Annotated in this window: 55 protein-coding genes and 4 pseudogenes (1 of these 59 only partly in view); 29 read left to right on the top strand and 30 right to left on the bottom strand. The window is 62.5% G+C overall.

Features of this window, described 5'->3' with window-relative positions; all coding sequences use genetic code 11:
- The 3 genes from EFB14_RS26795 to EFB14_RS26785 all read right to left on the bottom strand — a co-directional run.
- Nucleotides 1–430, bottom strand: partial view of a DUF924 family protein gene (locus EFB14_RS26795; RefSeq protein ID WP_126829535.1) — the 5' portion only. It extends 122 nt beyond the left edge of the window; the window shows 430 of its 552 coding nt (coding positions 1–430); its start codon is at nt 428–430; the stop codon falls past the left edge of the window.
- Nucleotides 431–710: 280 nt separating this feature from the next.
- Nucleotides 711–1,775, bottom strand: a complete 1,065-nt coding sequence (locus tag EFB14_RS26790) for a sensor histidine kinase (RefSeq protein WP_126829534.1) — start codon at nt 1,773–1,775, stop codon at nt 711–713.
- A gap of 131 nt (nt 1,776–1,906) precedes the next feature.
- Complete coding sequence (locus EFB14_RS26785) at nt 1,907–3,352, bottom strand: MFS transporter (protein WP_126829533.1); 1,446 nt, start codon at nt 3,350–3,352, stop codon at nt 1,907–1,909.
- 520 nt (nt 3,353–3,872) lie between these two features.
- Here EFB14_RS26785 and EFB14_RS26775 point away from each other — a divergent pair.
- The 13 genes from EFB14_RS26775 (at nt 3,873) to EFB14_RS26715 (ending at nt 15,716) form a co-directional block, all read left to right on the top strand.
- Nucleotides 3,873–5,198, top strand: coding sequence for an ABC transporter substrate-binding protein (locus tag EFB14_RS26775; RefSeq protein ID WP_126829532.1), 1,326 nt, complete (start codon nt 3,873–3,875; stop codon nt 5,196–5,198).
- A 119-nt stretch (nt 5,199–5,317) separates the two neighbouring features.
- The gene (locus EFB14_RS26770) at nt 5,318–6,286 is read left to right on the top strand and encodes a carbohydrate ABC transporter permease (RefSeq protein WP_126829531.1); all 969 of its coding nucleotides are present in this window, start codon (nt 5,318–5,320) and stop codon (nt 6,284–6,286) included.
- A complete protein-coding gene (locus EFB14_RS26765; protein ID WP_126829530.1) occupies nt 6,283–7,236 on the top strand; it encodes a carbohydrate ABC transporter permease in 954 nt (317 codons plus the stop codon). Before EFB14_RS26770 ends, EFB14_RS26765 begins: the two co-directional genes overlap by 4 nt.
- Complete coding sequence (locus EFB14_RS26760; RefSeq protein ID WP_125848220.1) at nt 7,233–7,451, top strand: hypothetical protein; 219 nt, start codon at nt 7,233–7,235, stop codon at nt 7,449–7,451. Before EFB14_RS26765 ends, EFB14_RS26760 begins: the two co-directional genes overlap by 4 nt.
- A 3-nt stretch (nt 7,452–7,454) precedes the next feature.
- Complete coding sequence (locus tag EFB14_RS26755) at nt 7,455–8,552, top strand: ABC transporter ATP-binding protein (protein WP_125848222.1); 1,098 nt, start codon at nt 7,455–7,457, stop codon at nt 8,550–8,552.
- The gene (locus tag EFB14_RS26750; RefSeq protein ID WP_126829529.1) at nt 8,545–9,552 is read left to right on the top strand and encodes an ABC transporter ATP-binding protein; all 1,008 of its coding nucleotides are present in this window, start codon (nt 8,545–8,547) and stop codon (nt 9,550–9,552) included. The genes EFB14_RS26755 and EFB14_RS26750 overlap by 8 nt, the downstream gene beginning before the upstream one ends.
- Nucleotides 9,553–9,605: 53 nt before the next feature.
- Entirely contained in the window at nt 9,606–11,246 is a 1,641-nt protein-coding gene (locus EFB14_RS26745; RefSeq protein ID WP_126829528.1) for a dihydroxyacetone kinase subunit DhaK, read from the top strand.
- 47 nt (nt 11,247–11,293) lie between these two features.
- Entirely contained in the window at nt 11,294–11,914 is a 621-nt protein-coding gene (gene dhaL, locus EFB14_RS26740; RefSeq protein ID WP_126829527.1) for a dihydroxyacetone kinase subunit DhaL, read from the top strand.
- A 14-nt stretch (nt 11,915–11,928) separates the two neighbouring features.
- The gene (gene dhaM / locus EFB14_RS26735) at nt 11,929–12,327 is read left to right on the top strand and encodes a dihydroxyacetone kinase phosphoryl donor subunit DhaM (protein WP_064806193.1); all 399 of its coding nucleotides are present in this window, start codon (nt 11,929–11,931) and stop codon (nt 12,325–12,327) included.
- On the top strand, nt 12,327–12,671 hold the full coding sequence (locus EFB14_RS26730; protein ID WP_126829526.1) for an HPr family phosphocarrier protein: 345 nt from the start codon (nt 12,327–12,329) through the stop codon (nt 12,669–12,671). The genes dhaM and EFB14_RS26730 overlap by 1 nt, the downstream gene beginning before the upstream one ends.
- Nucleotides 12,655–14,259, top strand: coding sequence for a putative PEP-binding protein (locus EFB14_RS26725; protein WP_126829525.1), 1,605 nt, complete (start codon nt 12,655–12,657; stop codon nt 14,257–14,259). Before EFB14_RS26730 ends, EFB14_RS26725 begins: the two co-directional genes overlap by 17 nt.
- 1 nt (nt 14,260) lies before the next feature.
- A complete protein-coding gene (locus EFB14_RS26720; RefSeq protein ID WP_125848237.1) occupies nt 14,261–14,674 on the top strand; it encodes a hypothetical protein in 414 nt (137 codons plus the stop codon).
- Between the two features lie 49 nt (nt 14,675–14,723).
- Nucleotides 14,724–15,716 carry a dihydroxyacetone kinase subunit DhaK gene (locus EFB14_RS26715; protein ID WP_126829524.1) on the top strand — a complete coding sequence of 331 codons (993 nt, stop codon included), beginning with the start codon at nt 14,724–14,726 and terminating at the stop codon, nt 15,714–15,716.
- 16 nt (nt 15,717–15,732) lie between these two features.
- Here the strand turns inward: EFB14_RS26715 and EFB14_RS26710 are convergent, their stop codons facing one another.
- The gene (locus EFB14_RS26710) at nt 15,733–16,461 is read right to left on the bottom strand and encodes an esterase family protein (RefSeq protein ID WP_126829523.1); all 729 of its coding nucleotides are present in this window, start codon (nt 16,459–16,461) and stop codon (nt 15,733–15,735) included.
- Nucleotides 16,458–17,417 (bottom strand): acetylxylan esterase, encoded by a 960-nt coding sequence (locus EFB14_RS26705; RefSeq protein ID WP_126829522.1) that lies wholly within the window; start codon nt 17,415–17,417, stop codon nt 16,458–16,460. The genes EFB14_RS26710 and EFB14_RS26705 overlap by 4 nt, the downstream gene beginning before the upstream one ends.
- A 174-nt stretch (nt 17,418–17,591) precedes the next feature.
- Between EFB14_RS26705 and EFB14_RS26700 the strand changes: the two genes are divergently transcribed.
- Nucleotides 17,592–18,920: an epoxide hydrolase family protein gene (locus EFB14_RS26700; RefSeq protein ID WP_126829613.1), complete on the top strand. Its 1,329-nt coding sequence runs from the start codon at nt 17,592–17,594 to the stop codon at nt 18,918–18,920.
- Nucleotides 18,921–19,032: 112 nt separating this feature from the next.
- On the opposite strand, the pseudogene EFB14_RS26695 reads toward EFB14_RS26700, so the two are convergent.
- Nucleotides 19,033–19,811: pseudogene (locus EFB14_RS26695) on the bottom strand (alpha/beta fold hydrolase).
- A gap of 360 nt (nt 19,812–20,171) precedes the next feature.
- On the opposite strand from EFB14_RS26695, the gene EFB14_RS26690 reads away from it, so the two are divergent.
- From EFB14_RS26690 to EFB14_RS26680, 3 genes and pseudogenes are all read left to right on the top strand, one after another.
- Entirely contained in the window at nt 20,172–20,855 is a 684-nt protein-coding gene (locus tag EFB14_RS26690) for a GntR family transcriptional regulator (RefSeq protein WP_126829521.1), read from the top strand.
- 149 nt (nt 20,856–21,004) lie between these two features.
- Nucleotides 21,005–21,508 carry a MarR family winged helix-turn-helix transcriptional regulator gene (locus EFB14_RS26685; RefSeq protein WP_126829520.1) on the top strand — a complete coding sequence of 168 codons (504 nt, stop codon included), beginning with the start codon at nt 21,005–21,007 and terminating at the stop codon, nt 21,506–21,508.
- Between the two features lie 71 nt (nt 21,509–21,579).
- Nucleotides 21,580–21,994 (top strand): annotated as a pseudogene (locus EFB14_RS26680) (NUDIX hydrolase).
- A gap of 43 nt (nt 21,995–22,037) precedes the next feature.
- Here the strand turns inward: EFB14_RS26680 and EFB14_RS26675 are convergent.
- The 3 genes from EFB14_RS26675 to EFB14_RS26665 form a co-directional block, all read right to left on the bottom strand.
- The gene (locus tag EFB14_RS26675; protein ID WP_126829519.1) at nt 22,038–23,339 is read right to left on the bottom strand and encodes an epoxide hydrolase family protein; all 1,302 of its coding nucleotides are present in this window, start codon (nt 23,337–23,339) and stop codon (nt 22,038–22,040) included.
- 136 nt (nt 23,340–23,475) lie between these two features.
- Nucleotides 23,476–24,546, bottom strand: coding sequence for a DUF3095 family protein (locus tag EFB14_RS26670; RefSeq protein ID WP_126829518.1), 1,071 nt, complete (start codon nt 24,544–24,546; stop codon nt 23,476–23,478).
- A 115-nt stretch (nt 24,547–24,661) separates the two neighbouring features.
- The gene (locus EFB14_RS26665; RefSeq protein WP_126829517.1) at nt 24,662–25,057 is read right to left on the bottom strand and encodes an Ohr family peroxiredoxin; all 396 of its coding nucleotides are present in this window, start codon (nt 25,055–25,057) and stop codon (nt 24,662–24,664) included.
- Between the two features lie 123 nt (nt 25,058–25,180).
- On the opposite strand from EFB14_RS26665, the pseudogene EFB14_RS26660 reads away from it, so the two are divergent.
- Nucleotides 25,181–25,450 (top strand): annotated as a pseudogene (locus tag EFB14_RS26660) (class I SAM-dependent methyltransferase); the annotation flags it as partial.
- Between the two features lie 15 nt (nt 25,451–25,465).
- On the opposite strand, the gene EFB14_RS26655 reads toward EFB14_RS26660, so the two are convergent.
- Complete coding sequence (locus EFB14_RS26655) at nt 25,466–26,662, bottom strand: TCR/Tet family MFS transporter (RefSeq protein WP_126829516.1); 1,197 nt, start codon at nt 26,660–26,662, stop codon at nt 25,466–25,468.
- Between the two features lie 147 nt (nt 26,663–26,809).
- Between EFB14_RS26655 and EFB14_RS26650 the strand changes: the two genes are divergently transcribed.
- Nucleotides 26,810–27,448, top strand: coding sequence for a TetR/AcrR family transcriptional regulator (locus EFB14_RS26650; protein ID WP_126829515.1), 639 nt, complete (start codon nt 26,810–26,812; stop codon nt 27,446–27,448).
- Between the two features lie 11 nt (nt 27,449–27,459).
- Here EFB14_RS26650 and EFB14_RS26645 read toward each other — a convergent pair whose 3' ends face one another.
- The 5 genes from EFB14_RS26645 to EFB14_RS26625 form a co-directional block, all read right to left on the bottom strand.
- On the bottom strand, nt 27,460–28,080 hold the full coding sequence (locus EFB14_RS26645) for a hypothetical protein (RefSeq protein WP_126829514.1): 621 nt from the start codon (nt 28,078–28,080) through the stop codon (nt 27,460–27,462).
- A gap of 116 nt (nt 28,081–28,196) precedes the next feature.
- The gene (locus tag EFB14_RS26640; RefSeq protein WP_126829513.1) at nt 28,197–28,544 is read right to left on the bottom strand and encodes a CAP-Gly domain-containing protein; all 348 of its coding nucleotides are present in this window, start codon (nt 28,542–28,544) and stop codon (nt 28,197–28,199) included.
- Between the two features lie 120 nt (nt 28,545–28,664).
- Entirely contained in the window at nt 28,665–30,014 is a 1,350-nt protein-coding gene (locus EFB14_RS26635) for an extensin-like domain-containing protein (protein ID WP_126829512.1), read from the bottom strand.
- A 218-nt stretch (nt 30,015–30,232) separates the two neighbouring features.
- The gene (locus tag EFB14_RS26630) at nt 30,233–31,807 is read right to left on the bottom strand and encodes a peroxidase family protein (protein WP_245438310.1); all 1,575 of its coding nucleotides are present in this window, start codon (nt 31,805–31,807) and stop codon (nt 30,233–30,235) included.
- A 496-nt stretch (nt 31,808–32,303) separates the two neighbouring features.
- The gene (locus tag EFB14_RS26625) at nt 32,304–34,124 is read right to left on the bottom strand and encodes a methyl-accepting chemotaxis protein (protein ID WP_126829511.1); all 1,821 of its coding nucleotides are present in this window, start codon (nt 34,122–34,124) and stop codon (nt 32,304–32,306) included.
- A gap of 941 nt (nt 34,125–35,065) precedes the next feature.
- On the opposite strand from EFB14_RS26625, the gene EFB14_RS26620 reads away from it, so the two are divergent.
- Nucleotides 35,066–35,452 (top strand): acyl-CoA thioesterase, encoded by a 387-nt coding sequence (locus EFB14_RS26620; protein WP_126829510.1) that lies wholly within the window; start codon nt 35,066–35,068, stop codon nt 35,450–35,452.
- A gap of 19 nt (nt 35,453–35,471) precedes the next feature.
- Entirely contained in the window at nt 35,472–36,059 is a 588-nt protein-coding gene (locus EFB14_RS26615; RefSeq protein ID WP_126829509.1) for a hypothetical protein, read from the top strand.
- Nucleotides 36,060–36,176: 117 nt separating this feature from the next.
- Here the strand turns inward: EFB14_RS26615 and EFB14_RS26610 are convergent, their stop codons facing one another.
- From EFB14_RS26610 to EFB14_RS26590, 5 genes are all read right to left on the bottom strand, one after another.
- On the bottom strand, nt 36,177–36,875 hold the full coding sequence (locus EFB14_RS26610; protein WP_126829508.1) for a DUF4405 domain-containing protein: 699 nt from the start codon (nt 36,873–36,875) through the stop codon (nt 36,177–36,179).
- Nucleotides 36,876–36,910: 35 nt separating this feature from the next.
- Nucleotides 36,911–37,390 (bottom strand): cytochrome P460 family protein, encoded by a 480-nt coding sequence (locus tag EFB14_RS26605; RefSeq protein ID WP_126829507.1) that lies wholly within the window; start codon nt 37,388–37,390, stop codon nt 36,911–36,913.
- A 44-nt stretch (nt 37,391–37,434) separates the two neighbouring features.
- Nucleotides 37,435–37,851 (bottom strand): carboxymuconolactone decarboxylase family protein, encoded by a 417-nt coding sequence (locus EFB14_RS26600; RefSeq protein WP_183605079.1) that lies wholly within the window; start codon nt 37,849–37,851, stop codon nt 37,435–37,437.
- A 57-nt stretch (nt 37,852–37,908) separates the two neighbouring features.
- Complete coding sequence (locus EFB14_RS26595; protein ID WP_126829505.1) at nt 37,909–38,997, bottom strand: alpha/beta hydrolase; 1,089 nt, start codon at nt 38,995–38,997, stop codon at nt 37,909–37,911.
- Between the two features lie 138 nt (nt 38,998–39,135).
- The gene (locus tag EFB14_RS26590) at nt 39,136–40,035 is read right to left on the bottom strand and encodes a LysR family transcriptional regulator (RefSeq protein ID WP_126829504.1); all 900 of its coding nucleotides are present in this window, start codon (nt 40,033–40,035) and stop codon (nt 39,136–39,138) included.
- Between the two features lie 148 nt (nt 40,036–40,183).
- Between EFB14_RS26590 and EFB14_RS26585 the strand changes: the two genes are divergently transcribed.
- On the top strand, nt 40,184–41,173 hold the full coding sequence (locus EFB14_RS26585; RefSeq protein WP_126829503.1) for an aldo/keto reductase: 990 nt from the start codon (nt 40,184–40,186) through the stop codon (nt 41,171–41,173).
- Nucleotides 41,174–41,277: 104 nt separating this feature from the next.
- Here the strand turns inward: EFB14_RS26585 and EFB14_RS26580 are convergent, their stop codons facing one another.
- From EFB14_RS26580 to EFB14_RS26570, 3 genes are all read right to left on the bottom strand, one after another.
- Nucleotides 41,278–42,450: a DUF1501 domain-containing protein gene (locus EFB14_RS26580; protein ID WP_126829502.1), complete on the bottom strand. Its 1,173-nt coding sequence runs from the start codon at nt 42,448–42,450 to the stop codon at nt 41,278–41,280.
- A gap of 115 nt (nt 42,451–42,565) precedes the next feature.
- Nucleotides 42,566–44,077 (bottom strand): DUF1800 domain-containing protein, encoded by a 1,512-nt coding sequence (locus EFB14_RS26575; RefSeq protein WP_125848711.1) that lies wholly within the window; start codon nt 44,075–44,077, stop codon nt 42,566–42,568.
- Nucleotides 44,078–44,198: 121 nt separating this feature from the next.
- On the bottom strand, nt 44,199–44,546 hold the full coding sequence (locus tag EFB14_RS26570) for a DMT family protein (RefSeq protein WP_125848713.1): 348 nt from the start codon (nt 44,544–44,546) through the stop codon (nt 44,199–44,201).
- A gap of 261 nt (nt 44,547–44,807) precedes the next feature.
- On the opposite strand from EFB14_RS26570, the gene EFB14_RS26565 reads away from it, so the two are divergent.
- Complete coding sequence (locus EFB14_RS26565; protein WP_126829501.1) at nt 44,808–45,641, top strand: RDD family protein; 834 nt, start codon at nt 44,808–44,810, stop codon at nt 45,639–45,641.
- 391 nt (nt 45,642–46,032) lie between these two features.
- Here EFB14_RS26565 and EFB14_RS26560 read toward each other — a convergent pair whose 3' ends face one another.
- Nucleotides 46,033–46,833 (bottom strand): class I SAM-dependent methyltransferase, encoded by an 801-nt coding sequence (locus tag EFB14_RS26560; RefSeq protein WP_126829500.1) that lies wholly within the window; start codon nt 46,831–46,833, stop codon nt 46,033–46,035.
- A 153-nt stretch (nt 46,834–46,986) separates the two neighbouring features.
- Between EFB14_RS26560 and EFB14_RS26555 the strand changes: the two genes are divergently transcribed.
- Together EFB14_RS26555 and EFB14_RS26550 are read left to right on the top strand one after the other, a co-directional pair.
- Nucleotides 46,987–47,268 (top strand): type II toxin-antitoxin system RelE/ParE family toxin, encoded by a 282-nt coding sequence (locus EFB14_RS26555; protein WP_126829499.1) that lies wholly within the window; start codon nt 46,987–46,989, stop codon nt 47,266–47,268.
- A 25-nt stretch (nt 47,269–47,293) separates the two neighbouring features.
- Nucleotides 47,294–47,593: a HigA family addiction module antitoxin gene (locus EFB14_RS26550; protein ID WP_125848721.1), complete on the top strand. Its 300-nt coding sequence runs from the start codon at nt 47,294–47,296 to the stop codon at nt 47,591–47,593.
- 129 nt (nt 47,594–47,722) lie between these two features.
- On the opposite strand, the gene EFB14_RS26545 is transcribed toward EFB14_RS26550, so the two are convergent.
- The gene (locus EFB14_RS26545) at nt 47,723–48,604 is read right to left on the bottom strand and encodes an NmrA/HSCARG family protein (RefSeq protein ID WP_125848723.1); all 882 of its coding nucleotides are present in this window, start codon (nt 48,602–48,604) and stop codon (nt 47,723–47,725) included.
- 100 nt (nt 48,605–48,704) lie between these two features.
- Between EFB14_RS26545 and EFB14_RS26540 the strand changes: the two are divergent.
- A pseudogene (locus EFB14_RS26540) lies at nt 48,705–49,282 on the top strand (LysR family transcriptional regulator).
- Nucleotides 49,283–49,292: 10 nt separating this feature from the next.
- Here EFB14_RS26540 and EFB14_RS26535 read toward each other — a convergent pair.
- A complete protein-coding gene (locus EFB14_RS26535; protein WP_125848725.1) occupies nt 49,293–49,547 on the bottom strand; it encodes a hypothetical protein in 255 nt (84 codons plus the stop codon).
- A gap of 53 nt (nt 49,548–49,600) precedes the next feature.
- Nucleotides 49,601–49,978, bottom strand: coding sequence for a response regulator (locus EFB14_RS26530; protein ID WP_125848728.1), 378 nt, complete (start codon nt 49,976–49,978; stop codon nt 49,601–49,603).
- Between the two features lie 356 nt (nt 49,979–50,334).
- Between EFB14_RS26530 and EFB14_RS26525 the strand changes: the two genes are divergently transcribed.
- Complete coding sequence (locus EFB14_RS26525; RefSeq protein WP_126829611.1) at nt 50,335–50,988, top strand: formylglycine-generating enzyme family protein; 654 nt, start codon at nt 50,335–50,337, stop codon at nt 50,986–50,988.
- A 267-nt stretch (nt 50,989–51,255) separates the two neighbouring features.
- On the opposite strand, the gene EFB14_RS26520 is transcribed toward EFB14_RS26525, so the two are convergent.
- Complete coding sequence (locus tag EFB14_RS26520) at nt 51,256–52,044, bottom strand: DUF899 domain-containing protein (RefSeq protein ID WP_126829498.1); 789 nt, start codon at nt 52,042–52,044, stop codon at nt 51,256–51,258.
- A gap of 249 nt (nt 52,045–52,293) precedes the next feature.
- Here EFB14_RS26520 and EFB14_RS26515 point away from each other — a divergent pair, with 249 nt between their 5' ends.
- Nucleotides 52,294–53,061 carry an adenylate/guanylate cyclase domain-containing protein gene (locus EFB14_RS26515; protein ID WP_126829610.1) on the top strand — a complete coding sequence of 256 codons (768 nt, stop codon included), beginning with the start codon at nt 52,294–52,296 and terminating at the stop codon, nt 53,059–53,061.
- Nucleotides 53,062–53,225: 164 nt separating this feature from the next.
- A complete protein-coding gene (locus EFB14_RS26510; RefSeq protein ID WP_126829497.1) occupies nt 53,226–53,681 on the top strand; it encodes a DUF805 domain-containing protein in 456 nt (151 codons plus the stop codon).
- Between the two features lie 170 nt (nt 53,682–53,851).
- Here the strand turns inward: EFB14_RS26510 and EFB14_RS26505 are convergent, their stop codons facing one another.
- Together EFB14_RS26505 and EFB14_RS26500 are read right to left on the bottom strand one after the other, a co-directional pair.
- Nucleotides 53,852–54,241 carry a hypothetical protein gene (locus EFB14_RS26505; RefSeq protein WP_125848734.1) on the bottom strand — a complete coding sequence of 130 codons (390 nt, stop codon included), beginning with the start codon at nt 54,239–54,241 and terminating at the stop codon, nt 53,852–53,854.
- A 161-nt stretch (nt 54,242–54,402) separates the two neighbouring features.
- Complete coding sequence (locus EFB14_RS26500; protein ID WP_126829496.1) at nt 54,403–54,711, bottom strand: DUF982 domain-containing protein; 309 nt, start codon at nt 54,709–54,711, stop codon at nt 54,403–54,405.
- Nucleotides 54,712–55,275: the final 564 nt, after the last annotated feature.

Here is a 55,275-nt window from a genome sequence, read left to right as displayed (position 1 = left end):
CATAGTCGAGATATTCCTCGTCGCCGAGCTCCGTGAACAATGCCACCGAACGATCCTGCTCGTCGAGGTTTTCGGCGTGTTCGAACGGCAGGTAGAAGAAGGTGCGGCAGGCGGGCTCGACCGCCCGGTCGGCGCCGGATGCAAGCGCAAGCTTGGCCTCCCGAAGCGCCAGCCCGTCGGTCGCAACGGCAAGCGCCGTGCCGCGATAGATGTTGCGGGGAAACTGGTCGAGCACGATGACAGCCGCCAGCCGGCACACCGGATCGGCGCGCCATTCGTCGCTGACACCTGCGGCAAGCGCCAGATGCGTATCCCGAAAGGTGCTGCGGATCTCGACGTCAAGCTCCGGCGGCGGGCGAAACCACAGCTCCCGGCCGCATCGGACAAACCAGAAATCATAGACTTCACGAGGCGCACGGATCGTCGTCATGTTTCCCCTTCCCTGGCGTGAGGTTGAATGATGTTATGTTGGTAAGCTATTGTAGGAAAAAGATAACACCGTGGTTGCAGCCCCCTCATCCGCCTGCCGGCACCTTCTCCCCGCTGGGGCGAAGGGGGAATGAGGCGCCGCCGCGAATCCCTTCTACCCTCGGGGGTCCGAAGGACGGGTCGAGACCCGCGGCTCGACCCCGGTCGGTGGCGGCAGCCGGATGAGGGGGCCACTCGGCACACTCTTCATTTTTGCCTCCCGGCCCTATCGCTCCTAGCCCTTACTTCCCCTCCTGCAACGAAAACACCAGCGTCGCCCTCGTCCCGTCATGCCCGGGATCATAAGCGACATCCGATTTCAAACTCGCGGCCATCGCCGTCAGGATGCGTGTGCCGAGGCCTGTTCCCCTGGCGGGGCTCGACGGCTCGAAACCGGCGCCGTCATCCTCGACGATGACGCGCAGCGCCTCGTCGGCCTGATCGACGATGACACGGATCTCGCCCGGCACGCCGTCGGGATAGGCATATTTGAAAGCGTTGGTGACGAGTTCGCTGACGATCAGGCCGAGCGTGATCACCTTGTCGGTCGCCAGATTGACCGGCTGGGCGGCAAGCACGATGCGGTGCGGCCGCTTGTCGTCGCGCATCGAGGCTTCGAGCTCGGTGAGCAGGCTGTCCAGATATTCGTCGACCTGCACCGAGCCGACCTGCCGGTTGGTGTAGAGCCGGCGGTGCACGCTGGCGATGGCGTTGATGCGCATCTGCGTTTCGTGCAGCGCGTCGATCGCCACCTGGTCTTTGGTCATCGAGGACTGCATGCGGATCAGCGCGCCGACGAGGCCGAGGCTGTTGGCGATGCGGTGGTTGACTTCGGCAAGCAGCATTTCGGCGAGGTCGCGCTGCTGGCGGATCACCTCTTGCGCCTGCGCCGTCTCGCGGCGGTAGCGCGCCCGCTCCAGCGCCTGTTCGAGCGCGGCGGCGAGCAGGTCGAAATAGTCGGGCGAGATCCCCTTGAGCATATAATCGTCGGCGCCCGCCTTCAGCGCCGCGACCGCGATGCCGGTATCGTCCGAACCGGTGGCGTAGATGACAGGCGGACGGTCCGGCATCGCAGTGATGCAGGGCAGGATGTCGAGGCCGGTCTCGCCGGCAAGGAGATGATCGAGCACGACGGCGTCGATGCCGCCCTCGCCGAGCCGCGCAAGGCCGGCAGCGCCGCTCTGCGCCCACTCGACCGAAAAGCCGCGCCGGCCGAGGTTCTTCTGCATCAGCAGGGCCAGCTCCTCGTCGTCGTCGACATAAAGGATGTGGATCAGGCCGTCCGCATCGACGTTAGATTCGCTCATTCCGTCTCCCGGCGTTCTCACAAGCGTCCGAGTCGTCCGCATGGCAATGTGGTATTGCATTGGCCGCTTGAGGTAAACCGCGCTTCTTGCTCACCCTCACCGCCACTGCCCAATGGGTTCGGCGGGCGATGCTAATTCCGGCGGAATTTCCCGTAGCCAGAGACTTCGGCGCCCGCCTCCGCCGGCAATTGCAGGAAGCGTAGCGACGAGGCGACACCGATTGCGCCGACCACGACGAAGGCCCAGCGGAAATCGGCAAGAACGGGATTGTCGGCGCCTCTCAAGGCCGAAGAAATATTGAGCACGGCCGCGGCCACGGCGACGCCGAGTAGCATCGACACCTGCTGCAGCATGCTCGATAGCGTCGAGGCAGAGCTTCGCTGCGCCGGGCCGATATCGGCAAAGGATAGCGTGTTGAGCGCCGTGAACTCCATCGACCGCGACAGGCCGGCGACAAAAAGCAGCGCATGGATGAAAAACTGCGGCGTGCCAGGCGAAAGGAAACCGCAGGCGAGGATCGAAAACGCGGCGATCAACCCGTTCAGCACCAACACCGTACGGAAGCCGAAAAGGCGCAGGAGCGGCGTCGTCACCGTCTTCATGCCGAGATTGCCGAGGAAATAGACCAGCAGATAGGCGCCGGCGGCAATCGAGCTCAGCCCGAAGCCGAGTTGAAACAGGAGGGGCAGCAGGAACGGCGTCGCATTGATCGCCGTCCGGCAGGCCGTGCCCGCCGAGAGCGTCGACATCGAGAAGGTCTGCACGCGGAAGGCGGAGAGATCGAGCAGCGGATTGTCGACGGCAAGGAAGTGCCGCGTCGCCAGGAAAGACAGCACGATCCCCGCCGCTAGCATCGCCATAACAGGCAGAAGCCCGCCCTGCCATTTGACCGAGAGTTCCAGGGCGGCAAGCAGGAAGGTCAGCCCTGCCGCACTCAGAATGAAACCGAGGATATCCAGGCTGCCGGGATCGGACTCGCGTTGCTCGGGCACGAAGCGCAGCACCAGCCCCATGCCGATGACGCCGATCGGGATATTGATCAGGAAATTCCAGTGCCAGCTGGCATAAGTGGTAATGAAGCCGCCGAGCACCGGGCCGATGACGGGCGCGGTCAGCGCCGGCCAGGTGATCAGCGCGATCGCCTGGACGAGTTCGGACTTGCGGGCGTTCTTCAGCACGATGATGCGCCCGACCGGCGTCATCAGCGCGCTGCCCGCCCCCTGGACGGCGCGCCAGAGCACGAATTCCGCGAGGCTGCCGGAGAATGCGCAGAACAGCGAGGCAACCGTGAAGACTGCGATTGACGTCAGGAAGACGCGCCGAGCGCCGAACCGGTCGCCGAGCCAGCCCGACAGCGGAATGAAGGCGGCCATCGTCAGCATGTAGACGGTGATGCCGATGCTCATCGATACCGGCTGCACGCTGAAGCTCGCCGCCATCTGCGGCAACGACGTGGCGACGATCGTGCCGTCGAGGATCTGCATGAAGAAGGAAACGGCAACGACCAGCGCCACGATCTTCGCCTGGCGGCCGCCCGCCGCCTCTTGCCCCTGCTCGCTCGTCTCTGCCGTGGTCATCGATCTGCCAATGGAAATTCCGGATGTCGCGGCAGGGAAACGGGAAGGAAGGTGATCGGAGGTCTGCCGCGGGAGGCGCGGACAAACCGCGCACTGGCTGAATACGCCCGTTGCATCAGGCCGGAAAGGCTAAATCTCGCACTGCGACGGAATATTCCCGATGCGGCCCGCCCCACTTAAGAAAAAGGCCCCACCGAAGCGAGGCCAAGTTTGAACCGCTCCGGGAAAACAGGAGCGGCGTGGAGGTCCATATCCTGCGAGCCCTCCCGCAGCGAGGCCAGATTTCGCCGTATCGGTACGCTTGCGAACGAAAATTCCGGGATCGCCCGAAAGACCGCTCCTGGAGACAGTCGAAACACCTGTGCACTGCAGCAACGATTGTCACTTGCAATGTTTATAAAAAAAGCTATCACTAAACATATTGCTAAACATGATGAATGAGGAGTTCATGTGAGCATTCTCTGAAATGGGTGAACATGCGACGCCGGCGGGGAGCCGGCATTAGTTCTGGGAGGAACTTATGCAGAAAACATCGAAAGCCCTTTTGGGGCTGGCCACGGCGTTTGTGATGTCGTCGGCATTGCCCAATCTCGCCAAAGCCGATGAACTGACGCTGTGCTGGGCCGCATGGGACCCCGCCAATGCCCTCGTCGAGCTGTCGAAGGACTTCACCGCCAAGACCGGCACGCAGATGAAGTTCGAATTCGTTCCCTGGACGAGTTATGCCGACCGCTTCCTCAACGAGCTGAACTCCCACGGCAAGCTCTGCGATCTCATCATCGGCGACAGCCAGTGGATCGGCGGCTCCGCCGAAAACGGCCACTATGTCAAGCTCAACGACTTCTTCGACAAGGAAGGCATCAAGATGGATGACTTCGTGCCGGCGACGGTCGTCGGCTACTCGGAATGGCCGAAGAACACGCCGAACTACTGGGCGCTGCCGGCCATGGGCGACGTCGTCGGCTGGACCTACCGCAAGGACTGGTTCGAGAAGCCGGAACTGCAGAAGGAATTCAAGGCGAAATACGGCCACGATCTCGCGGCCCCGAAGACCTATGACGAGCTGAAGCAGATCGCCGAGTTCTTCCAGAAGCGTCAGATCGACGGCAAAACCGTCTATGGCGCCTCGATCTATACCGAGCGCGGCTCCGAAGGCATCACCATGGGCGTGACCAACGTCCTCTACGACTGGGGCTTCCAGTACGAGAACCCGAAGAAGCCTTATGACATGGAGGGCTTCGTCAACTCGGCCGACGCGGTCAAGGGCCTCGAATTCTACAAATCCCTCTATGATTGCTGCACCCCGCCCGGCAGCTCCAACGTCTACATGGTCGAATCCGCCGACGCCTTCAAATCCGGCCAGGTCGCCATGCAGATGAACTTCGCCTTCACCTGGCCCGGCCTCTACAAGGACGAGAAGGTCGGCGGCGACAGGATCGGCTTCTTCCCGAATCCGGCGGAAAAGGCGCATTTCGCCCAGCTCGGCGGCCAAGGCATCTCGGTGGTTTCCTATTCCGACAAGCGCGACGCCGCCCTGCAATACATCAAATGGTTCGCCCAGCCGGACGTGCAGGCCAAATGGTGGGAACTCGGCGGTTTCTCCTGCCTGAATTCGGTCGTCAACGCGCCTGATTTCGCCAAGAGCCAGCCCTATGCCCAGGCCTTCCTGGACTCGATGGCGATCGTCAAGGACTTCTGGGCCGAGCCGAGTTATGCTTCGCTGCTGCAGGCCATGCAGAAGCGCGTCCATAACTACGTGGTCGCCGGCAACGGCACCGCCAAGGAAGCGCTCGATGGCCTGGTGAAGGACTGGAGCGACGTCTTCAAGGACGACGGCAAGATCTAGTGCCGGACGACGGGACGGGCGGCATCCCTCTGCGCGCCATCCTCGCCAGGATGGCGGCCCGGATCGGCAAACGAGCCGGGCCGCCGGATCTCTCATATCCTAAAAGACCGGGTGAAGACTTGACCATTTCCCATTCCTCCATCGTCGAGAAGGCAGCCGACGCGACAGCAAGGGCAACGCCGCTCTCGGTCGCCCGGCGCGTCCGCGGCCTCTCCGACAGGGCGATCGCCTGGCTGTTCATCGCGCCAGCCATCACCCTGCTCTTGGCGATCAACATCTTCCCGCTCATCTGGGCAGTCTATCTCTCCTTCACCAATTACCGCGCCAACCGGCCGAATGCGCCGGTCCAGGGTGTCGGATTTGGAAATTACGAGCGCGTCCTCAACGATCCCGATATCTGGCAAGCGATGCAGACCACCGCCCATTTCGTCTTCTGGACGATCCTGCTGCAGACGGTGATCGGCTTTACGCTGGCCTACCTGATCGACCGCAAGTTTCGCGGCCATGCCTTCTGGACGACGATCATCCTGATCCCGATGATGCTGTCGCCCGCCGTGGTCGGCAATTTCTGGCGCTTTCTCTACGAGCCGCAGATCGGCCTCTTCGCCTATGCCGTGTCGCTGGTCTCTGGCATTCCGACATCGGATATCCAGATGCTCGGCAACGTCTCTCTGGCACCCTGGGCGATCATCATCGTCGATACCTGGATGTGGACGCCCTATGTGATGCTGATCTGCCTCGCCGGCCTACGCTCGATCCCCGATTATATCTACGAGGCGGCCGAGGTCGACCGCGCTTCGCCCTGGCGCCAGTTCTGGTCGATCACGGTGCCGATGGCCCTGCCCTTCATCATGCTCGCCGTGCTCTTCCGCGGCATCGAGAATTTCAAGATGTTCGACATGGTGACGCTGCTCACCGGCGGCGGACCGGGCTCGGTCACCGAAGTCGCCTCGATCACGCTGAAACGCGCCGCCTTCGAAAGCTGGGCGACCGGCCGGGCCTCGGCCTTCGCCATCATCCTCTTTGTCGCGGTGTTCGGCCTCGCCAACATCTACGTCAAGGCATTGAACAAGGTGAAGCAACGATGAGCGCCGCCAACTCAGCCCATTCGGTCGTCGAACCGAGCCTGTCCAGCAAGCGCATCGCCGGCACCATCGTCGTGCTTTACGCGCTGATCACCCTCATCCCGCTCGTCTGGATCTTCCTGACCAGCATCAAGTCGCCGCCGGATTCGATCAGCTATCCCCCCAAGATCGTCTTTACCCCGTCGCTCGAGGGCTATTGCAACCTGTTCACGACGCGCACCCGGCAGACGCCCGATTATATCGCCTCGCTGCCGGCGCCGGTCGGCACCTGCGATGAGGTGACGCGCAAGCGCAACATGGTGATAGCAGGCCCGTCGAATTTCGTGCCGCGCTTCGTCAATTCGCTGGTCATCGCCTTCGGCTCCACCTTCCTCGCGGTCTTCCTCGGCACGCTCGCAGCCTACGGCTTTTCCCGCTTCAAGGTGCCGCTCGCCGACGACCTGCTGTTCTTCATCCTGTCGACGCGCATGATGCCGCCGATCGCCGTCGCCATCCCGATCTACCTGATGTATCGCGAGCTCGGCCTGTCGGACACGGCCTTGGGCATGATCCTGCTCTATACCGCCGTAAACGTCTCGCTCGCCGTCTGGCTGCTCAAGGGCTTCATCGACGAGATCCCGCGCGAATACGAGGAAGCGGCGATGATCGACGGCTATACGAGGCTCCAAGCCTTCCGCAAGGTCGTGCTGCCGCAGGCAACGACCGGCATCGCTGCGACCGCGATCTTCTGCCTGATCTTCGCCTGGAACGAATATGCCTTCGCCGCCCTGCTGACCTCGGGCGAGGCCCAGACCGCGCCGCCCTTCATTCCGACGATCATCGGCGAAGGCGGGCAGGACTGGCCGGCGGTTGCCGCCGGCACCACGATCTTCCTGATCCCGATCCTCGTCTTCACCATTCTCCTGCGCAAACAGCTGCTGCGCGGCATCACTTTCGGAGCCGTCCGCAAATGAGCCATCTGATCGAAACACGCACCCGCACCCCTGCCCGTCCGAAACGGCCCTTCTTCTTGCGGCGTGGCCCGATGGAGGCCATCGCCACCGTGCTGATCGGGCTCGGCTTCCTGATGCTGTTCCAGCCCTTCCTGCTGGTGCTCTACACCTATTCGCTGGTCACCCTGCTTGCAGGCACCGTCATGTTCATCATCGTTTCGAAATTCCCGGAGTGAGCCATGGCCGATATCCGGATTGAAAATCTCCGCAAGGAATTCGGCAGCTTCGTCGCCGTTCAGGATTCGAGCTTCACCGTCCATGACGGCGAGTTCCTGGCGCTGCTCGGTCCATCAGGCTGCGGCAAGACGACGACGCTTCGCATGATCGCCGGCCTCGAACTGCCGTCGAGCGGCAAGATCTATCTCGACGGCGAGGACGTCACCTTCAACCGCGCCAGCGCCCGCGACATCGCCTTCGTCTTCCAGCTCTTCGCGCTCTACCCGCATATGAACGTGCGCAAGAATATCGGCTTCCCCTTGCTGTCGCAGGGCATGCCCAAGGCCGAAATCCGTCAGCGCGTGGAGGAGACCGCCCGGCTGCTGCAGATCGACCATATTCTCAACCGCTCGGTCTCCGGCCTTGCCGGCGGCGACCGGCAGCGTGTGGCGCTCGGCCGCGCCATCGTCCGGCGCCCGAAATGCTTCCTGATGGATGAGCCGCTCGGCACGCTCGACGCCGAGTTCCGCGAAGTCATGGTCCACGAGCTGCGCGAACTGCACAACCGCATCCATGCCACCACCGTCTACGTCACCCATGACCAGCACGAGGCGATGGCGATGGCCGACAAGATCGCCGTCATGAACCATGGCGTCATCGAGCAGTTCGGCACGCCGCAGGAAATCTATGCCAAGCCCGCGACCATGTATGTCGCCGATTTCATCGGCTCGCCGCCGATGAACTTCATGCGCTTCACCTCGGGCCTGAAAAACGGCGACACATCCATCCTGCTCGACGGCGTCGATGTCGCCGTTCCCGAGATCCATCAGGACGTGGCCGAGAGCGAACTGGCGCTCGGCGTGCGGCCCGAGCATATCCGCTTCAGCGACGCATCGCCCCTTCGCGGCGCCGTCTATGGCAGCGAATATCTCGGCACCAACCAGGTCGTCGCCGTGGAAACCCAGGGCGGCCTAATCAAGGCCCGCGTTCCCGCCAATCGCAGCTTCCGGATCGGCGAGACGGTCGGCCTGGAATTCAACCCGGCGAAACTCGCGCTCTTCGACTGCACGTCGGGCCGCGCGGTGCCATCCCAGCTCTATCAGGAGACCCGGCATGGCTGATGTCGTCCTCAGGAACCTCGCCAAGCGCTTCGGCGATACCCAGGCCTTGGCCGATCTCGATCTCTCGATCCGCGACGGCGAATTCGTCGTGCTGCTCGGTCCCACAGGCGCCGGCAAGACCACGACACTGCGGCTGATCGCCGGCTTGGAAAGGCCGGATAGCGGCCGTATCGAGATCGGCGGCCGCAATGTCGCAGCCGAAGCCCCGGCCGAGCGCGACGTCGCCTTCGTCTTCCAGCAATATTCGCTCTATCCGCACATGACGGTTTACGAGAACCTCGCCTTCCCGCTGAAGGCGCCGGTGCGCAAGCTGAGTGCGGAGGAAATCGATCGGCGCGTGCGCGAGGTCGCGCGCATGGTCCGGATCGACCATAAACTCGAGAATCGCTCGACCAGGCTTTCCGGCGGCGAGATGCAGCGTGTCGCGATCGGTCGTGCGCTGGTGCGCCGGCCGGCGATCTATCTGATGGACGAGCCGCTCTCCTCGCTCGATGCCAAGCTGCGCGCGGAACTGCGCCTGGAACTGAAGCGCATCCAGAAGGAATTGGGCTCGACACTGCTCTATGTCACCCACGACCAGGTGGAAGCCATGACCATGGCCGACCGCATCGGCATCGTCGCCGAGGGCCGGTTGATGCAGGTGGGAACGCCGCGCGAAATCTACGGCAATCCCGCCAACCTGCATGTCGCCGCCCGCCTCGGCCAGCCGCATATCAACCTTCTGCCGGCGGACCTGCTTCCCGGCGGCCGTCCGCCGACCGGCACGAAAACCGTCGGCGCCCGCACCGAACATCTCGACATTATTGTCGGCAAGGATGCCAATGCCGAGATCGACTGGATCGAGCATCTCGGCGACCAGAACCATCTGCATATCAGAGCCGGCAATCACAAGCTCGTCACACTTGCAGATCCATATCTGGCGATCGCGCCGGGCGACCGGATCAGCCTGACGCTGCGCGATCCGCTTTATTTCGATGCGGCTGGACAGCGCCTGTCCTGACCGGCAAACACACATGACGACGGCATGAAAAACAAACAGACGGGTCTCAATCGATGAAACACTTTTTCAACCGCAGGGAAACCATCGTTACCGAAGCTCTGGACGGTCTGCTTCTGACGAGCAGCAGCGGTCGTCTCGCCCGCCTCGACAGCTTTCCCGACATCAAGGTGATCCTGCGCGCGGATTGGGACAAGTCGAAGGTGGCGATCATCTCAGGCGGCGGCGCCGGCCATGAACCCTCCCATGCCGGCTTCGTCGGTAAGGGCATGCTGACGGCGGCCGTCTCCGGCGAGATCTTCGCCTCGCCGAGCGTCGATGCCGTGCTGACGGCGATCCGTGCCGTTGCAGGCCCGAAGGGCGCCCTGCTGATCGTCAAGAACTATACTGGCGACCGCCTGAATTTCGGCCTCGCCGCCGAAAAGGCGCGCGCCGAAGGCTTCGATGTCGAGATGGTCATCGTCGCCGACGACATTGCCATCCCCGGCATCAACCAGCCGCGCGGCGTCGCCGGCACGCTGTTCGTCCACAAGATCGCAGGCTATCACGCCGAAAAGGACGAGGACCTGAAGACGGTCGCAGCCTATGCCGCGGCAGCCGCCGGCGACATCGTCTCGCTTGGCATGTCTCTCTCCACCTGCAGCGTTCCCGGCCAGGCACATGAGGACCGTCTCGGCAAAAACGAAGGCGAACTCGGCCTCGGCATCCATGGCGAGCCGGGCGTCGAGCGGATCACGCTGCAGCCGGTCGCCGATATCGTCGCCACCATGGTGGCGCGCCTGTCGCCGACGCTGCGCGAAGGGGCAAGCCATGCCCTCCTCATCAACAATCTCGGCGCCGTGCCGCCGCTCGAAATGACTGTGATCGCCAATGCCGTGCTGTCCTCGCCGCTTGGCCGCCGTATCCGCCTGATCATCGGCCCGGCGCCGATGATGACCGCGCTCAACATGAACGGCTTCTCGCTATCGCTGATCCGGCTGGACGACGCGCGCGAGGCGGCGCTGACGGCGGCGGTCGAGCCACATGCCTGGATGCCGGCCGTCGAACGCCATGAGATTCAGATCATCGCGGCACCGAAAACATCGGCCGGTTTGAACGGCGCGGCCGTGGCCGGTGAAAACACCCGCAACCGTCGCCTGATCACGGCGCTCTGCGAGCATCTGATTTCGCAGGAAAGCCAACTCAATCGGCTGGATGGCCGCGTCGGCGACGGCGATACCGGCTCGACCGTGGCGACGGGCGCCCGCAGCGTGCTTGCCCGCTTGGACATGCTGCCGCTCGACCGGCCGGCGGCAACGCTCGCCGCGCTCGGCGATATCCTCGGCACCAGCATGGGCGGATCGAGCGGCGTGCTGTTGTCGATCTTCTTCACTGCGGCGGCAAAGGCCATGGCCGACAAGGCCGATATATCGGCAGCCCTTCTTGCCGGGCTCGACAGGATGACGTTCTATGGAGGAGCCGTAGTCGGCGACCGGACGATGGTCGATGCGCTCTCACCTGCCCTGCAGGCGCTCGCATCCGGCGATGTCGCCGCAGCGGCCAAGGCAGCGGCAGCGGGTGCGGAGTCGACGAAGACGATGACGAAGGCGAGAGCCGGACGCGCCTCCTATGTCGGAGAAAGGGATCTGGCGGGCGTTGCCGATCCCGGTGCGGTCGCGGTTGCCGGCGCGTTCGGCGTGGTGGCAAGCCTCGCCTGACCGGCGTAAAGTTTGAGAGCCGCGCGGGAGACGCGGCGACAGGGAGGATGGCAGTGCAGGCGGAACCGATGCTTGTTGCAGGATTGATCGAGGTGTGCCGCGCGACGATCGCTGACAATACCGATCACCTCTGCGCGCTCGATCGCGCCATCGGCGATGGCGATCACGGAACCAACATGCGGCGCGGCTGCGAGGCGGTAAGCGCCGAGGGCGAGAGCCTGTCCAGCCTGCCCTTCCCCGATGCCGTGGAAAAGATCGGCCTGACGCTGGTGATGAATGTTGGCGGTGCTGCCGGCCCGCTCTACGGCACGTTGCTGATGGAGATCGGCCGCGAGCTTCGCAAGAGCGAGGAGAAGGCCGATTTTTCGCAGGTGCTGAAACAGGCGATCGACGCAGTGGCAAGACGCGGACGCGCCCATGCCGGCGACAAGACGCTGCTCGACGTGCTCTATCCCGTGCATGCCGCATTGGCGAAGCGGTCACCACTCGGCGACATCGCCCGCAAGGCCGAACGCTCCGCCAACAAGACCGCCGCGATGAAGGCGATGCGCGGGCGCGCCGCCTATCTCGGCGACCGTTCGATCGGCCATGTCGATCCCGGCGCGTCGAGCTGCGCGCTGCTGACCACGGCGATCTGCCGCTATCTCGGGGAGCACCGCCCCCAATGAATGCAAGGACCGACATGACTGCAAAGACCGCAAACGTGGGGATCGTGATCGTCTCCCACTCGCCGCTGGTGGCAAGGGGCATCGCCGACATGGTGCGCCAGATGGTCGGCGACTGCGTGCCGCTCGCCTGGTCGGGCGGCAACGTCCACGGCGAACTCGGCACCGATGCCGGCGGCATCCTGAGAGCGATCGAAGCCGCTTGGTCCGATGCCGGTGTCGCCGTCTTCGTCGATCTCGGCGGCGCCGAAACCAACAGCGAGATGGCGATCGAGATGCTGGGTCTTCCCCGTTCGGCGCTCGTCTCCATCTGCAACGCGCCTTTGGTCGAGGGCGCCGTCATCGCTGCCGCTGAAGCGTCAGGGGGCGCATCATTGGCCAAGGTCGTCGCTACAGCCGAGGAACTGTCCCCCTGATGACAACAGGATTGCGGATTGAAAAACAGGAGCCTGGTCCATTGCATGTGAACTGCCAGACGGAGGTGGAAGTCAAACACGGTGTCGGGCTGCATGCCCGCCCCTCCGTCACCTTCACGCGGCTTGCCAAGTCCTTCCCCTGCTCGATCGAGGTCGCCGTCAACGGCAGCGACGTCTGGCTGAACGGCAAAAGCATCATCAAGATCATGGGCGCGAGAATCCGCAAAGGGTCGATCCTCCGGATCCGCGCCGACGGAATTCTCGCCGAAGAGGCGATCCGCGCGCTGAAGGAACTCATCGAGCGCAACTTCGATGAGGAAAAGAAACATGGCCGAACCGCTTAGGCTGAAAGCAAAGAGCGCATCCCCGGGCATCACATCGGGCCCGGCCTTTCTTGCGGAGGAGCCGAAAGCTCCTTCCGCTGCCGAGCGGTCGGACGGCACACCCGCGCCTCAAGCTGCCGGCGGATTCGGCGCACTGGAAAAGGCGATCGATATCTCGATCGGCGAACTCGAACGCCTTGCCGAGGACGCCGACGCCGAAAGCCGCGATATCATCGATTTCCAGATCGAAGTTTTGCGCGATCCGACGATTGCGGAGGCGACGGGCGCACGCATGCAGGCGGACGAAAACGTGGTCTTTGCCTGGGTCGCCACCCTCGACGCCTATATCGGCGAACTCGAAGCGGCCGACGAAGAGCCGATGCGGGCGCGCGCCGTCGATATTCTCGACATCAAGAACCGCGTGCTCGGCGCGCTGGCCGGCACCCCGATCGCCGATTTTCCACCCGGCTCGGTCTTCGTCGGCAAGGACATGGAACCGAGCCGTTTTCTCGCCCATGACTGGTCGAAGGGCGGCGGCATCGCGCTATTTGCGGGCAGCACCGCCGGCCACGTCGCCCTGCTCGCCCGGGCGAAATCGGTGCCGATGGTGGTCGGCACAGGCCGTTTTTCGGTAGCGGAGGGTGATCCTGTCAGCGTCGATGGCGACGCCGGCGCCGTCATCCTGAAAGCGGGCGGCATGCTGATCCCGCCGCTTGCACCCGCACAAGCGCCTGCCGGCGACACGCAAACCGTAAGCGGCGAGTTGCGCACGGCCGATGGCGTGTCGATCCTCATCTCCATCAACATCAACGATCCCGCCGAGATCGATGCGCTCGATCCGGCCACAGCGGGCGTCGGCCTGATGCGCTCGGAATTCTCGGTCACCTCGCTCGCCGATGCCGCCAATGAGGAACGGCAGCTGGCGATCTATCGCCGCGTGCTGGAACAGGCGGGCGAAAAGCCGGTAATCATAAGAATGCTCGATATCGGCGGCGACAAGCCGCTCGCCGGCCTGGAAGACCTGCCGGCTCTCGACCCGGGCCTGCGCGGCATCCGGCTGCTGCTTGCCCGGCCGGAAATCGCCCGTGTGCAGGCCCGCGCCCTGCTGCGCGCCGCCGTCTACGGCAAGCTTTCGGTGATGCTGCCGATGGTGACCTTTCCCGAGGAAGTCGACAGAATGCGCGAGCTGTTCCGTGACGAAGCCGAAAGGCTCGGCCGCCGCGCCCTGCCCCACCGGATGCCGCCGATCGGCATGATGGTGGAGGTGCCGGCTGCAGCTCTGATGCTCGATACCTTCGGCTCAGTGGCGTTCTTCTCGTTCGGAACCAACGATCTCACACAATACCTTGCCGCATCCGCCCGTGATGCCATCGACGCCGATGCCGGCAACGCAGCGCCCGCCGTGCTCCGGCTGATTGCCCAGGCGGTGAAGCTTGCCGCCGGCAAGCCCGTCAGCATCTGCGGCGATATGGCCGGTGACCCGCATTATCTGCCGGGGCTGCTTGCCGCCGGCCTCCGGCATTTTTCCGTGGCGCCGGCCCGGCGTCCCGCTATAAGATCGGCAATCATCGGTCTCAATGCCGATGGCACGAAGGCAGCCGGAGAATAGAATGGCGCGCGAAGACACCGAAGACGCCATTATCGCCTACAAGTCCATTCTGGCGCAGATCATCGACAATAGGCCATCGGGCACGCGCCAGCGCCTGGCGACTGCGCTTGGCAAACACCGCAGCTTCGTCACCCAAATCACCAGCCCGACCTATGCGACGCCGCTGCCGGCGCGCCATCTCGCAACGATCGTCCGCGTCTGCCATTTCAGCGCCACTGAGGAAGAGCGCTTTCTCGAAGCCTATCAGGCCGCCCATCCCGGCAAGCTGCCGGATCTCGGCCATTCCGAGAAATTGCGGCACCTGTCGCTGATGGTGCCTGATTTCGGCGACGACCGGAAAAACCGCCTGCTCGAAGAGGCGATCTCCGATCTGGTGCAGAAGATCGTCGCGATTTCAGGGGCGAGTGAGCCCTGAGTGGTGAGCAGGTTGACGTAACGTAATGCTTGGCCTTGGGAGGGGCTTGATGAAGAAGTTCATGAACACTGCGGAAACCATGGTCGCCGAAAGCGTCGAAGGCTTCGTGCGCGCCCATGAGGCCTTCGTGGTGTTCGGGACCGAACGCAAATGCATTCGCCGCCGCGATCTCACGTCGGGCAAGGTGGCGCTCATCTCGGGCGGCGGCGCCGGCCACGAACCGATGCATATCGGCTTCGTCGGCCAGGGCATGCTGGATGCGGCCTGTGTCGGCCATATCTTCACCTCGCCGACACCGAGCCAGATCATTGCCGCTATCGAAGAGGCCGATACCGGCGCCGGCTGCCTGCTCGTGGTCAAGAATTACGACGGCGACCTGATGAACTTCGAAATGGCGATCGAGATGGCTGGCGATCGCCACAGCCTCGACATGGTCGTCGTCAGCGACGATATCGAGACGTCGAGAACAGGCGAAGGCCGCGGCCGGCGCGGTGTCGCCGGAACGCTGATCGTCGAAAAGATCCTCGGTGCTGCGGCCGAAGGCGGCATGCCGCTTGCCGAATTGAAGCGGCTTGGCGAGGGGTTGAACACACGCATCCGCTCGATGGGCGTGGCGCTGAACGGCGTGACGGTGCCGCAGACCGAGCGCACGACGTTTACGCTCGGACCCGACGAAATGGAAATGGGCGTCGGCATCCACGGCGAGCCCGGTCACGCCAGGCAGCCCTTCGCCGCCGCCGACACCATCATCGCCCATCTCTGCGAGACCATCACCAGCGACATCGCCGTGACACCGGGCATGCGAGCCCTGCTCTTCGTAAACGGGCTGGGCGGCACGCCGCCGGCCGAACTCTATCTCGCCTACAACGGCGCCCGCCGTTTTATCGAGGAAAGAGGCATCCCGATCGAGCGCTCGCTTGTCGGAACCTACGTCACCTCGCTCGACATGCAGGGACTCTCCGTCACGCTTGCCATGCTGACCGACGAGGAGATCGCCCTCTGGGACGCGCCGGTGGCGACGGCGGCACTGCGTTGGCCGTAACCGCCATCCCGAAATTTCAGATGTAAAGCGGCGCCATCTTGCGCCAGGCGCCGGCGCGGTGGGCGCGCCCGTCCCAGACATGCAACTGATGGCGAATGTTCTTCTCGCCCAGCAGCCGGCTGAGATAGCGGTTGTTGTCGAGGAAAGGGTCGGCGTCTCCGATTGTGAGAACGATTTCGATCTCGCGCAGCCTGTCGAGCCGCCAGTCGGAACCGAGGCCGGGCAGGAAATGCGTCGGTGTGTGGTAATAGACGCTGTCGTCGTAGTAGCCGTCGAACAGGTCGCCGAAGGATTCCACCTTCATCGTCCGGTCGTAGCGGCCGGAAAAGGCGACGAGCTTGCGGAAGAGATGCGGATGGCGGAAGACGAGGCTCGCGGCCTGGAAGGCGCCGAGGCTGCAGCCATGCACGATGGTGCAGTCATGCGGGTTCTTCCAAGCCATCAGCGGCAGCACCTCGTTGAGGATATAATCCTCCAGCGCCGCATGCCGGCGGATGCGCTCGGCCGGATGGTGGTGGAAGCCGTAGAGGCTGTCGGCCGCCAGTCCCTCGATGCAATAGAGCTGGAGATGGCCGGCCTGCAGCTTGTCGGCAAGGCTCGCGACCAGGCCGAGCTGCTCATATTCGAAGAAGCGCCCTTCCCGCGTCGGAAAAACCAGCACCTTGGCGCCGGCATGGCCGAACACCAGCATCTCCATGTCTCGATGCAGCCGCTGACTGTAACAACTGACATATTCGCGGTTCATGGCACCCTGAAGTACTGTCCGATCTTATCGCGGAGCACCGCCTCTTGCTCAGCACTTCCAGGGTAATCGAAATGACCGGCGTCCAGGATGAAGATTTCATTAAATTTCGGTATCGCATTTGCGACAGCGAACTGGCAGGGCGGCGCGACGGAAGGATCGAAAAGCGCGACCGCCGTCAGCATCGGCACCTCGATCCGCTGCGCCGCGGTCGCCGCATCATAGAAGCGCAGCGTCTCCAGCACGTTTCCATGCCCCGCCTGATATTCCTGCACCGATTGCGCGCTGCCGACGGTCGGAAGCTTCAGCCGCAGCGGCTGTTGCCCAAAGCTCGGCAGTGCGAGATGGCCGCGATCGATGCGCGGATCATAGGCAATCGCCATCGCCCCGACGCCGCCACCGAAACTGATGCCGCTATAGCCGATATGTCCCTCAAGCCAGGGATAGAGTGCCGTCAGTGTCGAGACGGCAAGCCAGAGATCCTCGACACAGCCGCCGATGATATAGTCCTTCGGCTTGTCGATATCGTGGAGCACATGCCAGGAGGGATTCTGCGAGATCGGCGGATGGGCGCTGAGCGACAGCCCGCGGCAGCAGGGAAAGAGGATCGCCGTTTCCGTAAGCGGCAGATCGAAATCCGGCCGGTCCCGCCCGCCGTAACCATGCCCGACGACGAGGCCGCGCCGCACCTGCCCCTCGCGCGGCAGGATGAGCCAGCAGCCGATCCGGAAAGAGCCGGTCGAGAGATAGACGAGATCGAGCACATGCCAGTCGGGATGGCTGATCTCGCTTAGGGAAAGCGCCGGCCGCGGATCGACATCAAGCGCCTTGCGATACCGCGCCTCCCAGAAAGCGTCGAAACCATCAGGCCCCTCCGGCGGCTCGATCGCCAGCAAGTCTTCCAGCAGCATGCCGTAGGTTGGATCGAAGGCGAAGGGATGTGTCTTAGGAATGCTCATCCAAGGTTTCTCTCGTGAAAAGGCTGGCGGCGCAAGACTCAGCCGCGCCGGTCGCGAACTTGCACGAGCCAGCACCCTTCGTAGCAGTCCGCGCCCTATCGACATGCATGTTATGATGACGGCGGGCTGGGCGCCTGCTTCAAAGGAGACAACACCGTGACCAGGATCGTCAAGATGCGCCCGAGCGCAGGCTCGGAAGTCGTCAACCGGGGTCGACGCAGGTTTCTGACCGCCGCTGCGACCGGGATTGCCGCGGCGGGCGCGGCAGGCCTCTTCCCGCCGCGACGAACGGCTGATGCCGCGGACGATGCCGTTCGTCAGTTCCGTGTCGATGTTCCCGAGGAAAATCTCGCCGACCTTCGCCGTCGCATTGCCGCCACGCGCTGGCCCGAGCGCGAGACGGTCGAAGACCAGTCGCAGGGCATACGGCTCGAAAAGATCAAGCCGCTCGTCGATTATTGGGGCACCGGCTACGACTGGCGCAAAGCCGAAGCGCGGCTGAACGCGCTGCCGCAGTTCATGACAGAAATCGACGGCCTCGATATCTACTTCATTCATATCCGCTCGAAGCATCCCAATGCCCTGCCTGTCATCATCACTCATGGCTGGCCGGGTTCGGTGTTCGAAAATCTCGAGGCCGTCGGTCCGCTCACGGATCCCACAGCCCATGGCGGGCGCGCCGAGGATGCATTTGACGTCGTCATTCCGTCGATGCCGGGCTTCGGCTTCTCCGGCAAGCCGGCCGGCACCGGCTGGGGACCGGACCGCATCGCCGGCGCATGGGCAGAGCTGATGAAGCGGCTCGGCTATACCAGCTATGTCGCCCAGGGCGGAGACTGGGGCTCGCCAGTCTCCAGCGCCATGGCGCGGCTCGCGCCACAAGGCCTGCTCGGCATCCACATCAACCTGCCGGCGGTCGTGCCGCCCGAGATTGCCGCTGTGCTCGCCGTCAACGGGCCGGCGCCGGAGGGGCTCTCGCAGGAGGAACGCGCGACCTTCGATGCCCTCAGCGCTGCCGCCAGGATGGGCAACCGTTCCTATGCCACGATGATGGGCACAAGGCCGCAGACGATCGGCTATGCCATATCGGATTCCCCTGCCGGCCTTGCCGCATGGATGCTCGGCCACCCCGGCTTCACGCAATGGACCTACGACAACACCGATCCGGAAAAATCTCCCGACGAGGTGCTGGACGATATCACGCTCTACTGGCTGACCAACAGCGCCGCCTCTTCGGCGCGGATCTACTGGGAATATGACAGGGGGCGCAGTCCCCTCCTTGCCGCCGGCGAGAAGACTTCGGAGATCGCATTGCCGGTCGCCATATCAGTCTTTCCCGGCGAGAACTATCAAGCCCCGGAAACATGGGCGCGCCGCGCCTATCGCAATCTCGCCTACTTCCACAAGGTCGATAAAGGCGGCCACTTCGCCGCCTGGGAAGAGCCGGAACTCTTCTCTGCCGAACTCCGGGCCGCCTTCAGGCCGCTGCGCCAACCGACATGACATGAACGATGCAGCACGCTCGGCATTCGCGGCATGGATCCCAGGCTCCTGGGGCCTGGGATGACAGAGGAAGGGCGGATGTCATCCCTCTCTTCCTCGCCGCCGCTCTTGCTCAATCCGTGTTCTGTCCCGCCGCCTCGAGGATCAACCGGGTGATCTCGTCGGGATGAGAGATCAGCGACAGATGGCTGGCCTTTACCTCGATCGTCTTTGCCCCCATGCGCTTGGCCATGAAGCGTTCGAGATCGGGATTGATCGTCCGGTCTTCCGTCGAAACGGCATACCAGCTCGGCTTCGAGCGCCAGGCGGCCTGCGTTGTCTTGCCCGTCAGCAGTGCCTTCTGGAACGGCTGCTGCACGGCGTAGAGCACCTTGGCCTTGGCCTCCGGCAGGTCGCCGGCGAAATCGCTGAGGAAGGCGGCTTCGCTCAAGCGTCCCTCGTCGCCGTCGAAGACGATTCCGGCAGAGGCCGGCGGCGTCGGGAAAGTCTTGGCGAGCGCGGTATAATCCTCGCCCGCATCCGGCGCCCGGGCGGCGACATAGACGAGGGCCGAAACATTGGGATGCACGCCGGCCTCGGTGACGAGCATGCCGGAAAAGGAATGCCCGACCAGCACGGTCGGGCCGTCCTGACGGTCCAACACGCGGGTGACGGCAGCGACCGCTTCCGGCAGCGTCGTCAGCGGGTTCTGCACCGCCGTGGCGTTGAGGCCTGCCGCCTGCAGCCGCGCGATCACCTCGGTCCAGCAGGAGCCGTCGGCAAACAGCCCATGCGCCAGCACGACATTGCGCGCCTTCACCGGAGCCGATGTCCCATGCCGCGGCTGGAGAGAAGAGTGGCGGCGGCGCCGGCAACGAGGGCGGTCGAGAAAGCCCGTCTGTTCATCATCATGATCTGGTTTCCTTGTGCGCTGAGACGGTTGAAGGGTCGAATGCATGGGTCCGAAGCCCGGGCGGGGCTCGGTGAAAATCGGTTGATCGATGACATTGTGTCGGGATCGCTAATCCCGGACGCGAGGCATTGGCCTCTGTCCGTGTTGAGCGCGTTTCCGTGTATTCCAATTCGGCATTTGTTGCGGCTTGCGTATACGGAACGCCGCCGACTGGATATTTATGTATTCCTATTTCAGAAAATGTCAATTATTGAATACGTAACAGCTTCGTGATAGCCATTACGCATACACAGACTCATATCTCACGCGGGTTTGCATACGCGCCCCGTACCATCGGTCCGGAACGAGGAGACGACGAAATGGCGAATGTCTTTGAAGGCGAGGATGACGATGATCGCGGCCTCATCTCCGATCGCATCCGCAACGCTCTCACCGATGAGATCGCCGCCGGCACGCTGGCGGCGGGTGCTGCCCTCGACGAACAGCAGCTCGCCGATCGTTTCGGCGCTTCCCGCACCCCGGTCCGGGAAGCGCTGCGCCAACTGGCGGCGGGCGGCCTGGTCGAGCTTCGCGCCCGGCGCGGCGGCATTGTCGCCAGCATGACACCGGAGCGCATCATGGACATGTTCGAGACGGTGGCCGAGATCGAAGCCGTCTGCGTCAGGCTCGCCACCTATCGCATGACGCCGCTGGAGCGCAGCCGCCTGATCGAACTGCACGACCTCTCCCGACCGATCGTCGAGGCGGGCGATTTCGACGCCTATGACAGCTTCAACCGCCACTTCCACGAAACCATCTACCACGCCACCCATAACGGCTTCCTTGCCGAACAGGCGATCACCATACGCAACCGCCTGAACGCCTTCCGGCGCACGCAGCTGCGCCAGGGCGAACGGCTCAGCCGATCGAGGGACGAACACGAGGCCATCATGCAGGCGATCGCCGAAGGCGATGGCGAAATGGCGTCACGCCGCATGCGCGCCCACATGCTGAACGCCGCCACCTCGCTCAGCCGCTTCATCGAGGCCGGCAAGCCGGTGTGAATTTGTGGCTCCTATGCGCGAGCCCCCGACGCTTTTGGGCGGCTATCGCGGCAGATACCGTCCCGGAATTCGACGCCTGAAGCTTGCGATTTAATCGGATGCGATATATATAAGACATCGATATTCAACGAGCTGAAGAGGATGGACCAATGCCGACGTCTAAAAGTGCAAAGGCACGCGACATGCCTGCGCCCGCCTCCCCCGCGGGCAAGGAGGGCAGGAAGCTTTCGAACTTCCTGTGCTTCGCGGTCTATTCCACCAATCTCGCCTTCGGCCGCGCCTATAAGCCGATCCTGGACGAGCTTGGCCTGACCTACACGCAATATATCGCGCTGGTCGCCCTCTCTGAGGAAGACGACCAGACGGTCAGCATGTTGGGGGAAAAGCTGTTTCTCGAATCCAATACCCTGACGCCGATCCTCAAGAAGCTGGAATCGACAGGCTATCTCACGCGCCATCGCGATCCCGCCGATGAACGGCAGGTCCGCGTGAGCCTGACGCCGGCCGGGCGCAATCTCCTCCTCGACGTCGACCCCGGCGGCACGCTGATTGCCGCGACCGGCCTCGGCGATGATTTCCCCGTCGTGCAGCAGACGGTAACGAGGCTGCGCGACAACCTGCTGCGGGCACAGGTCGAACCGGAGAAATCTTGATCACCACGCCTGTCACGACTTGGTGACATGCCTGCGGCGGTGCATTTTTCTTCCGCAACGGAGAAGACCACATGCCCGAGATCGCGATGGGCGCCTTGAGCCGCAACGGAACGTTTCTTCTCGCAAGGCGAAGTTCTGAGCGCAGGATTTATCCAGGTCGCTGGAGCCTGCCCGGCGGCCCACATCGAGGACGGCGAAGACGCCGAGGCGGCGATGCGCCGGGAATTGATGGAGGAAATAAGCGTCACGCCGGAGCGCTGGCAGCTTGCGCGAAAGTTCGTGTCGCAAGCTCCGCCCGAGGCATCCGCCACCTTTCACGTCTATCACGTCGAGAGCTGGCAGGGCTTCCCGCAGCTTGTCGGCGATGAACATACCGAACTCAGATGGTTCAGCGCCGCCGAGATAGAATGCGAAACCGAGCTGGCGCCGCCCCAGCTCGGTGAAATACTCGCAAGCCTCGCTATACGAGGGAGCGGCAAAGACTGAAACCGCGGCGCGCGGACCGGTCCGGCGCGACGCGCTTCCTGCTTCACTGGCGCAGCGACCGGAACGCCGTCCTCAACTCGGCGGTGAAAGCCGCCGGCTGTTCCCAGGCGGCGAAGTGACCGCCCTTCTCCAGCCTGTTGTAGTGAATGAGCTTGGGATAGGCCTTCTCCGCCCAGCTCTGCGGCGCCTGGTAGATCTCATCGGGAAAAGCACTGACGGCAACCGGGATCTTGATGCCCCTGGGGTCGAAGAATCCGCCGCTCGGATGGTGCGCGTTTTCCCAATAGAGGCGGGCCGAGGAGATTGCGGTGTTCGTCAGCCAGTAGAGCGTGACGTTGTCGAGGATATCGTCCTTCGTCAGCCCTTCGGGCTCTCCGTCGAAGGAACGGGCGATCATCCGGTAACTGCGGATGTCGTGGTCGAGCATCCAGGCCGCCAGTCCAACAGGCGAGTCGACGATCGCGTAGAGCGTCTGCGGCCGGTTGTTCATCTCGATCGCATAGCCCAGCCCGTTCTTGTAGAAGTCATCGAGCTGATCCCAGGCGCGCCTTTCGTCCGGCGACAGGTCGGCTGGCGGCATGCCGCCGGCAGCGAGAGCCTTGGCGATGTCAGCCGGAACCGTGGCCGCCATGTTCGTGTGGATGCCGAGCAATCCCGGCGGCTCCTGCACCGCCATAAGTTCGGTGACCGCATTGCCCCAGTCGCCACCCTGCGCCACGAACTTCGTGTAGCCGAGACGTTGCATCAGCGCCGCCCAGGCATGCGCGATGCGAGGCGGGTTCCAGCTCCCCGACCCCGTCGGTTTCCCTGAAAAGCCGTAGCCCGGCAAAGACGGGATTACCACATCAAATGCGTCCGCTTCGCTCCCGCCATGCGCGGTTGGATCGGTGAGCGGTTCGATGATCTTCAGCTGCTCGATGATCGAGCCTGGCCACCCATGCGTGATGATGACGGGCAGCGCGTTTTTATGCCGGGAGCGGACATGAATGAAATGAATGTCCAACCCGTCGATCTCGGTGATGAACTGCGGGAGCGCATTGAGCCGCGCTTCCATCTTGCGCCAGTCGTAATCGGTCGCCCAATGCTTCGCGAGTTTCTGGATCGTCGAAAGCTGCACGCCCTGCGTATCGCCCACGACGGTTTCTTTGTCGGGCCAGCGGGTCGCGGCAATGCGACGGTTGAGGTCGTCGAGCTGATCCTGAGGGAAACTAACGCTGAACGGGCGGATCTCCTCGCCGTTCGCCCACGCGCCGGGCACGCCGGCAATGAGGCCGACGGCCCCGGCGGCGGCCGTGGCTGCAAGCAGCTCGCGCCGCGTCGGCGATAATGAAAATATGGGGGACATGACGCTCTCCTATCGTTCGATCTGCGTGGATGGGATACGAGGATCGACTGGCCGACCTCGTTTGTAACAGCAGGTCATTCGCGTCTGCCCGGGACTATGCCCCCGGGCAATCCGGGGGTCAATTGACCCGGTCAGGCTATGCCTCTGCTGCCCTGACTGTCCTTTCAGGCCGGCGCGACGACATTGCTGCAAGCGCGCCCTCCTCCATCATCTCGGCCGCTTTCGCGTAGCCGCCGCCCATTCCGTCGAGGAAATGCAGGTGCGAATCCGGCCGGCCTGATGGCACCAGGCAGGTCATCAGCGCATGCGACTGGCGGTGCAGGCCGAAATCGATCTCGCCGCGCGCTCTTGCCGCGACGAGAATGGCTTCGACGCTGTCGATCTCTTCCGGCGTGCAGTCCAGCGTCAGACGCAGACCATCGTCGAACTTGCGGAAATCCGAATGAGAGGCAACCTCCGACCAGCCTTCCGCACTGACCTGCTTCGCACTGTTCCTGGGGATAGCATTATTCCGCGAAAGCGGATGTGACCGGCGCGGCGCCGCATCGAAAACCTGAAGCACGCGCCTGGCGAGCGCCGCAAAAACCTTGGGGCTCGTGTGCTCGCGAGGCTCGACCAGCAGCGACAGGATCTCCCCCTGCCGGCTCGGAAACGGCGCCCAGTCGCAGCTCAATCCCGTCAGATCAGGCCTCGTCGCATAGCGGCCCGGCTTGACGAGATAGCGGCCGTTCTTGATCTGCTGTTCCGCCCATTTGAGTCCGCCGCCGGCAAACATCGCATAGGTCGCGTTTTCGGAAGCGGCATAGCGGGCGATCTTCACGTCGCGCCCGCCTGCGCGGATCTCGCGCACGGTGAGCAGGCCGACGCGAAGATCGAGATCAAGATCGCTCCTGACGAAATCCGCGACCTGCCGCAACGCCGATGTCGCAGCCATCAGGCCGTGCGGTGGCAGGGCGAAGGCCGCTCCGTCTCCGCGAAACACGAAAGGGAAATCGAAGGAGCCCCAGGCATTGCCGAGCGCCGCGATGATCGAGGCGCCGGCATAGTTGACGTCTTCATAGCGCCCTGCCCCGATTGCCGCGGTCGAGCTGACGACATCGGTGATGCCGATCAGCCAATCCTCAGGCAACGGCTCGTAAACATCGGGGTCGAGCAGAAGCGAAAACTCGTCATAGGCCCGGTGCGGCTCTGGGTGGCTGTTGGTCATGGCATGTTCTCCGGATCGGCGGCGTTTGCGATGGCTGCTGGTTCAAGAACGGCTCTGCCGGCCGATCGGCAGACCCCCGCTTCGAAGATGTCGGCGACGAGGCCGGCCCTCCCACTCAGACAAGCCTGGTTTCGACGTCGATATTGCCGTGCGTGGCCTTCGAATAAGGGCAGATGCCGTGGGCTGCGTGGATCAGCTCCTCGGCGACGTCGCGATCGAGGCCGGCCAGGCTGACATTGAGGTGCGCGCGCAGGAAGAAGGAACCGTTGTCGGCATGGAGGGTGATCTCGGCATCGACCTCGGGACCGGCCGGTAGCGTGATCTTGCGCTGCGATGCGGCAAGCTCGATGGCGCCGATATAGCAAGCCGACCAGGCGGCGCCGAACAGGTTTTCAGCCGCCGGATGCGGTTGCGGCAGCTTGATGTCGAGCGTGCCGTCGCTGCTGTGGGCATAGCCGTTGTGGCCACCGGCGATGTGGGTCTTGCCAGTGAAAAGAAGCTTCTCGGTCATAGTCATATCCTTTCGATTTGATTTACAGCGTATCCGATCTAATCGGATGCGCTCTACATATGCTCACCGGAAACCGATGTCAACACCATTCGATTTAATCGGATACGATTTATTAAATCATGGGCGGCCGAAGCCTTCGGATATGACGCTGCGGAACGAGCGATGCGGGCGCAATTTGGAAACATCACCCTGTCGCATTATCCGGTAAGGCTGCGGATCACCGAAGCCGAGGATGTGTTCCTGGCGCTGACCTCCTACCCACCCGGCGAAGGCGCCGGCGAGCCTCAGCTCGCACAATTTCGCCAGGCCATCGCCGATGCGTTCAGGCAAGGCGATGGCGTGCTCGAGGTCCGCAGGGAAAGCGCGCTGTTTCTAAGCGGGAAAACCGCCTGAGCAGGATGCACTGTCTCAAGCGGTCGCCGCTTGCGCAGGACGGGCGGCGCGCGTCCCGAGAAGAACCAGCGGAACCGCGATCACATAGATGACGACGACGGAGAGCCAGATGGCGCCCGGCCATGCCTTCTGGACGGTGAGATAGAATGTCGAGAAGGCCAGCGGGCCGATGATCGAAGCCAGGCTGACGGCCGATGTCAGCACACCCTGGAGCTGGCCCTGGCGGGCCGGATCGACCTGCCGGCTGGCGAGCGCCTGGAATGCCGGCGTGCCGATGCCGCCGAGCGCGAAGACCGGCATGATCGCGAACACGATCCAGCCTTGGCTGGCAAAGGCCATGGCGAGGAGAGCGAGGCAGGCGCAGGCGATGCCGACGACGACGGCCCCGCGTTCGCCCAGCCGTTTGGCGGCCGGACCGGGCAAGAGCGCCTGCACCACCGTCTGGCAGACGCCGAAAGCGCCCAACGAAAGACCGATCCAGAGGCCGTTCCATTGGAACGTGTCGAAACCCCACAGAGCCCAGCACGTGCCGTAGGCTTCGCCGGTGGCGCTCAGGATGAAAAACACGAGGATGACGGGCAGAAGCCCCTTCATCGACAGGACCCAGCCGAGCGGCCGAAGCGGATTGAGCGCCGCCAGCTCGATCTTTTCGCGCGCCGGCGTGCGGGATTCCGGCAGAACGAAGAAGGCCAGCAGCATGTTGCAGGCATTCAACACGGCAGCCGCGATAAAGGGAAGCCGCAGCCACTGATCGCCGAGCAGCCCGCCGAGCACTGGGCCGATGATGAAGCCGATGCCGAAGGTCGCGCTGAACAGGCCGAAGCGACGGGCTCGCGTGTCCTCCGCCGAAATATCGGTGATGTAAGCCATGGCCACCGAGACATTGGCGCTGGTGAGGCCGGCGATAGCGCGGCCGAGAAGCAGCATCCAAAGCTCTGGCGCGAACGCCATGACGAGATAATTGATCGCAGCTCCCGCAAGCGAAATGAGCAGCACCGGACGCCTGCCGAGATTGTCGCTCAAAGCGCCGAGCACCGGCGCGAAGATGAACTGCATCAGCGCGTGGAGCGCCGTCATGATCCCGATATAGGGAGCGATGTTTTCGGTATGGGTCACCTCCTGGAGAAGCCGCGGGAGAATGGGGAAGATGAGCCCTATGCCTGCGGCGTCGAGGCCGATTGCGGTGAAGATGACGATAAGGGGTTTGTTCATGAGCACGACCTCCGGCTCTGCACCCGACGCTCATGGCGCCGAGATATACTGAGTTTAAATATGTACTGAGTACATAAATACGCCGACACATGCGGAAGTCAATGTTAAATGTGTACTGAGTATAAAATCCCTGCTATCGGTGACGGCATGTCAACGCCACCCGACCGGCGAAGCCGCAAGCGCTTCGCCACGCGACGCTCGATTGCCCAGGCCGCCGACCGCCTCTTCCGCGAGCGGGGTTTCGAGCATGTGACGGTCGATGAGATCGCCGCCGCCGCCGATGTCGGGCGGATGACGGTCTTCAACCACTTTCCCCGCAAGGAGGACATGTTCTTCGACCGCGACGAGGAAGGCCGCGAGATCCTGCGCGAGGCGTTGCGGCAGCCCGAGCCCGGCGTCTCGCCGATCGAGACCCTGCGCCGGCTTGCTCACCGCCTCATCGCCGAGAAAGCTCCCTTCGCCCAATTTTCTGACGAGAGCCAAGGCTTCGTCGAAACGGTCGAGCGCAGCGACACCCTCAAGGCGCGGGCGAGAGCGATACGGGACGAACTCGCTGACTTGGTAGCGGTGGCGATGGCGGAAGGTGCAGGCCGAGACGCCGGCGATCCCGCCGCCCATCTGGCGGCCGGCCTGCTCATGGCGACATGGACGGTGGCTTTCATCCAGGCGCACCGAACCTTTCGGCGAGGCCGGGATTCCGAGGAAGCGAAAACCGCCTTCCTCGCCCTCGTCGACCAGGGCACCATCGGCCTGAAAGCCGCCATGGCAGGCACGCCTTACGCTTGAATAGTGGCGGCCTAAGATCGCGGCCGGCCGTCATCGAACAGCGCGGCAAGCCACTGATAATATCGCGGCTGCTTCTCCCGCAATTGGCTGCGCGAATAGGGCGGCCGCTCGGTATTGCCGAACAGATAGACGCTCGCCGTCACCGCGAAGAATTCCCGGTCATTGCTCATCATGTAGGAATCATCAGGCCAGAGCCCGCGGCCGCTGCTGAAGAATTGCCTGACGTCCCCATTGCCGAAGCCGCCCGGAAGCATCCGGTCGTTATAAGCATGCAGAAGCTCATGCAGGATGACCGGCATGTCACGATCGAGCTCCCCGACGCGCAAATCGACGCCGGTCTTGCTGCTGTAATGGCCGGGACCAAAGCCTGCGGCGGCGGGGTCGGCCCAGATCGGAATCGTCCGCATGAAGGTGAGCACGTCGGGCTTCAGATGGACACGCTCGACGATGTCGAGCTGCCTTTTGACGGCCGAAACCATCTTTTTATCGGGCTCCGCGCCCCTAGCATTGGTGAGATCGACCTGCCATCCGTGATAGCTGAAAACAAGCGGATCGGCGGCTGCCGCTCCGGCCATTGCGATCGTCATGGCGATGGCGGCGCAAAGCGCCAGAATTGTCGAAATCCTCCGCACCGGCCCCTCCTCGGCGTGTCACGATGCCGACTGTCGCACAGGCGATCGGGAGGCACAATCACGTCACCGCAGCGTCGATGCCGCCGACCTGATCTCGGAAAAAGCCAGGGCGGCGCTTAGACCTTCTCTTTCTTCTTGATCTCTTCCTTCGGCTCCACCGGCGCATCGGGTGTCGGGGCGAGCAGCTTGCGCAGCGATGCGATCTTATCCTTCACCAGCGGCCGAAAACGCGTCGCGCGATAGGGCATGTCGGCAGCGCCATAACCTTCCGGCCCGTCGTCGTTGCCGCGGTGGATTTCCTCGAGCTTCACCCCGATGAAGGTGCCGTCGACATAGTGGGTGTATTCGCCGACCCAGCGGATCGTATAGATCTCGCCCTTGCGGATGAGCTGGTCGATGCTGACATGCTTGAAGGTGTCGTTGATACAGACGACCTTCTGGCCGACGTGAAATTCATAGCTCATGGATCAAACTCGCAAACGGTCTTCCGCCCCGCCGATCTATAGCGCGCCCGGCCGCGGGGATGAACCCTTTTCTGGCGGCAGGGCCCAATTGCCGCGGTAATGGGCGCGCCGGCTCACAACCTAATCGCAATAGACTTTGCCGCTCTTGCGGGAGCGCAGGTCGAAGTGGAAATGGTTCCAGTGCTCCGGATTGCTGCCCGGACCGAGCACGGTGTTGAAATAACGGCAGCTGTCGCTGCGCACCGCCTTCAGAAGCCGGCCTTCGCGGAAGGAGAACAGGCCCTTCTTGCGCACGTCGATCTCATGGCCGTTCTTCAGGACGAACTTGCCGACGTCGATGGCGTTGCCGCGGGCGTGTTCCGACATCGGATTGTATCTCTGCCGGCTGTTGTTCATGCGCCGGCAGGAATAGCCGCCGAGCGGCTCGATCGTCTTGATGCCGGTCCAGTAGCGGTAGCGGGCCGATGGCGCCAGCTCGTTCTTCACCCATTTGGCGAAGGCAAGCGTCACCTGGCAGTTCAGCGTCACGGCGGGGCTGACGCCGATATTGCCGGAAAGCCCTTTGAGCGAGACGGGATAAGGCACCTGACAGGCAGCCCCGTTCGAAATCGGCGGCTTTTCGTCGAAGAGCACACCCATGCGCTTCAGTTCGCGCCGGCAGGCAAGCTCGGAGGTTGGCATGACGCTCGGATCCACCGGTGCAGCGGGCTCGCTCATCATCGGGTTGTTTGGCCGGAGCATCGCGACTTCCTCACCCTCGTCCTCTTCGGGAACGCGAGTGGGCGCCACGACGGGGCTGCCGTCGCTCCAGGCGGGCGCCCGGCTCATCTGCGCCTGCGCTGCCGGCTGCGGCATCGCTCGCGGCGCAAGCCGGCGCGCGGGTGGGTTGAGCTGGGTCGGATTGTCGGTGCCGATGCCGTCGACCACCGGCTCGGTGGCATTGCCCTCGGCGATCTGCTGCTGTTGCTCCTGCGCCAGCCCGACCACCGGCTCGGCCCCGAGCTCGTCATCCATGTTGACGCCGCCGGACGGGATCGCAAGGTTCTTCGTGCCGCCCCAGTTTTCGGTCTGCTGGCCTGCCGCCATCGCCTCGTCGCTATCGATCATCGGCAGTCCCCGCGCGCCCGGCGCGGTGCGCCTTGCCGGCGCAGACGCAGTCTGCGCGGGATGCCCGGTGCCGGCGAGGTTGGGCGTGTCGAGATAATCGACGGAGCCCTGCGAATTGCCGACAGGCACGCTGGAAACGGGATAGGAGGCCTGGCTTTCGGCGGGCGCGAGGCGCTCGGCGCGCGTCATCTGCATCGAAGGCGCCATGCGGGCCGCCCCCCGCGCCGGCGAGATCGAGCTGACCCTGGTTCCGTTGTCGACATTGGCCGGCGGCACCAGCCCATCGCTGATCGAACAGGTCGTCAGCGCCGCCGAGAGCAGCACGGGCAGTAGGGATCGCCGAGGAAAGGAAACAAACGCCATACTCTTATCGCTTCCACAGGCGGGCAGTGCAGTGACCGAAAAAACTCGATCCAATTTTAATTAAAAACGGTGAACGAAAACTTACCCGCACAATCTGAACGCGACGCAGATGAAAAAAGGCCTGGGATGACGCAGCGTAAGGAGGAAGATTTCCCAACAAACTGAAGGCCGCTTGCGCGGCCTTCGATCAAGGTGAAGCCATACAGCCTGGCGCAGTTTCACACGGCGCCCGACCCGTTGGTAAAGTTGATCAGGTCGGCCATGGTGAAATGACCCGGCTCGGCGCCCGGCAATGTCGGCCGCCATTTCGGCCATTGCGCCAGGAAGGAATGGCGATCCTCACGGATGAGGCCGGCAAGGACCTCCGCGACGATCGTGCCGCCCACCGGCCCGAGATGCTGGCTGTTTCCAAAGATCTCCGCCTCGCGCAGGATGTAGAACCATAGCGGCGCGTTGCCCTTGAAGATCCCGGGATGATTGGTCAGCAACGCGGCGCGCGCCCTCTTCCTGTCGGCATCCTCGCTGTCGAACAGCTGCTCGTCCGACAGCGCCTCCATTTCCATATGGCGGGCCACCGCCTGACCGGAAGGCAATCCGAGCCGCCAGCCGCGCAGCAGGTTCAAGGCGGCGAGCGCCCTGCGGATCTTGATTGGTTCGTGCCGGTGATCGGGCAGGCTCGTCAGCGGATCGACCAGCGTCGTGTCGAGCTTGTAGGAAGGCTGCGGCAGAACGGCGCCGGCCGGCGGCTCTCCATCCGGGGCGATCCCGTCGAAGAAGAAAGCCCAGTCGATCGGCCAGAAGCCGGGAAGCTCGCGAAAACCGTTCAGATTCGCCAGCGGCTCTCCCTCGAGCAGCGAGAAGATCGGAATGCGGTTGAACGTCGCCGTTTTCCCGTTGAACGGCTGCTCGACGGGCCTCGGCTTCGTCACGATCCGGTTCAGGGAATAGCTCGGCCTCACCATCGAGTGGCCATATCGGTAGGCCGCGACGGAGAACTCGACCGGGATGAAGGCGTAGCGGCCCTGCGGATTATAGAAGCGGATATTTGGCTTTTCGCCTCTGCCGACGATGACGCGCTCGTAGGTCTCGCGGCCGATGATCCGCGGCAGGAAATCATGCAGGACGATCCACTGGTAGTGCCAGCGCACCGTCTGCTGACAGAGCTCGAAATCGCGGCTGCGCAGCGTATCGACGACCTTGTTGTGAAATCGGAGAAAGGTGGCGTGGAGCTGCGAGACGATCACGTTTTCGTCGTTGCGCTTGTCGCCGAGCAGCGCGCGCCGGATCGGCGCGCTGTTCCTCGGCAAGTCGGGGCGGTTTTTCCGCGTGCCGTCGAAATCCTTGTCCTCTCCGAGCAACAGATGAAGCTCATCGTCTTCATAGAGGAAAGGCTGGTCGGCCGGTCCGGAGCCATAGACCGAATCCAGATCCAGCCGCGGCGTGCGAAAATCCTGCAGGGCATCGGGATCGTTGAAACGGTCGAGCGACGAGACCGGATCGAAGGTGATGTCATGATCGAGAAACTGGCCGAAATAGGTGAAGCCGGCCGGAATTGCCGGGTTCTCGTCTTCGGGCTCCCGCTCGTTAAGCGCGACGTCGACCGGTTTTCCCTCCTCAATCTTCTCGGCGAACTCCCCCTGGAACATCGTTTTCGCGAGATCGGTGATTGCGTCCTCGGTAAATGCGGCGGCCGGCAGGTTGCGGAACATCCTCCCGAACCTCTGGTCGCGAACACTCGAATGCGCGACGCTATCCATGCCTCTTACTGGCGTACCATGCTTGCTGCGAGCCATATCGGCCTCCCTCGGTTACTCAACTGGAATGCGGCAGCGGTGCGATGAGGGCAGTGACATCAGGTGGGGAAGACTGAGATCCCCGAATGCGGAAGACGCGCGGCGGCCATGCCAAGGCCGCCGTGGCCGTGGTCCCGGATAATGAGAGAAATTGGAGAATTACGGTGGCTTCCGCTCCGACAGCGATTGCTATCGTCGAAATGCCCTGCCCTCAACTACAACCTGAATGAAGCATAACGACAGAAAAATTGCAACGACATTCGCTTAATGATTGAATCCGCTACTTTTTACCAAGCATATCTTGCGGGTATATCAGCCTGAAGATCTTGGAATTCCGCCAATCCACGCTCCTCTATAGTCGAGAGGATCATACGGACAATACGATCCGGCATCTGAGCGCGATGATGCCGTCACAACGAAAAAGAGCCGTCGTGGCGGCTCTTTTCCTGACGTTTTGATCTGAAGCTGCCGTGAGGCCGTTACTTCGCTCTTCCCCTCACGCGGCCCGCGTATACCTTGCCTCGGCGCGCTGCTCGGCCGCGCGCAACCGGAAATTCGAAAGCAGCGTCTTCAGCTGTGTGCTTTCGTCGGCAAGCGTGCGGCTTGCCGCCGTCGTCTCCTCGACCATTGCCGCGTTCTGCTGCGTCATCTGGTCCATATGGTTGACGGAGCTGTTGATCTCGTTCAGCCCGGTCGATTGCTCGCGCGCCGCCGTCGCAATCGAGGCGACGTGATCGTTGACCCGATTGACCAGCGCCTCGATCTCAAGCAACGCGTCGCCGGTCGAGCGCACCAGCGCAACCCCGCCCTCGACTTCCGCCGCAGACCGGCTGATCAGTTCCTTGATCTCCTTGGCCGCATTGGCGGACCGCTGGGCAAGCTCGCGCACTTCCTGCGCGACCACGGCAAAGCCGCGGCCCGCCTCGCCGGCGCGTGCGGCCTCGACGCCGGCATTCAGCGCCAGCAGGTTCGTCTGGAAGGCGATCTCGTCGATGACGGAAATGATCTGGTTGATGCGGCTCGAGGATTCCTCGATCCGGCCCATCGCGGTCACCGCATTGCGGACGATATCGCCGGAGCGTCCGGCGCTCGCCTTGGTCTCGGCGACCATCTCGCGCGCCTCGTTCGCCCGCTCGGATGCCGTCTTGACCGTCGCGGTGATCTCGTCGAGCGCTGCCGCCGTCTCTTCAAGGGCAGCCGCCTGCTGTTCGGTGCGCTTCGACAGGTTGCCCGTCGCCTCGCTGATGTCGGAGGCGCTTTCGTTGACGACGCGGCTCGATTCGGCGATCGCATGGATGACGCCGTTCAGCGCATCGACGGCAGCATTGAAATCACCCCGGAGCTTGGCGTAATCCTCGCCGATATCACCGATCGAGACCGTCAGGTCGCCGCCCGCAAGCTTCTCCAGCCCGACGCCGAGTGCCTGCATCGCGTGGGTCTGCCGCTCGGAGGCCGAACGCAGGTTCGCCTCGTTGCCGCGACGCTCTTCCTCGATCTGCCGCTGCCTCTCATCCTCACGGCCGCGCAGCGCGCTGCGCTCGTCGACGGAATCGCGCAGCACCAGCAGCGCCTTGGCCATCTGGCCGATCTCGTCGCGGCACTCACTGCCGGCAATTTCCACCGATGCTTCTTCGGCGGCGATCGCACTCATCGCCGTCTTCAGCCGGGCGATCGGCATTGTGACGCTGCGTACGATGGCAAAGGCGATCGCGATCGTCACCGCCGCACCGAGCAGGCAAAGCGCCGCGGCCCAGATCGCGTTCTGGCGATAGAGGGCGGCAAGGTCGTCGGCATAGACGCCAGTGCCGACGATCCAGCCCCAGGGCTCGAAACCGGCGACATAGGAATATTTGAGAACCGGCTCATCGGCGCCCGGCTTCGGCCAGTAGTAGTCGACGAAGCCCTTGCCGTCCTTCTTCACTTTGTTGACGAACTCGACGAACAGGAACTTGCCGGTGGGGTCCTTGATCTGCGAGATGTCGGTTCCGTTCAGTTGCGGCTTGATCGGGTGCATCACCATGGTGGGACGCATGTCGTTGATCCAGAAATAGCCGTCGGCGCCATAGCGCATCGCGCCGATCACGTCCTTGGCGGCCGCCTGCGCCTGCTCGCGGGTCATGGTGCCCGCCTGCTCCATCTTGTAATATTTGTCGAAGATGCCGAGCGCCGTCGCCTCCATCTTCTCCAGCCCCGCTTTCCGCTCCGCCTGCAGCTCGGAATAGGAATAGTTCAGAAAAAAGACCATCGTTGCCGCAAGCACGGCAAGCGTGAAGCCGACGAGGCAGTAAAGGCGGGTGGAAATCTTGACGTTGCGCATGAGCTTCCCGGCGATTCTTACATGTGTAATTCGTCACATAGTGAAACAGCTGAATTACCGGACAGTAAAGTTAGATTAGCGCCCCCTCACATAACGTAAGGTGAGATGACGGTTGCAAAATTCAACCGACTGAAATCGAACGGAATTTTAATCGGCGCGGCCCGCCATATTTTTGCCACAGCCGGCCGGACGTAGGAGCTATCCCCGCCGCTCGCGCCTTGACACCGCATTGGATCTGGCAGGGCCGGAGCGCGCGAACCAGACCTCGGCTGAAAGCGAAACGAGTTTGCCGTTTGAATTGTTCGGCTTAGCACCTTGGAAATGAAACCGCGAATGGTAAGAACAGGGATGCCGCTAGGCCCCAATCCGATACATAACGAAGGCACCGCTTGCCTCAGATTTTGGCCGTTGCCCCGGCTTGGGATTAGGTCCGTATGGGCCTTCCCCCTTGGAGGAGTAATATAGATATCCTGTTGCCATATGAAGCAACAGCGAAACTCCTGAAGTCGAAAGCAAGATAAGCGCTATACAGAGCGCACCCGCATCACAGTTTTGATTTTTAATATCGATGTTTATTCCTGTGAATTGCCAATATATGCATGATACTATTATATGAGAAATCCCAAATAATACGAATGAATACAAAGCTACCAATTTATGAGTTGCAGAACTCAATATAATCCTCGTTTATTATATTCAATTTAACTATGTTATAAGCCAATAAACAGCGACCTCCTTCCTCTAGAAAAGAAATCGATACGCTGCAACAGTGCGACTCATTATGTATGTACCTTTTGAGTCGGCGGCAACTCACCCAAACAAGTGCACCCGCCACCGGCCCGCCACACCCTGCCTTCCCGCCTTTTACACGCGTTTGACCTTGCACTAGGGTGCTCTCCAGTGAATCACTCGCCACTACCGCATCAGATGGAGAACCCTTGATGACCGACACCGCCAAGCCGAGAGGTAAACTGACGCTGCGCACGCTTGCCATGCCCGGCGACGCCAATCCGGCCGGTGATATCTTCGGCGGCTGGGTCATGGCGCAGATGGACCTTGCCTCCGGCATTCGCGCCGCCGAGCGCGCCAGGGGCCGCGTCGTCACCGCCGCGGTCAAGGAGATGGCCTTCGAGCTGCCGGTCAAGATCGGCGATACGCTGTCGGTCTATACCGATATCGAGCGCGTCGGGCGCACCTCGATCACGCTGATCGTCGAAGCCTGGGCGCATCGCTCGCGCTACAACCAGCAGGAAAAGGTCACCGCCGGCACCTTCATCATGGTGGCGCTCGACGAAGAGGGTAAACCGAAGCAAGTCCCCGAGGAGTGACAGGGCAGAGATCGAAAGCATGGAAACGGTCAGCTCGCCGGAGGTCTTCCTTCACATCAAGGTGGTGATGGGCATGGTCGTCAGCCTCTCACTGGCGAGGCTGCTCACCGGCGTTGCCGGCATCGTCCAGCATCCCGGCAAGGCGAAGGTCTATCCCGTTCATCTCGGCTGGGCGCTGTCCCTGTTCCTCTTCATCATCCATATCTGGTGGTGGGAATACCGCCTGCAGGCCGTGCCGGTCATCGGCTTCGGCATCTATCTCTTCCTGGTCTGCTTCTGCAGCCTGTTCTTCCTGCTCTGCGCCCTGCTCTTCCCGGCAAGCCTCGATGAATATGGCGGCTACGAGGAATATTTCATCTCGCGGCGCAAATGGTTCTTCGGCGTCCTCGGCCTCACCTACGCCATCGATATCCTCGACACGGCGATCAAGGGCCATGAGCGCATCCTCTCGCTCGGCTGGGAATATCCCGCCCGCAATATCGTCTACATCCCGCTCTGCGCCATCGCCGCCTGGACCCCCAACCGCCGCTTCCAGACCACCTTCGTCATCATCAACCTGATCTATCAGGTAAGCTTCATCTTCCGGCTTTATGATGTGCTGGGGTGAGACGCGGTCCCGCAAAGCGGGAGCAATCGATCCAGTGAATCGATTGCAGCGTCGAACGCCCGGAGCCATGCGAAGGGCCGGGCAGCCGCAAACTCCCCAACGAAACCGTCTCAAACATCACTCGCCGGCTTCCGTCCTCTGCATCACCCCGTCCGCCCATCGAAGCCACACCGCCATATAATGCGCAGCACACGCCCCCGCCCCCAGGATCACGATATGATGCAAAAAGAACCCGATCGTAGACTCCTGAAAATCCCAGAAATCGATCGACGGCCGGCCGATGAGCCTGTCCCCGATTCCCATGATGACCATGCTGCGGATACCGCACACCGCTATTGCGCCGGCGACGCCTCGAAGGGCAGCGGTCCTGATAGCGTCCGGCGGCCCGACCCGCAACAACCTGCCCGTGACGGCCATGATCATCGACCAGTGAAGGCCGAGATGGACGGCGGCGAGGATGAACGCCCAATAGGCCGCAAGGATGTGAATTTCACGCGCAGTCGGCCCGCCGCTAACGGGAAGGAAAGCAAACACGCTGCGCGATATCATCACGCTGGTCACCAGCAATGCTGATATCGCCAAGGCGATCGAGATATTCGATGCGATTGTCACGAGGCTCTGCCTGCCGCGCGCCACCTTCGGAAGCCTGCCCCACCACCGCCTGTTGAAGACGTTGTGCGATACGAGAAGAATGAACATGCCGGTGCCGATCAGCTCATGCGACGTGTTGTCCAGCCACCAGTAGGCGAGAGCGACCAGAAGCAGCCCGGCGGCCATGAAGTCCAGCACCAGGCGCATCAGGAACAGCGGGCTCACAATGCGACCCTCGCCGCGGTTTCGCGCGGGCCTAGTCAATGACCACCCCCTTCGAAAGCCTTGAGATCGTCGAGCGTGTAGAGGAAGTCTTCGTCGGCTCTTGAGGAATGGCAGGACTGGCACCGCGCCGTGTTCTCGGCCATGTTGACGCTGCCGTCAGGCTTGAACCATTGGAATTGCCAGTCACCGGTGCGACGGTCCTCGTCATAGTCGTCGCCCCACCCGAGGCCCTTTTCCATGACGAAGATGCGGTAGACTTTCCCGTCGCGGTAGTCGACCAGCGCGAAATGCGTACCCGCGGGAACAGGCTGCCCGTTCTTCACCGCCTGGATGGCTTCCTTGGTCGTCATGATGTGCTCGGTCACCTCGCCGCGCCTGACAGTGGTGTAATGAACGAGACCGGCCAATTCGGGCATCGTCGTCCGGTTCGGTTCGGCATCGACCTTCCAGCCGATGAGAGCGACGGCAGCGGCCATGGCAAAGAGTATGGGAATGCGTTTGAGGAGATGACGCATGGATGTCTTTCCTGATTTCGGACAGAAGCGGTAGGCCGCTCGTCTCATTCGCGTGCGAAGACGTCTTTCGCGACGGTGACCGCCGAGACCGCATTCGGCCAACCGGCATAGAAAGCGAGATGGGTGATCGTCTCGATCAGCTCGTCCTCGGTCACGCCGTTCTGGCGGGCGATGGCAAGATGGGACCGCAGCTGGTCGGGCCGGTTCATGGCGATCAGCGCGGCAACGGTGATGAGGCTGCGATCCCGCTTCGACAGCTGCGGGCGCTCCCATATATCGCCGTAGAGCACATCGTCGGTCAGTTCAGCCAGTTTCGGCGCGGTCGCGCCCATCAGTTGCTGGGCGCGCGAGCGCCTGGCCTTGTCGTCGCCTTGCGCGGGCGTCTGAGCGCTGCCGACGCCGGGTAGAACGGCGAGCACCATGCTGGCCGACAGCATCAGGTTTCCCAAAAGATGTTTCATGGATTTCACCTCATGATTTCCAGGATCGGGCAAATGCCGCGAAGATTTCGCGGTGGATCAGTCGAGCTTCTTCTCGCGGAGGAATGTCGAGACCAGATCGGCGATCTCAACGTTGTTCAGGTCGGAGAACGGGAAGTGGGTGTTGCCGCGGATGCCGATCTCGGGAAGGTGCACGACGGTGACATCGCCGCCATGCCTGTTCACCGTGTCGCGCCACAAGCGCGCCATTGCCAGACGCACCCGCCAGCTGTCCTGCGCCGGCATCGGCGTCGGCTGGTCTGGAATGTTGTCGCCGTAATAGATGACAATCGGAATCTCAGTCAGCTTGATGAAGTCGTCCATCGGCACCGGCACGCCCTTCAGCGTATCGAACGCGCTCGGCATATCGGCGGGGAGCTCGCCTGCCGGGAACACGAAGCTGCTGCCGGGCTCGAAGGCGACGATGGCTTTGACCTTGTCGCTCTTGATGGCGGTCAGCCAGCCGGGTCCGCCGCCCTGCGAGTGGGTGAAGAGGATGCCGGGGCCGATCTTTTCGAACAGCTTCGCCACCGCATTCGACACGACATCCATGTCGAACGGCCCGGTATTCGGCGTCATCGCGCGAAAATACTGGTTCAGCGCTTCCGGATCATGGGAGAATTGCACGCCGTCGAAGTAGTTCGGCCAGATGCCGACGCGAAACTGGTTGAACCAGAGCTGCTCGTCCGCCGTCGGCTTCACTGTCGTCTCGGCCATGGTCCGACCAGCCCCGCCCCGGCGCGGCTGGTCAATGAGATAGGTGGAGAAGCCCCGACGGAGGAAGATGTTCTGGAAGCCTTCCCGGCCGTCGGGCGTCGTCTCCCAGGTCTTGGAGAATTGTCCGGCCCCGTGCCACATCGCGATCGGGTACCGACGCGGGTTCACCGGCACCTGGTAAAAGGCAAAGGCGTGATCGCCGTGATAGGTCTGGCCTGCTGGATCAAGAGGTTTCAGCGGATCGAATGTGCCAGGCGCTGCCGTGCTGGTTCCCCCGACGGCAAAGCTGCCCTGCTCCTGGATGACCAATGGCTCCGGCTTTGCCGCATCGGCAGCCATCGCCAATGTCGCGGCAAGCTGCGCAGAGGCAAGCAGCAATGCGCCCAAGGTGTTGGACAATCCATATCGCATGTCGGCTTCCCGCTTCGTTTCGGATGAGAAGGTAGCGACATCGCACCGTCAGGATTAGACGGCTCAGACAGCTAGGCTCTATTAGATCAGCTAATTAATCACGACCTGTTGATAAGCCGTGATGGAATAAAATCGGCATTACTTTCCTCTGTAGCGGAGCGCATCGACGAACAGCGTGAACGCCGGAGACGCATGCCGCCTGTTCGGATAGTAGAGATGATATCCTGGGAAAGGCTGGCACCAATCCTCGAGAACCCGAATCAACCGCCCGTCTTCGATGTAGGACTGAACCTGGTCCTCGGGCATGTAGGCCAGCCCGAGCCCGTTCAGCACAGCGTCGATCCGCATGGCGATGTTGTTGAACACCGTCTGCCCCTCGACACGGACGCGCAATTCGCGGCCGTCCTTCTCGAATTCCCGCGGATATATCGTCCCGTGCGTCGGCAGCCGCATGTTGATGCAGTTGTGAGCCGTCAGATCCTGCGGGACATCGGGGCGCGGATGGTTCTCGAAGTAGGAGGGGGCGCCCACGACCGCCATGCGCATCTCGGGACCGATCCGGACGGCGATCATGTCCTTCGCCAACTGCTCGCCGAGCCGGATGCCGGCGTCATAGCGCTCGGCGACGATATCGGTCAGGCCGTAGTCGACGATCACCTCGACGTTGATATCGGGATGATCTGGAAGAAAGCGCGCCAGCACAGGCGCGAGAATGGAAATCGCGGAGTGCTCGCCTGCCGTGATGCGAATGGTGCCGGCCGGCCGCTCGCGCATTTCGCTCAGCGCGGCGATCTCGAACTGGATTTCCTCGAATCTCGGTCCGACCCGTTCCAGCAGACGTTCTCCTGCCTGTGTCGCCGAGACGCTTCTGGTCGTGCGGGTCAAAAGCCGCAGCCCGAGCTTCTCTTCGAGCCCGCGCACCGTCTGGCTCAGCGCCGATTGCGACACGCCGAGCTTGGCAGCCGCCTTGGTGAAGCTCCGTTCCCTCGCGACTGTGAGAAAGGCGACGATCTCATTGAAGTTGTTGTCCTGGGGCATTCATTAGTTCGCCTTATAGGTCCATGCGCATTACAGCATCTAATCGAAAGCTGACACGAGGACTAAGTTCACGTCAACTCGACCGGTCGGCAATCCTGAGCCCGCGCCTTCCCCTCGAGCCCACACAAAGCCACGAACGGACACGACCATGAAAATACGCAATATCGGCGATCTCGAAGTCTCCGCACTCGGCCTCGGCTGCATGAGCATGAGCTCAGCTTACGGCCCGCCCGCCGACGAAGGCGACATGATCAGGTTGATGCGCACCGCCCATCAACAGGGCGTGACCCTGTTCGACACGGCCGAAGCCTATGGCCCTTTCGTCAATGAGGAGCTTGTCGGCAAGGCGCTCGCGCCGATCCGCGACCAGGTGGTGATCGCCACCAAATTCGGCTTCGATATCGACCAGAAAACCGGTGAACGCCGTGGCGGCACGAACAGCCGCCCCGAGCACGTCAAAGCAGTCGCCGATGCCTGTCTGCGCCGCCTGAATACGGATCGTATCGACCTGTTCTACCAGCACCGCGTCGATCCCGACGTGCCGATCGAAGATGTGGCCGGCGCCGTCAAGGACTTGATCGCAGCCGGCAAGGTCAGACATTTCGGCCTTTCCGAAGCCGGCGTCCAGACGATCCGCCGCGCCCATGCGGTGCAGAAGGTGACTGCCGTCCAGAGCGAATATTCGCTCTTCTGGCGCGGCCCCGAGGAAGAACTGCTACCCGCCCTTCAGGAACTCGGCATCGGTTTCGTGCCCTTCAGCCCGCTCGGCGCCGGCTTCCTCACAGGCAAGATCGACGAGAACACCAAGTTCGATCCGAGCGATTTCCGCAACAGCGTCCCGCGCTTCTCACCAGAAGCGCGCAAGGCCAATCTTGCGCTCGTCGACCTGATCCGCCGGATCGGCGACCGGAAGGGCGCAACACCCGCACAGATCGCCCTCTCGTGGCTGCTCGCCCAAAAACCATGGATCGTCCCGATCCCGGGAACGACGAAGCAGCACCGGCTGGAAGAGAACCTCGGGGCTGTGGACATCAACCTTCTGCCCGACGACCTCGCCGAAATCGACGCCGCCCTCGCAGGTATCGAGGTTCAAGGCGAACGGCTTCCCGAGGCAGCGCTGAAGATGACCGGCCGCTGAGGCCTATCGCCGATATCGCCGCCCGGCCCTTCGCTTGGGCCCAGGGCGTTCGGCCCTGCGATCGATTCACTGGATCGATCGCTCCCGCTTTGCGGGACCGGGCCTCACCCTCTCAAAAACTGCGACCCCTTATCGAACCCCAGCCCCGGAAAGATCTTCCCCGTCAGATCATCCACCCCGACATCGAACTGCCGGTAAAGCATCGCCGCCGCCACCTCGCGCACGTCAGCCGTCGGCATCAGGTCGCGGTCGTCGAGCAGCTGGCCGTCGCCGATGCCCGGCCAGCGGCCGAGGATGCGGCCACCGTTGATCGCGCCGCCCGATAGCAGCGCGCAGCCGCCGGTGCCGTGGTCGGTGCCGCCGGAGCCGTTCTGGCGGACAGTGCGGCCGAACTCGGTCATGGCAAGCACCACGGTCTTTGCCCAGATGTCCGGCCCGAGCGTCGTCTTCAGCGTGTTGATCGCCTGGGCGAGATCCTGCGCCGGTCGCTTGAACTGGCCGGCCTGGCCGATATGGGTATCCCAGCCTGATATCGAGAAGCTGGCGATGCGGTAGTCGCCCTTCAGCATATTGGCGGCAAGTGCGGCCACGTCGGCGGTCTTCTCGCCGCGCTGGCCATCCGGCTCGACCATCATCGCCGCACTGTCGGCCCGCGTCGCCTCGGCAAGTGCTGCGGCAAACGGCGGGTCGCCGGCATAGAGTCGCGCCAGGAACTGCATCTCGTCGCGCGCCGGCGCAAGATTGGAATCCGACGCCCAGACATCGACATTGTTCGGGCCGGACAGGATCAGCTCCGTCGAGGTATTGACGTCGATCGCCTTGCGTTCATCCGAGCGCGGAATGACGGCGAGCGCCCGATTCAGCCAGCCGGTCTTTTCCTCGGCGACGTGTTCACCGCCTGACTCCAGCATGTCCTGCCCGTCGAAATGGCTGCGCTGGTCGCGATAAGGCGTCGAGACCGCATGCACGAAGGCGAGTTCCCTGCTCTTCCACAGCGGCATCAGATCGGCGGCAGCCGGATTGAGGCCGAAATGCCCGTCAAGATCGAGGAGCCCGGTCTCGGGCGTCAGCGCCAGCGTCGGCCTCAGCGCTGCAAAGCCGGCATCGCCATAGGGCTGCACCAGGTCGAGCCCATCCATCGCGCCGCGCAGCACGATGGTGACGAAGCGGTTGTCCCCCGGCATCGCCGCGAAGGTGACCGGTGTGAAGATGGGAGCGGCGGCAAGACAGCAGGCCGATGTCAGAAAGCCGCGGCGGGAAAGCGAGATCCGATTCATGGGCGGAGCCTCCTAAGCAGGTTCCGGAAAAGTGTCCGACGGTTTTCCGGCGAGAACCTGCGACAAAACAAAGGAGCTAAGCAGACGAAGCGTTGGCTTGCCAACGAAAGTCTGCTTAGCGGCGGTTGAATTCGGGCGATGCCAGCACCAGCGTCAGCCCGCTGATCTTGTTCGGCGCCTGCGACACCACGCGGATCGTCTCGTCGCGGGCGGCATCGGCAAGCGTCGATTTCAGGAATTCGCGCGGATCCCAGTCCCGGCCGAACTGCGCCGAGGCCCGTCTTGCCCAGGCCAGTCGCTCGGCGAGCTGGCTGCCGGTGATCCAGGCGGAAAAGCCTTCCTCGAAGCCGGCCGGGCTCGGCGGCAGCCAGATCGGCTGGCCCATGCGCTTCAGCGCCCCCTGCCCCAGCGCCCGCGCCGTGCGGAAGGCCTTGAGGCGCTTGTCCCTCGCCTCGCCGGCGGGATCAGTCGTCATCGGCGATCCGGCCATGGCAGGCGTGTTCGCCGCCATGTCGCCATCGTCGGTGCCCTGCTGGTTGGCCGCCAGGAAGCTGCCGACGACGCCGTTGACCGGCCCCGTATTCAGCGCCCTGAGCCCGGCGACGACATAATCGAAAGGCTGGCGCGCTTTCGCGCCTTCGTCGCGCCAGGCGGCGGGATGGTCGAGCATTGCGGTATAGACTGATGTCAGGTCGCCATCAGTCTTCTTCCAGGCCGCGACCATGTCAGACACCATGCCCTCGTCGGGGTGGTCGGAGACGAAATGCACCGCAAGCTTGCGGCTGATATGCGCCGCCGTCTTCGGATGGGCCGCGAGATCGTCAAGCATGTCGAGATAATCGTTGCGCGAGCGCCTCTTGCCGCCATAGCTGACGCCGAGCACCTGATGCGTGCCGGGCTCTGATATATTCGGGCGGAAGGCGATGTCCATCTCCTTGCGGTCGATGGTGAGCCCCGTCAGCACCATGGCCGCCGCCGTCACATCCGCCTGGGTGTAGCCGCTGCCGGCGCCGAGCGTGTGCAGCTCCAGCAGTTCACGGCCGAGATTTTCGTTCAGCCCCTTGTTGCGCTTCATGCCGCCGGCCGAATCCGGCCCGAGCGAATCCGCCTGGTCGAGATAGATCAGCATGGCCGGATGGGCGGTGGCATTGCGCAGGAGATCGCCGAACTTGCCCGACAGGAACGGCCGGATCGCCTCGGCCTCGTAGAGCGGCACGATGAGCCGCATCGGCAGGCTCTTGTTGGCGCTGGTGGAGAAGTGATCGGTCCAGAAGGTCGAAAGCCGCTCGTAAAAGCCGTAGGGCGACAGCACCGCCTGCATCAGCCGCAGATTGGAATCGTGCTGGAATTGCTGCTGCGCCTGCCGCTGTATTCCCTTGCGGATCTCGCGGCGCACCGTATCGTCGGTCGCCGTCTTCGCGTCCTGGCGGACTTCCGTCAGCTGCGCCTGCAGATTCAGAATCGCCCGGTGGCGCGTGTCGGGGCCGCCGAGAGGGAAGTCCGGCGTCGCCGCCACCCCCTTGCTGATCTGGCCGATCAGCTCATCCTTGCTTTGCGGCGGCGTCTCGCCCGGCCGAAAACCATAGCCGAACCGGATCGCCGCCATCGTCGGGAAAGACAGGCTCATGGCAGATCACCTCATAGTCACCCAATGGTGAGAGGCTGCCAGCCGATTGCGACCGCAATCTGTAGGAAATGCGGCAATATCTGGACATGGACGATTTGTAATCTATTGAAAAGGCTAAAGTTTACGCCCGGAAAATGAAGGATGCTCCGATTGCGATGAGCGCGAATCCGATCGCGTGGTTCCAGGTCAGGTTCTCGCCGAGCCAGAAAATCGAGAAGCCGGAAAAGACGATCAGCGTGATCACCTCCTGCATCGTCTTCAACTGCGCCGTCGTATAAACAGCCGAGCCGATACGGTTGGCCGGCACCGCGAGGCAATATTCGAAGAAGGCGATGCCCCAGCTGACAATGATGGCGAGGAAGATGGCGCTGCTCTTATGCTTGAGATGCCCGTACCAGGCAAAGGTCATGAAGATGTTAGATGCAAACAGCATGACGACGGGCCAGATGACGGCGGGAGAAAATAGCATGGAGTCACTCGGAGGCTGTGGAGGAAATCGTTGATCCGGCGAGACGCCGGCGGGGCCTATCTATCACGCCGCCGTCAGGCCGCAAGCCCCGAGGCTCGGACCGATCGTCTCAGGCCAGCGAGGCGATGTCGCAGGCGGCCCCAAAGCACTCGGGGAATGAGAACGCAAAAGCGCCTGTATCAATCCTGGCGAAATTTGCTACTTCATGTTGAAGGGACTCTACGCGCAGGACCTGACGGCATCGATATATTAGGGGAGCATATGGATTATACAGCTGAGATGCCGCAATCCGCTGCTTTGCCTTCCCGCTACTTTTGGCGACGGTTTGCAGCCCTTGTCGTCGACATTGTCATCTTTCAAGCCGCCATCCTCATAGTCGTCTACTCCTTCACAACGACTCCTCCTCTGGACCTCCTTGTACACGGCTGGACATCCGTGCAGTGCACCGCGGCAATCCCCGATCAGCTTGCAAAGCGAATTGACGCTGGATGGCCGTTGAAAACCGGAGAAATTCGCGGCGCTGATATATGCGAGACAACACACTTTGGTTTGGGAAAGCAGAGATATCTGCGAACACGCGTTGCCGGAGACACGGATGGCTTGTTGTGGTCCCCGGAGCTGACCATCCCTCTTGACGCGGACAATAACCCTGTGACCAAAACCTTGCCTGCATATCGCAGCTTGCTATCCGGCATAGCCAACACCGCGCTGATGGCGCTGGCTTTCGCCGGATTTTCCGCGAATGGCCGCCGCACATTCGGAAAGGCGGTTTTCTTCCTGAGAGTCCAGTCGATCGATGGTGAAGGTCCCGACCTTGGCACCGCGTTTAAACGCGAAATCCTCAAATTCAGCCCGAACCTGCTTTTCAGCACCCTCGCTTTCGCAATCTCGCTGTTTCCGATCTATCCCACGGCAGACTTCGACGCATTGCTTGGCATGTTCCGCGACGGATACATACCTTCGAACGATGGAACGATTGGGTTTTACGTCGTCTGGACAGTTGCAGCCTTGGCTTGGTGGCTCGCGCCAATCATCGCGTGGCAGGGACAGACATACTATGATCGCATCTGCGGCTGCGAAGTGGTGAGTGCCTAACAATAAATCCGCAATTGCAGCCGCAGACAGCCGAAACAACGCCAGAGATCCCACCCTCGTTCCATCACGATCGGCTTGATCGGAGCGCCATGCGCAGCGGTTCAGGGCGTAGCATTCTCCAACGCCTTATCCTTTGGCGCAAACTCCTGCGGGGGCCATCAACCTCTCTTCCCTCATTCCTGTGCTCGTCACAGGAATGAGGGAGACGAGGTGGCACTTTCCTGTGAAACCTTCCGTCAGCATACGAAGGACACGCAGTGACGCCGATCTCTGCATTCAGCTAATCTCGGCGCACCCGCCTCGCCCTTCGAGGCCCTGGCGGGGCACCTCAGGGTGAGGCTCTCTTGAGTGCCGGCAGCCTATTCGCTGCGGCCGCCCACACCCAATCCTCTCACGCCACCCTGCCCCGGCACGCCCAAGCCACTGACGCGAACGACCGCGGCCCATCCGGCTCTCCCGCCTCATAGGCAGCCCGAACGGCGGCATCGACCGCCTGTCGTTTGCCCGGCTCCAGCCCGCCGACATACTTGCCGAGCGGTCCCTCGCCGGCGGCGATCGGGCCCCAGTAGTCGTCGAAGGAAAGATAATCCATCCGGATCAGGAGCGAGGTCTCCTCGACATCGGCAAGGCCCTGCGCAATGAAACTCTGCTTCATTTCCCCGGGCCGCGTCATCGGCTGGAAACAATATCGGCGGCGCAGCGGCAGCGCTTTTTCATCGAGCATGACGACCGTGTCCCACATCATCCGCATGCCCGACATGCCGCCGTAATGATCCCAGACGGCGGCGGCGACAATCCCATCCGGACGCACGACCCGGGCCATCTCGGCCACCGCCTTGCCCGCCTCGGGCACGAAATGCAGCACGAGCAGCGACAGCGCCCTGTCGAAACGGTTGTCCTCGAAGGGAAGCGCACAGGCATCGGCCTGCTGGATCGTGATCCGCGGATCGGTATTGCGCCCTTTCGCCGCCTCGACGAAAACAGGCGAATAGTCGATGGCGGCGATCTCCCGCAGGCCGGGCGTTTGCGCCAACGTGAATGCCAGGCTGCCGGTGCCGCAGCCGACATCGAGCACGCGATCCCCATCCGCCAGCCCCGCGAAATTGATCAGCATCGGCGCCAGCTTCCGGCTCCATCGGCCCATCAGCCGCTCGTAACCATCGGCACTTTCGACATTGAAACTCGACGGCATGAAAGCCTCCCTCCAAGGACGATGATCCGTCATTATGACCCCGTGTCCAGGCGCCGCAAGCGATAGTTGTCACGCCATGTATCGTGAGGTGATACATTTTCCTTGACCCCTATCTGTATCACGCTATGATACAGGGACACGAGGAGCTGGGCATTGATCCGTTCTTATAAGGATGCCGTTACGGAAGCGGTTGCCGGCGGCAAGGCTCCGAAGGGCTTCCCGGTAGATCTCGTAAGACCGGCCCTTCGGAAGCTGACGATGATCGAGGCGGCGCATATCCTCGATGACCTTCGTTCGCCTCCGGGAAACCGCCTCGAGGCTTTGAAAGGCAATAGGACCGGCCAGCATTCGATCCGCATCAACGATCAATGGCGCGTCTGCTTCGTTTGGAAAGATGGCGGCGCCGAGGACGTTGAAATTGTCGACTATCACTAGGTAATTCACAGGAAGGAGTTCAGATATGACCAGCACGCTTCTGCCGATCCACCCCGGTGAAATCCTCCGCGAGGAGTATCTGATCCCGCTGAAGATGAGCGCCGGAGCGCTCGCCAGGAAACTCAATGTCCCGCGCACCCGCATCGAACGGCTCTCGTCGGAGGAAACCGCGGTGACAACCGACACGGCGCTTCGCCTCGCGAAGTTCTTTCGCACCACTCCTGAGTTCTGGATGAACATGCAGGCAAGCTATGATCTGAAGATACAGGCTCAGGCGCTTGCCCGAGAATTGGAGAACATCCCGGAGATGGACGCCGCCGCCTGAGAGCTCGGCGTAGGCCGAATATGCCGCCACGCTCCGCGATGGCCGACTTGCCGCGAGCATCCTCGGCACCGCTGGTGGCCCCGGCATCCTCGGTCAAAGCCGAGGATGCCTGATGGCATCGCCGCAAACTCATCCAGCCGTCTTGTCGAGAACGCTCCAATCGAAGCCGCGCGCCCAATCGCGGTACCGGTGCCAGCCGACCTCGGGAAAATCGCTGCGCAGGGCGGCGATGTCGGCGTCGTAGCCGGTGCGGTCGAACCATTCGAACATCAGCGCCGCATCCTCGCTCTGCTGCCGCATCGCCGCGATCGGCAGCTCCCGATAGGCGATCGGGCGGCCGAGGACCTCTGACAGAATCTCAGCCTGCTCCTCGCCCGCCAATTCGTCGCCGGCAATGTCGAAACGTTTGCCGAACACTTCGTCACGCCGCTCGGCCAGTGCGGCGACGAAAGCGCCGATATCGGCAAGGCAGATCTGCTGCAGCACGCGCCTGCTCGGCAAAGCCGCGGCATAGACGCCTTGGCGCAGCCCGTCGACCGCCCACGGCGCCACGGTGTTTTCCATGAAGGCGACGGGCGCGCTGATCGTGTAGGGAATGCCGAGCCCGGCGATATGCTTCTCGACGAGATATTTGCTTTCGAAATGCGGAATGCCGGTCTTCTTGTCGGCATCAGCGACGGAGGAATAGATCAGGTGGCCGATGCCGGCGGCCTTCGCCCCTTCTGCGGCGGTTATACCCTGACGGGTTTCCGCCTCCGTCCCGGCCTCGTAGCTGCTGCCCATCAGAAACATCGTATCGACGCCCTTCGCGGCTTCAGCCACGGATGCGGCATCATCGAGATCACCGGCAACGATCTCGATCCCTGCCGAGGCCAGCCGCTTTGCGGCGTCGCTCTCCGGCCTGCGGCAGATCGCCCTGACGCGATGACCGCGCGCCGTCAATGCGCGCACGACCGCGCCGCCCTGCTGGCCGGTGGCGCCCGTGACCAGAACGTTTCTTCCCTTGCTCATCTCTCTGCTCCTTGTGGTTGGCGATGAGCCAGAGGTAAGACCTGTCACATTGAACCAAAATGGCCTATAATTGAGAAACATCGTGCCACTGGTGAATACAATGCTCGACCTCAACGATATCGCCGTCTTCGCCCGCGTCGTCGAAGCCGGCAGTTTCACCGCCGCCGCCCGACTGCTCGCCATGCCCAAGACGACCGTCAGCCGCCGCATTGCCGCGCTTGAGCGCGAGGTGGGCGTACGGCTGCTGCAGCGCACCACCCGCAGCCTCAAGCTGACGGATGCAGGGCGCCTCTATTACGAGGAAAGCAGCCAGGCGCTGCGCAGCCTGGAACAGGCCAAATTCCGGCTGGCTGAGGCGCGGGCAGAGCCGGCCGGCACGATCCGCATCTCCGCACCAGTCGGCTTTGGCGGCCATTTCCTCTCCGCCACGATCTTCGATTTCCTGGCGACCTACCCGAAGTCGAGGGTGGAGCTGCGCCTGACCGACGACCGGCTCAACCTAGGACGGCCGGCTGCACCGCGTTCTCGACGGCTACACGACGCCGGCCGGCGGCCCTGGATGTCGTCTATCCCAGCAGCCGGCACCTGTCGCCTTTGGTCAAGGCCTTCATCGAGCTGGCAATCGATCATCTGAATACAGGCAAAGGCCCGACCGAGGGCCCTGCGATCATCTCGTGACAGGCCTGCGTCACCGCCAGAGGAAATCCGGCCCCGTGCTCTGCGACGTCAGCTTGAGCGTCCCGTCCGGTTGCACGACATAGGTCTCGAAGACGCGGTAGCCGAAATCGCCGAGAAAGGTGTGCTGGACCACCGTTCCCGGACGATAGGGCGAATGGACCACCTTTCCGCCATAGGTGAGACTGTCAGGCAGGGGCTGCGGTTCGCCTGACGTGCTGGCGCAGGCCGCGAGAGCGAAGAAAACGGCAATGAGCGCGTGCCTCATCCTCACCTCTCCTCCCGGTGACATTGGCAGCGGAATAATACGACTTTGCCCGCTCAGAAGATAGCGTTTCTGCCTTCATAGTCTCGGCGCAGGGCCTGTGCCCGCGACAGCGCACCAGCGATCCTGTCGTCGCTGAAAGGCTTGGCGATCACATCCAGCGCGCCTTCGATCCCGTTTCCGATGCTCTCCGGACTGGCGGTCACGAAGATGACGTCGACGCCATGGCGGTCGATCAGCCGGCGTGCCAGCTGGACGCCGCTCTGGCCGTCGGCGAGTCTGAGATCGACGAGCGCCACATCGCTTCTCGGAGCATGGGCGAGAGCCTGCTCGATCGTCGAAACCGGCCCGATGGCCTGGTGCCCGGCATCCTGCACGATACGCTCGAGTTCAAGGGCGATGAGGTTCTCATCTTCGACGATCATGACTTTCATGGATATCCTCCTCCCATGAGCAAGCGGCCCGGCGGCACACCCGCGGCAATCGATACAACGCAACTTCCCCTCGAATGTTTCCACTCCAAAAGAGATGCGTGCAAAAAATAGTAACTGATTTCCTCAGGGCGCCATTCGCGCCTTCCGCTACAGGAGGTTGCGATCTGAAGAGGGGGCTGGCCTCAAGGACGGCCCGCCGAAAGCCGACATTGCGGGCGTTGCAAAATTCCCTATTTTCCAACATTGCAAAGGTCGGGAAAACAAGTGTCGCTTTACTCGGGAATTTTGCGACGCCATCTGCACGCAAGAAATCATGAGAAGAGCAGAAGTTGGATTTCGAGAGCCTTAGCCAGCATATGATACCTGTCTGCAGCGGGACAATCGTGATGCGCGATGATCGGCTTCGGGAGTCCTGGACCGTGGCTATCAAGCCCTTTTTGATTTGCCGCTATCAGGTAACTCAGTCGTTCTATGCAAAGGTGATGGGCGTATCGCCGTCATCGATAGCGGCTGAAGATCAGCCGGTCGAGACCGTCTCGTGGCTACATGCTGCTCGTTTCTGCAATCGACTTTCGGCAATGGTCAAATTGCCCGATCGCTATGTCTTTTCGTCCGACGGCCAGGATGCAACTGCGGTCGCGACAAGTGATGGATTTCGGTTGCCCAGCGAGGCTGAATGGGAGTTTGCTTGCCGCGCCGGCACGAAGGGACCGCGTTACGGCCCAATTGCCGACATCGCATGGTATGGGGAAAATTCAGAAGGCGGCTCCAAGGCCGTAGGAACCAAGCGTCCCAATGATTGGGGACTTCATGATATGTTGGGCAACGTCTGGGAGTGGTGCGAAGACGTCTATGATCCTGCTGTCTATGGTACGTATCGCATCTTTCGCGGTGGGGGATGGGCTGACCACGAGCGCGGTTGCCTAGCGACCAATCGCCGACGAAGCCACCCGACTTTTGCTATTGACGACCTTGGGTTTCGCATCGCGAGATCGTGCTTCTGGAGCTAACGTCAGATCATCGCTCCCTGCATTCGTCGACCGCCAGAGCACCCGCCTCGCCCTTCGAGGCCCTTTGCAGGGCACCTCAGGGTGAGGCTCTCTTAAGTGCCGGCGCGATCCTCCATCGCCCCTCATCGACGCGAAGTCTCCGATCCATTTTATGGGCGCGGCATCCAACCAACGCTCCTCATCCTGAGGAGCCCCGCAGCGGCCTCGAAGGACGCTCCGCAGCATTGCTCCTTGCGTCCATCCCGCCACGCACAGCAACTGCCCCGCCTACCGCTTCGCCTTTGCGCTTTCCTCGCGGAACGCCGCCTCGCCGGCGTCGGAGACCTCGACCCATTTCTTGTCCGGTGCGGCATCGGCAACGTAGGCGTCGTGCCAGTTCCACCATTTGTAAGTCGGCGTCTGCGGATAGCCCTTGGGGGAATCCTCCCAGACTTCCTGGCGGCCGAGCGGGGTGATGTCGAGATAGTTCCAGGTGCCGCCCATCTGCTCGTCGCCGCGGTTGTTGATGAAATAGGTGCGGAAGATACGCTCGCCGTCGCGATAGAACACGTTGGTGCCGTGCCATTCGTCGACGCCGAAATCCTTGTCGAAGTCGTCGATGATCGTCACCCACGGTATCGTCCAGCCCATCCGCGCCTTCAGACTGATGATATCGGCCTGCGGCGCGCGCGAGGCGAAGACAAGGGTCGTATCGCGCGCATTCAGATGGGCGACATGGGCGACCTGATCGGCTACCATCGAGCAGCCGCGGCAGGCATGCTCGGGCCAGCCGAAGACGCCGGGTTCGTAAAAGGCGCGATAGACGATGAGCTGGTGTCGGCCCGCAAACAGGTCGAGCAGGCTACCCCTGCCCTCAGGCCCTTCGAAGACATAGGTCTTTTCCACAGCCATCCACGGCATGCGCCGCCGCTCGGCGGCCAGCGCGTCGCGGGCGCGGGTGTGGGCCTTTTCCTTGACGAGCAGCTGGTTGCGAGCCGCCTCCCAGGCCTCCTGCGACACGACGGCCGGTCGCTGCATGGTCTGTCCGCCTTTTCCATTCTCGGCTGAAGCAGTCATGGCTTTCAATCTCCTTGTTGGGCGAATTCCGGGCTTCGAAGCCCGGTTCATCGCGCATTGGTTCGGAGATAGTTTCTCATCGCGGATTGGACAGTGGGAGTAACAAGTGTGACGTAATTTTCCCGCGGCCAGCGCCGCTGGTCCGCCGGTAGCCAACGAAGTTGATCCACCCCCAGTTGCCAAAAGCCCCCAACTGGCAGAAGCTTGCCCATGGCCATCGGCGACGGCCTGGGGAACGGATTGCGCGACATGACGACAGCCTCATCAAGTGAGCCTGCAAGGCTTGGCGGCGCCAGGATCTGCCGCGGCTGCTGGGACCAGATGCATATGCCGATCCCGATCGGCGGGCCGCTCGCGCTCCCCTTCCGCGCCTTCGGCATCACCCGCAGCAAGATGAACCCCGACATCTGCACGATCTGCGAGCGCTCCTTCCAATATGTGAAGAAGCCGCGCCAGATCACCGTCGACGCCACCATCCTCTTTGCCGATATCAGGGGCTTTACCGATCTTTCCGAGCGTATCGAGGCGGTGCAGCTCAGCGAGATCGTCAGCCTGTTCCAGGATCGCTGCGCCCAGGCGATCTGGGCGCATGACGGCATCGTCAACAAGCAGATGGGCGACGGCCTGATGGCGATCTTCAACTTCCCGATCATCCGGAAGGATCACGCCGGCGCCGCGATCATGGCCGCGCATGAGATCCAGCGTAACTGCGCGGCGGCGCTGAGCGACCTGGCGCCCGACGCCCTGCCCGGCCGCCCCCTCGGCGTCGGCGTCGGCATCCATTCCGGTGAGGTCCAGATCGGCGAGTTCTCCAGCTTCCGCAGCGATTTCACCGCGATCGGCGGTGTCGTCAATCAGGCCGCCAGGCTGGAATCCCAGGCGGCGGCCGGCGAGATCCTCGTCTCGGCGGAGACGGCGGCAGAAGCGCCCGACCTGATCGCCGGAGCGCAAGAGCGTACGCTCGCACTCAAGGGCATCGAGCAGCCGGTGCGGGCGCGCGTACTGGTCAAGCGCTGAACGGCAGCGGCCGCGCCACGCCCCTCTTAGAAGCATCCCCCCTCAACGTGGCGGCCGCAATTTCTCGCGCTGTGATTGCTTAACGCGCCGGATTGCAAGCCGGTTAATCCTCCGGAAACGAACATTGCTTATCTCTCAGCCGTTTAGATCGCTGGGGGTATCTCATGGGCAGTTTTTCTCTATGGCACTGGTTGATCCTCTTGATCCTGGTCATCGTGCCGTTGATCTTCATCTTCAGAAACCCGCCGGCCGGGCCGAACCGCTTCGGCGGCCCGCCTGACGCAATGGGTTTCGGCCAGGCGATAAGCAGCTATTTCAGGAAATATGTGGATTTCACCGGCAGAGCGAGCCGATCGGAGTTCTGGTTTTCGACGCTCTTCGTCGTTCTCGTCAGCATCGCCTTGTACGCCGTCGATCGGACCGAAGTATCGAACCGGATCTGGTCGCTGGCTACGCTTCTTCCATCGATCGCCATGGCCACCCGGCGTTTTCACGACATCAACCGAAGCAGATGGCACCAGCTTCTTGGACTTTTATTTCCCATTGGCACGATTGCCGTCCTCGTGTGGTATTGCAGAGCGCCGGCTGCGGATCATTCCAGAACCTCCGTTTTTGCTTGAGGATAGGGTGCCGGCCGAGCGTGGGGGTGGTTCCCGCGGGTTGAGAGCGTTGCCCCGTTGAGGCAGGATGCCGTTTGGAGGATGCCGCGCCCCAGGGACGCTGGAGGCATGTCGCGCCGCCGCTCAATAAAACCTTGAACGGCGACGCCGCCGGAGCCCTCGCCTCTCCTTCAGGTCTTCATGCCGGTCAATTCGGTGAACGGATAGTAGCGCAGCCGCTTGTCGCGGCAGCGCTGATCATTCGCCGTCGCGCCGAGTATTTTGCCGTCCGTGAAGGAGACGCCGAGATAAGCCCAGTCTCCCCAGCTGTGCTTGGGCACGACACGCACGCAGTAGGCATAGATCTTCTTCTCCGGCTCAAGCACCACCACGCTGGAAATGCGAGCCCACACGACGTCTCCTGCTTCGTGCCTGTAAACTCTCTTGAACACGATATTGATGAAGTTCTGCCGGACATCACTCGAGGGAGGACGCTGGGAATCCGCAACGGATTGCGACACAGGGGCATTGCAGCCGGCCAGCGCCAGCAGTGCGGCGCAAACTAGGACTTTCATTCTCATTCAGTTGAATCCCTAAAGAATCGGAGCGCGGTAACGCCGCGTATTCCTACAAACACAGCGAGAATAATATTTGCAATACATCGGAGGAATATTGCTGCAGCGGCGGGATACCGGCTGCGTGACGTGGATATATCAGTGTAGGCTCACCTACACTGTAGGATTCAAAACGGACTCCCGGCCCCGTCGTCATCATCATCGTTGATCGACAGGCCCGCTTCCAGCGCCGCAAGAATGAAAGCCTGCCGCACCGTCTCGGCCGGCATGCGTCCGGCAAGCCAGGCGCGGCAGAAATCGATCGCTCGCTGCTGATGGACGCCGCCATTGACCGGCCAGTCGGAAACGAGTGCATAAAGCGCATCCTGCGGCGAGCGGAGAACCATTCGTTCGCCGGTATCGAGATCGATGGAGATCGGTTTTTTCCAGAAGGCGGAATGGTCGCTAATCGCAGTGGCACCTGTAACTGAAGTCACAGGAAATTAACTGCGGAAGGCCGATTTCGGTTCCAGTGCGGGGTCGGATGATGGCGCGTCGGTGGTTGATGGGTGCAAGGAGCAGCGCTGCGGCGCGTGCTTCGAGGCTGCGCCCTGCGGGCTGCGCACCTCAGCATGAGGGACGTGGGAGTATGCCGCGCCCAGTAAGTGACGTTGGCGGATGCCACACCTCCCTCTGCCCTGCCGGGCATCTCCCCCACAAGGGTGGAGATCGGCTGGGCGTGATGGTTTCCCCAAACAATGACGGATTAGCATGGGTAGGTCGGCAGAGGGGACGGATGATCCAACCTCTTGCCGATCTCCACCCTTGTGGGAGAGATGCCCGGCAGGGCAAGGGGGTATCCCACGGCGAACCCTCGGACGGCACCAGGCCGCCTCCGACTGGATGAAGCAACTATGAAGTGGCTGGCAACCACGGCATGCAGGATCGTGGTCGAGTAGCTATGCCATTCGGCTTCGCCCTCACAGATCCGGGCGGGCGGATTTCCCGCACCCGGCTCTTCCCGAGAGTAACCCGCATCATCTCCTGGCCTGCGCCCAAGT

Origin of the sequence: Rhizobium fabae, assembly GCF_003985135.1 — a bacterium.
In the GTDB taxonomy this organism is placed as follows: Bacteria; Pseudomonadota; Alphaproteobacteria; order Rhizobiales; family Rhizobiaceae; genus Rhizobium; species Rhizobium pisi.
This window is presented reverse-complemented; position numbering and strand designations above follow the sequence as displayed.

Bases quoted from the DNA above. Each gene is read 5' to 3' on its own strand.
- dhaM (WP_064806193.1), top strand. From the start codon at position 11,929: ATGACTGCAAAGACCGCAAACGTGGGGATCGTGATCGTCTCCCACTCG.
- EFB14_RS26600 (WP_183605079.1), bottom strand. From the start codon at position 37,851: ATGAAACATCTTTTGGGAAACCTGATGCTGTCGGCCAGCATGGTGCTC.
- EFB14_RS26575 (WP_125848711.1), bottom strand. From the start codon at position 44,077: ATGAGCCTGTCTTTCCCGACGATGGCGGCGATCCGGTTCGGCTATGGT.
- EFB14_RS26725 (WP_126829525.1), top strand. From the start codon at position 12,655: ATGGCCGAACCGCTTAGGCTGAAAGCAAAGAGCGCATCCCCGGGCATC.
- EFB14_RS26785 (WP_126829533.1), bottom strand. From the start codon at position 3,352: ATGACCACGGCAGAGACGAGCGAGCAGGGGCAAGAGGCGGCGGGCGGC.
- EFB14_RS26705 (WP_126829522.1), bottom strand. From the start codon at position 17,417: ATGAGCATTCCTAAGACACATCCCTTCGCCTTCGATCCAACCTACGGC.
- EFB14_RS26675 (WP_126829519.1), bottom strand. From the start codon at position 23,339: ATGTCCCCCATATTTTCATTATCGCCGACGCGGCGCGAGCTGCTTGCA.
- EFB14_RS26765 (WP_126829530.1), top strand. From the start codon at position 6,283: ATGAGCGCCGCCAACTCAGCCCATTCGGTCGTCGAACCGAGCCTGTCC.
- EFB14_RS26690 (WP_126829521.1), top strand. From the start codon at position 20,172: ATGGCGAATGTCTTTGAAGGCGAGGATGACGATGATCGCGGCCTCATC.
- EFB14_RS26590 (WP_126829504.1), bottom strand. From the start codon at position 40,035: ATGCCCCAGGACAACAACTTCAATGAGATCGTCGCCTTTCTCACAGTC.
- EFB14_RS26580 (WP_126829502.1), bottom strand. From the start codon at position 42,450: ATGAATCGGATCTCGCTTTCCCGCCGCGGCTTTCTGACATCGGCCTGC.
- EFB14_RS26750 (WP_126829529.1), top strand. From the start codon at position 8,545: ATGGCTGATGTCGTCCTCAGGAACCTCGCCAAGCGCTTCGGCGATACC.
- EFB14_RS26715 (WP_126829524.1), top strand. From the start codon at position 14,724: ATGAAGAAGTTCATGAACACTGCGGAAACCATGGTCGCCGAAAGCGTC.
- EFB14_RS26530 (WP_125848728.1), bottom strand. From the start codon at position 49,978: ATGAAAGTCATGATCGTCGAAGATGAGAACCTCATCGCCCTTGAACTC.
- EFB14_RS26720 (WP_125848237.1), top strand. From the start codon at position 14,261: ATGGCGCGCGAAGACACCGAAGACGCCATTATCGCCTACAAGTCCATT.
- EFB14_RS26550 (WP_125848721.1), top strand. From the start codon at position 47,294: ATGACCAGCACGCTTCTGCCGATCCACCCCGGTGAAATCCTCCGCGAG.
- EFB14_RS26630 (WP_245438310.1), bottom strand. From the start codon at position 31,807: ATGGCTCGCAGCAAGCATGGTACGCCAGTAAGAGGCATGGATAGCGTC.
- EFB14_RS26755 (WP_125848222.1), top strand. From the start codon at position 7,455: ATGGCCGATATCCGGATTGAAAATCTCCGCAAGGAATTCGGCAGCTTC.
- EFB14_RS26670 (WP_126829518.1), bottom strand. From the start codon at position 24,546: ATGACCAACAGCCACCCAGAGCCGCACCGGGCCTATGACGAGTTTTCG.
- EFB14_RS26505 (WP_125848734.1), bottom strand. From the start codon at position 54,241: ATGAGAATGAAAGTCCTAGTTTGCGCCGCACTGCTGGCGCTGGCCGGC.
- EFB14_RS26650 (WP_126829515.1), top strand. From the start codon at position 26,810: ATGTCAACGCCACCCGACCGGCGAAGCCGCAAGCGCTTCGCCACGCGA.
- EFB14_RS26620 (WP_126829510.1), top strand. From the start codon at position 35,066: ATGACCGACACCGCCAAGCCGAGAGGTAAACTGACGCTGCGCACGCTT.
- EFB14_RS26545 (WP_125848723.1), bottom strand. From the start codon at position 48,604: ATGAGCAAGGGAAGAAACGTTCTGGTCACGGGCGCCACCGGCCAGCAG.
- dhaL (WP_126829527.1), top strand. From the start codon at position 11,294: ATGGCAGTGCAGGCGGAACCGATGCTTGTTGCAGGATTGATCGAGGTG.
- EFB14_RS26595 (WP_126829505.1), bottom strand. From the start codon at position 38,997: ATGCGATATGGATTGTCCAACACCTTGGGCGCATTGCTGCTTGCCTCT.
- EFB14_RS26605 (WP_126829507.1), bottom strand. From the start codon at position 37,390: ATGCGTCATCTCCTCAAACGCATTCCCATACTCTTTGCCATGGCCGCT.
- EFB14_RS26655 (WP_126829516.1), bottom strand. From the start codon at position 26,662: ATGAACAAACCCCTTATCGTCATCTTCACCGCAATCGGCCTCGACGCC.
- EFB14_RS26510 (WP_126829497.1), top strand. From the start codon at position 53,226: ATGGGCAGTTTTTCTCTATGGCACTGGTTGATCCTCTTGATCCTGGTC.
- EFB14_RS26625 (WP_126829511.1), bottom strand. From the start codon at position 34,124: ATGCGCAACGTCAAGATTTCCACCCGCCTTTACTGCCTCGTCGGCTTC.
- EFB14_RS26515 (WP_126829610.1), top strand. From the start codon at position 52,294: ATGACGACAGCCTCATCAAGTGAGCCTGCAAGGCTTGGCGGCGCCAGG.
- EFB14_RS26570 (WP_125848713.1), bottom strand. From the start codon at position 44,546: ATGCTATTTTCTCCCGCCGTCATCTGGCCCGTCGTCATGCTGTTTGCA.
- EFB14_RS26745 (WP_126829528.1), top strand. From the start codon at position 9,606: ATGAAACACTTTTTCAACCGCAGGGAAACCATCGTTACCGAAGCTCTG.
- EFB14_RS26640 (WP_126829513.1), bottom strand. From the start codon at position 28,544: ATGAGCTATGAATTTCACGTCGGCCAGAAGGTCGTCTGTATCAACGAC.
- EFB14_RS26535 (WP_125848725.1), bottom strand. From the start codon at position 49,547: ATGAGGCACGCGCTCATTGCCGTTTTCTTCGCTCTCGCGGCCTGCGCC.
- EFB14_RS26730 (WP_126829526.1), top strand. From the start codon at position 12,327: ATGACAACAGGATTGCGGATTGAAAAACAGGAGCCTGGTCCATTGCAT.
- EFB14_RS26700 (WP_126829613.1), top strand. From the start codon at position 17,592: ATGCGCCCGAGCGCAGGCTCGGAAGTCGTCAACCGGGGTCGACGCAGG.
- EFB14_RS26565 (WP_126829501.1), top strand. From the start codon at position 44,808: ATGGATTATACAGCTGAGATGCCGCAATCCGCTGCTTTGCCTTCCCGC.
- EFB14_RS26615 (WP_126829509.1), top strand. From the start codon at position 35,472: ATGGAAACGGTCAGCTCGCCGGAGGTCTTCCTTCACATCAAGGTGGTG.
- EFB14_RS26585 (WP_126829503.1), top strand. From the start codon at position 40,184: ATGAAAATACGCAATATCGGCGATCTCGAAGTCTCCGCACTCGGCCTC.
- EFB14_RS26665 (WP_126829517.1), bottom strand. From the start codon at position 25,057: ATGACCGAGAAGCTTCTTTTCACTGGCAAGACCCACATCGCCGGTGGC.
- EFB14_RS26685 (WP_126829520.1), top strand. From the start codon at position 21,005: ATGCCGACGTCTAAAAGTGCAAAGGCACGCGACATGCCTGCGCCCGCC.
- EFB14_RS26525 (WP_126829611.1), top strand. From the start codon at position 50,335: ATGATACCTGTCTGCAGCGGGACAATCGTGATGCGCGATGATCGGCTT.
- EFB14_RS26775 (WP_126829532.1), top strand. From the start codon at position 3,873: ATGCAGAAAACATCGAAAGCCCTTTTGGGGCTGGCCACGGCGTTTGTG.
- EFB14_RS26520 (WP_126829498.1), bottom strand. From the start codon at position 52,044: ATGACTGCTTCAGCCGAGAATGGAAAAGGCGGACAGACCATGCAGCGA.
- EFB14_RS26710 (WP_126829523.1), bottom strand. From the start codon at position 16,461: ATGAACCGCGAATATGTCAGTTGTTACAGTCAGCGGCTGCATCGAGAC.
- EFB14_RS26760 (WP_125848220.1), top strand. From the start codon at position 7,233: ATGAGCCATCTGATCGAAACACGCACCCGCACCCCTGCCCGTCCGAAA.
- EFB14_RS26560 (WP_126829500.1), bottom strand. From the start codon at position 46,833: ATGCCGTCGAGTTTCAATGTCGAAAGTGCCGATGGTTACGAGCGGCTG.
- EFB14_RS26635 (WP_126829512.1), bottom strand. From the start codon at position 30,014: ATGGCGTTTGTTTCCTTTCCTCGGCGATCCCTACTGCCCGTGCTGCTC.
- EFB14_RS26790 (WP_126829534.1), bottom strand. From the start codon at position 1,775: ATGAGCGAATCTAACGTCGATGCGGACGGCCTGATCCACATCCTTTAT.